The sequence below is a fragment of the Escherichia sp. WS1368 genome (assembly GCF_046487485.1).
GTDB classification, from domain to species: Bacteria; Pseudomonadota; Gammaproteobacteria; order Enterobacterales; family Enterobacteriaceae; genus Escherichia; species Escherichia coli.
On the sequence record NZ_JBJQJI010000005.1, the window covers coordinates 57,672 to 115,342 of the forward strand.

A 57,671-nucleotide genomic window follows, 5' to 3' on the forward strand; every position below is an offset into this window, starting at 1 on the left:
AATGCGAGCTTAACCACTCAGGGGTTAGCTTTATTACTTAGAAACGGTCAGACGAGCGCGGCCTTTAGCACGACGACGTGCCAGAACCTGACGACCATTTTTAGTAGCCATACGAGCACGGAAGCCGTGAGAACGGTTGCGCTTCAGTACAGACGGTTGAAAAGTGCGTTTCATGGCGATTTCTACCTAAACTTGAATAAATTCAATGGCTTTATTGGATATCCGCCGAAAAATGAAACGATGGACACCGAAGCCATGGGTGATTAAAGAGGCCGGATTGTAATAATTGTACACTCCGGAGTCAATTCTCTTTCCTTATTTACCGCGCTTTTCCGCACCTTTTCGCAGGGAAAATGTACGACCTCACACCAGTGAAAACCAGCATGGCGCGCCGGGTGGAGGATTATACGGGCTGACGGGTAAAGCGCAAGGATCGTCCTGGATCTTTATTAGATCGATTAAGCCAATTTTTGTCTATGGTCATTAAATTTTCCAATATGCGGCGTAAATCGTGCCCGCCTCGCGGCAGGATCGTTTACACTTAGCGAGTTCTGGAAAGTCCTGTGGATAAATCGGGAAAATCTGTGAGAAACAGAAGATCTCTTGCGCAGTTTAGGCTATGATCCGCGGTCCCGATCGTTTTGCAGGATCTTGATCGGGCATATAACCGCAGACAGCGGTTCGTGCGTCACCCTCATGCAGGGTCTTTTCGACGTACGTCAACAATCATGAATGTTTCAGCCTTAGTCATTATCGACTTTTGTTCGAGTGGAGTCCGCCGTGTCACTTTCGCTTTGGCAGCAGTGTCTTGCCCGATTGCAGGATGAGTTACCAGCCACAGAATTCAGTATGTGGATACGCCCATTGCAGGCGGAACTGAGCGATAACACGCTGGCCCTGTACGCGCCAAATCGTTTTGTCCTCGATTGGGTACGGGACAAGTACCTTAATAATATCAATGGACTGCTAACCAGTTTCTGCGGAGCGGATGCCCCACAGCTGCGTTTTGAAGTCGGCACCAAACCGGTGACGCAAACGCCACAAGCGGCAGTGACGAGCAACGTCGCGGCCCCTGCACAGGTGGCGCAAACGCAGCCGCAACGTGCTGCGCCTTCTACGCGCTCAGGTTGGGATAACGTCCCGGCCCCGGCAGAACCGACCTATCGTTCTAACGTAAACGTCAAACACACGTTTGATAACTTCGTTGAAGGTAAATCTAACCAACTGGCGCGCGCGGCGGCTCGCCAGGTGGCAGATAACCCTGGCGGTGCCTATAACCCGTTGTTCCTTTATGGCGGCACGGGTCTGGGTAAAACTCACCTGCTGCATGCGGTGGGTAACGGCATTATGGCGCGCAAGCCGAATGCCAAAGTGGTTTATATGCACTCCGAGCGCTTTGTTCAGGACATGGTTAAAGCCCTGCAAAACAACGCGATCGAAGAGTTTAAACGCTACTACCGTTCCGTAGATGCACTGCTGATCGACGATATTCAGTTTTTTGCTAATAAAGAACGATCTCAGGAAGAGTTTTTCCACACCTTCAACGCCCTGCTGGAAGGTAATCAACAGATCATTCTCACCTCGGATCGCTATCCGAAAGAGATCAACGGCGTTGAGGATCGTTTGAAATCCCGCTTCGGCTGGGGGCTGACTGTGGCGATCGAACCGCCAGAGCTGGAAACCCGCGTGGCGATCCTGATGAAAAAGGCCGACGAAAACGACATTCGTTTGCCGGGCGAAGTGGCGTTCTTTATCGCCAAGCGTCTACGATCTAACGTACGTGAGCTGGAAGGCGCGCTGAACCGCGTTATTGCTAACGCCAACTTTACCGGACGGGCGATCACCATCGACTTCGTGCGTGAGGCGCTGCGCGACTTGCTGGCATTGCAGGAAAAACTGGTCACCATCGACAATATTCAGAAGACGGTGGCGGAGTACTACAAGATCAAAGTCGCGGATCTCCTTTCCAAGCGTCGATCCCGCTCGGTGGCGCGTCCGCGCCAGATGGCGATGGCGCTGGCGAAAGAGCTGACTAACCACAGTCTGCCGGAGATTGGCGATGCGTTTGGTGGCCGTGACCACACGACGGTGCTTCATGCCTGCCGTAAGATCGAGCAGCTGCGTGAAGAGAGCCACGATATCAAAGAAGATTTTTCCAATTTAATCAGAACATTGTCATCGTAAACCTATGAAATTTACCGTAGAACGTGAGCATTTATTAAAACCGCTACAACAGGTGAGCGGGCCGTTAGGTGGTCGTCCTACGCTACCGATTCTCGGTAATCTGCTGTTACAGGTTGCTGACGGTACGTTGTCGCTGACCGGTACTGATCTCGAGATGGAAATGGTGGCACGCGTTGCGCTGGTTCAGCCACACGAACCAGGGGCGACGACCGTTCCGGCGCGCAAATTCTTTGATATCTGCCGTGGTCTGCCTGAAGGCGCGGAAATTGCCGTGCAGCTGGAAGGTGAGCGTATGCTGGTGCGCTCCGGGCGTAGCCGTTTTTCGCTGTCTACCCTGCCAGCCGCGGATTTCCCGAACCTCGATGACTGGCAGAGCGAAGTCGAATTTACCCTGCCGCAGGCGACGATGAAGCGTCTGATTGAAGCGACCCAGTTTTCTATGGCGCATCAGGACGTTCGCTATTACTTAAACGGTATGCTGTTTGAAACCGAAGGCGAAGAACTGCGCACCGTGGCGACCGACGGCCACCGCCTGGCGGTCTGCTCCATGCCAATTGGTCAATCTTTGCCAAGCCATTCGGTGATCGTGCCGCGTAAAGGCGTGATTGAACTGATGCGTATGCTCGACGGCGGCGACAATCCGCTGCGCGTGCAGATTGGCAGCAACAACATTCGCGCCCACGTTGGCGACTTTATCTTCACCTCGAAACTGGTGGATGGTCGCTTCCCGGATTACCGACGCGTTCTGCCGAAGAACCCAGACAAACATCTGGAAGCAGGCTGCGATCTCCTCAAGCAGGCGTTTGCTCGCGCGGCAATTCTCTCTAACGAGAAATTCCGCGGTGTGCGCCTGTATGTCAGCGAAAACCAGCTGAAAATCACCGCCAATAACCCGGAACAGGAAGAAGCGGAAGAGATCCTCGACGTTACCTATAGCGGTGCGGAGATGGAAATCGGCTTCAACGTCAGCTATGTGCTGGATGTTCTGAACGCGCTGAAATGTGAAAACGTGCGCATGATGCTGACCGATTCGGTTTCCAGCGTGCAGATTGAAGATGCCGCATCACAGTCGGCTGCCTATGTTGTCATGCCAATGAGACTGTAATGTCCCTCACCCGCTTGTTGATCCGCGATTTCCGCAATATCGAAACCGCGGATCTCGCTTTATCTCCCGGCTTTAACTTTCTGGTAGGTGCCAACGGCAGTGGCAAAACCAGCGTGCTGGAAGCCATCTATACGCTCGGCCATGGTCGGGCGTTTCGCAGTTTGCAGATTGGTCGCGTCATTCGCCACGAGCAGGAGGCGTTTGTTCTCCACGGGCGATTACAGGGCGAAGAGCGCGAGACAGCGATTGGCTTAACCAAAGACAAACAGGGCGACAGCAAAGTCCGCATCGACGGTACAGACGGGCATAAGGTCGCGGAACTGGCGCACCTGATGCCAATGCAGTTGATAACACCAGAAGGGTTTACTTTACTCAACGGCGGCCCCAAATACAGAAGAGCATTCCTCGACTGGGGATGCTTTCACAACGAACCTGGATTTTTCACCGCCTGGAGCAATCTCAAGCGATTGCTCAAGCAGCGCAATGCGGCGCTGCGCCAGGTGACACGTTACGAACAGCTACGCCCGTGGGATAAAGAACTGATCCCGCTGGCGGAGCAAATCAGCACCTGGCGCGCGGAGTATAGCGCCGGTATCGCGGCCGATATGGCTGATACCTGTAAGCAATTTCTCCCTGAGTTTTCTCTGACTTTCTCTTTCCAGCGCGGCTGGGAGAAAGAGACAGAGTACGCTGAGGTGCTGGAACGTAATTTTGAACGCGATCGCCAGCTAACCTACACCGCGCATGGCCCGCACAAAGCGGACTTACGCATTCGCGCCGACGGTGCGCCGGTGGAAGATACCTTATCGCGTGGGCAGCTTAAGCTGTTGATGTGCGCCTTACGTCTGGCGCAAGGAGAGTTCCTCACCCGTGAAAGCGGGCGGCGGTGTCTCTACCTGATAGATGATTTTGCCTCTGAGCTTGATGATGAGCGTCGCGGGCTGCTTGCCAGCCGCTTAAAAGCGACGCAATCACAGGTCTTTGTCAGCGCGATCAGTGCTGAACACGTTATAGACATGTCGGACGAAAATTCGAAGATGTTTACCGTGGAAAAGGGTAAAATAACGGATTAACCCAAGTATAAATGAGCGAGAAACGTTGATGTCGAATTCTTATGACTCCTCCAGTATCAAAGTCCTGAAAGGGCTGGATGCGGTGCGTAAGCGCCCGGGTATGTATATCGGCGACACGGATGACGGCACCGGTCTGCACCACATGGTATTCGAGGTGGTAGATAACGCTATCGACGAAGCGCTCGCGGGTCACTGTAAAGAAATTATCGTCACCATTCACGCCGATAACTCTGTCTCTGTACAGGATGACGGGCGCGGCATTCCGACCGGTATTCACCCGGAAGAGGGCGTATCGGCGGCGGAAGTGATCATGACCGTTCTGCACGCAGGCGGTAAATTTGACGATAACTCCTATAAAGTGTCCGGCGGTCTGCACGGCGTTGGTGTTTCGGTAGTAAACGCCCTGTCGCAAAAACTGGAGCTGGTTATCCAGCGCGAGGGTAAAATTCACCGTCAGATCTACGAACACGGTGTACCGCAGGCCCCGCTGGCGGTTACCGGCGAGACTGAAAAAACCGGCACCATGGTGCGTTTCTGGCCTAGCCTCGAAACCTTCACCAATGTGACCGAGTTCGAATATGAAATTCTGGCGAAACGTCTGCGTGAGTTGTCGTTCCTCAACTCCGGCGTTTCCATTCGTCTGCGCGACAAGCGTGACGGCAAAGAAGACCACTTCCACTATGAAGGCGGCATCAAAGCGTTCGTTGAATATCTGAACAAGAACAAAACGCCGATCCACCCGAATATCTTCTACTTCTCCACCGAAAAAGATGGTATCGGCGTTGAAGTGGCGTTGCAGTGGAACGATGGCTTCCAGGAAAACATCTACTGCTTTACCAACAACATTCCGCAGCGTGACGGCGGTACTCACCTGGCAGGCTTCCGTGCGGCGATGACCCGTACCCTGAACGCCTACATGGACAAAGAAGGCTACAGCAAAAAAGCCAAAGTCAGCGCCACCGGTGACGATGCGCGTGAAGGCCTGATTGCGGTCGTTTCCGTGAAAGTGCCGGACCCGAAATTCTCCTCCCAGACCAAAGACAAACTGGTTTCTTCTGAGGTGAAATCGGCGGTTGAACAGCAGATGAACGAACTGCTGGCGGAATACCTGCTGGAAAACCCAACCGACGCGAAAATCGTGGTTGGCAAAATTATCGATGCTGCCCGTGCCCGTGAAGCGGCGCGTCGCGCGCGTGAAATGACCCGCCGTAAAGGTGCGCTCGACTTAGCGGGCCTGCCGGGCAAACTGGCAGACTGCCAGGAACGCGATCCGGCGCTTTCCGAACTGTACCTTGTGGAAGGGGACTCCGCGGGCGGCTCTGCGAAGCAGGGACGTAACCGCAAGAACCAGGCGATTCTGCCGCTGAAGGGTAAAATCCTCAACGTCGAGAAAGCGCGCTTCGACAAGATGCTCTCTTCTCAGGAAGTGGCGACGCTTATCACCGCGCTTGGTTGTGGTATCGGTCGTGACGAGTACAACCCGGACAAACTGCGTTATCACAGCATCATCATCATGACCGATGCGGACGTCGACGGCTCGCACATTCGTACGCTGCTGTTGACCTTCTTCTATCGTCAGATGCCGGAAATCGTTGAACGCGGTCACGTCTACATCGCTCAGCCGCCGCTGTACAAAGTGAAGAAAGGTAAGCAGGAACAGTACATTAAAGACGACGAAGCGATGGATCAGTACCAGATCTCTATCGCGTTGGACGGCGCAACGCTGCACACCAACGCCAGTGCACCGGCATTGGCTGGCGAAGCGTTAGAGAAACTGGTATCTGAGTACAACGCGACGCAGAAAATGATCAATCGTATGGAGCGTCGTTATCCGAAAGCAATGCTGAAAGAGCTTATCTATCAGCCGACGTTGACGGAAGCTGACCTCTCTGATGAGCAGACCGTTACCCGCTGGGTGAACGCGCTGGTCAGCGAACTGAACGACAAAGAACAGCACGGCAGCCAGTGGAAGTTTGATGTCCACACCAATGCCGAACAAAACCTGTTTGAACCGATTGTTCGCGTGCGTACCCACGGTGTGGATACTGACTATCCGCTGGATCACGAGTTTATCACCGGTGGCGAATATCGTCGTATCTGCACGCTGGGTGAGAAACTGCGTGGCTTGCTGGAAGAGGATGCGTTTATCGAACGTGGCGAACGTCGTCAGCCGGTAGCCAGCTTCGAGCAGGCGCTGGACTGGCTGGTGAAAGAGTCCCGTCGCGGCCTCTCCATCCAGCGTTATAAAGGTCTGGGCGAGATGAACCCGGAACAGTTGTGGGAAACCACCATGGACCCGGAAAGCCGTCGTATGCTGCGCGTTACCGTTAAGGATGCGATTGCCGCCGACCAGCTGTTCACTACGCTTATGGGCGACGCCGTTGAACCGCGCCGTGCGTTTATTGAAGAGAACGCTCTGAAAGCGGCGAATATCGATATTTAATGACGTTAACAATGCGAGCGTGCCTGATGCGCTACGCTTATCAGGCCTACGAGACTCGTGCAATATATTGAATTTGCATGATTTTGTAGGCCGGATCAGACGTTAACGCCGCATCCGGCAAGAAGCTATAAGAAAAGGGCGGAGATCATCTTCGCCCTTTTTATTTCTGCAATCCGCAATTATCATCCCGCAGATCTATACTTTTTGAGTCAACACGTAACGCTTTACAGGTGATTATCATGGGGCTTTTTGATGAAGTTGTCGGTGCCTTTCTGAAAGGCGATGCGGGGAAATATCAGGCCATTTTGAGCTGGGTTGAGGAGCAGGGCGGCATTCAGGTGCTGCTGGAAAAACTGCAAAGTGGCGGTTTAGGTGCCATTCTCTCAACCTGGCTGAGTAATCAACAGGGCAACCAACCAGTTAGCGGCGAGCAACTGGAATCAGCGCTCGGCACAAATGCGGTGTCCGATCTCGGGCAAAAACTGGGCGTGGATACCAGTACAGCTTCCAGTTTACTGGCAGAACAATTGCCGAAGATTATTGATGCACTCTCACCGCAAGGTGAAGTGACAACACAAGCCAATAACGATCTGCTTTCCGCAGGCATGGAACTGCTGAAAGGGAAACTCTTCCGCTAAGCAAAAGGGGAGCATGCAACGCGCGTTGCATCCCCCTTTTCCCTCGGGTGTTGTACTGATTTTTGAGCGGAATCGCGTTAGCATGGGTCAGGAACCAATCTACCTGGGGAACTCATGGCTATCAAACTCATTGCTATCGATATGGATGGCACCCTTCTGCTGCCCGATCACACCATTTCACCTGCCGTTAAAAATGCGATTGCTGCAGCTCGCGCCCGTGGCGTGAATGTCGTGCTAACGACGGGTCGCCCTTATGCAGGTGTTCACAATTACCTGAAAGAGCTGCATATGGAACAGCCGGGCGACTACTGCATTACTTACAACGGTGCGCTGGTGCAGAAGGCCGCTGATGGTAGCACCGTGGCGCAAACCGCTCTCAGCTATGACGACTACCGTTTCCTGGAAAAACTCTCTCGCGAAGTCGGTTCTCATTTCCACGCCCTGGACCGCACCACGCTGTATACAGCAAATCGCGATATCAGCTACTACACGGTGCATGAATCCTTCGTTGCCACCATTCCGCTGGTGTTCTGCGAAGCGGAGAAAATGGACCCCAATACCCAGTTCCTGAAAGTGATGATGATTGATGAACCCGCCATCCTCGACCAGGCTATCGCGCGTATTCCGCAGGAAGTGAAAGAGAAATATACCGTGCTGAAAAGTGCGCCGTACTTCCTCGAAATCCTCGATAAACGTGTTAACAAGGGTACGGGTGTGAAATCACTGGCCGACGTGTTAGGTATTAAACCGGAAGAAATCATGGCGATTGGCGATCAGGAAAACGACATCGCAATGATTGAATATGCAGGCGTCGGTGTGGCGATGGATAACGCTATTCCTTCGGTGAAAGAAGTGGCGAACTTTGTCACCAAATCCAACCTTGAAGATGGCGTGGCATTTGCTATTGAGAAGTATGTGCTGAATTAATCAGTGAACGGGCAAACGGCATGAATGCGTTTGCCCGCAGCGATTAACAATTTCTGGTCGTGCATAAAATCAGGAACTGGAGTGGTGACGTTACTATATCCAGCGTAAGAGTGACTGGCAGCAGCGCATTAACGAGGCCGCGCGGGACGCCATCTGTTGCTTTGTACTCATAAAATCCCACCGTAAAGGGTTGATGGAAAACCATCACGTTTGAGTAATCCGCTTTTTTATTTTTCTGGTGGATTGAGCCTGTCAAACCGTCCAGCATCCATGTACAACGCCGGGTATCACAAATAAAACCATATTGTGTTGCCAGTGCCTTATCTTCTTCGTTGTTCCAGTCGTAATAGAGCGTAATAGCACCAGAGAAATTTTTATTACTGCTGCTTAAAATAAATTTCGCGTTATCAGAAACGGTGATTCTTTCACCATGAATTGCCGGATCGTTCAGCATTTTAACCACCTTATCGCCGCCGGTGGTCAACAGATAGTCCAACGATTCACCAACAAAAACATAGCCTTTCGTACCGTTACTATCTTCTGCCAGCGATAAACCCTTAATCGTGTCTGACCGCCATTGCTCGGCATGTGGACGGCTTGCAGTATTGGAAACCAATCCCCAAGTGATACATCCGGTCAACGCAAATGCCAAAGAACACAAACCGGCAGCCTTAAAAAATCCCTTAAAATTCAACTTCATGATTAATCCTTTAAACGAGTAGCTAAGCCGTTGAAAGCATACTCTTCTTTCCCTCCTGTTTAGCGCCTGACATCCCTTTTCAGATTTCTGCCCGACGCATGTCATTTTTTTATGCATTGTTCTTTTTGTGATCTAAATTGTAGTACAACAATATAAGTTTGTACTACATTACGCACACGGCAAACGCGAACGTCATCACGCTAGTACTACAAAGTTGCCGCGTTATGCATCGATCGGGGTAAAGTAGAGAAGAACATACAGAGCACAAGGACTCTCCATGACTCTCAATAAAACCGATCGCATTGTCATTACGCTGGGTAAACAGATCGTTCACGGCAAATACGTACCAGGCTCGCCGCTTCCGGCTGAGGCGGAGCTCTGTGAAGAGTTTGCAACCTCGCGCAACATCATCCGTGAGGTGTTCCGTTCGCTGATGGCGAAGCGGCTGATTGAAATGAAACGTTATCGCGGCGCGTTTGTGGCACCGCGTAACCAGTGGAATTACCTCGACACTGACGTACTGCAATGGGTGCTGGAAAACGACTACGACCCACGACTTATCAGTGCCATGAGCGAAGTGCGAAATCTGGTGGAACCGGCGATTGCCCGTTGGGCAGCAGAGCGCGCGACCTCCAGCGATCTGGCGCAGATTGAATCGGCGCTGAACGAGATGATTGCCAACAATCAGGACCGCGAAGCGTTTAACGAAGCGGATATTCGCTACCACGAGGCGGTGCTGCAGTCGGTGCATAACCCGGTGTTACAGCAACTTAGCATTGCGATCAGTTCGCTGCAGCGGGCGGTTTTTGAACGAACCTGGATGGGCGATGAGGCCAACATGCCGCAAACGCTCCAGGAACATAAGGCGCTGTTCGATGCGATACGGCATCAGGACGGCGATGCGGCAGAGCAGGCGGCGCTTACCATGATCGCTAGCTCGACACGAAGGTTAAAGGAAATCACATGACAGCTCGCTACATCGCAATTGACTGGGGATCGACCAATCTGCGCGCCTGGCTTTATCATGGCGACCACTGCCTGGAGAGCAGGCAATCAGAAGCAGGCGTCACGCGTCTGAACGGAAAATCTCCGGCTGCGGTGTTAGCAGAAGTGACGACCGACTGGCGTGAAGAGAATACGCCAGTGGTAATGGCAGGAATGGTCGGCAGCAATGTCGGCTGGAAAGTTGCACCGTATTTATCCGTTCCTGCCCGTTTTTCGTCTATTGGCGAACAATTAACGTCGGTTGGCGACAATATCTGGATTATTCCCGGATTATGCGTCTCTCATGACGATAACCATAATGTGATGCGCGGCGAAGAAACACAATTGATCGGCGCGCGTGCTCTGGCTCCTTCCTCTCTTTATGTCATGCCCGGTACGCATTGCAAATGGGTGCAGGCCGATAGCCAGCAAATCAACGATTTTCGCACCGTGATGACCGGTGAATTACATCATTTACTGTTAAATCACTCATTGATTGGCGCAGGTTTGCCGCCGCAGGAAAACTCTGCCGATGCCTTCGCGGCTGGTCTTGAGCGTGGCCTTAATGCTCCCGCCATATTGCCGCAGATTTTTGAAGTTCGCGCCTCGCATGTGCTGGGAACACTTCCCCGAGAACAGGTCAGCGAATTTCTCTCTGGTTTGTTGATTGGCGCAGAGGTTGCCAGTATGCGCGACTATGTGGCCCATCAACACGCCATCACCCTTGTCGCCGGAACATCGCTGACCGCGCGCTACCAGCAAGCCTTTCAGGCGATGGGTTGCGATGTGGCGGCGGTGGCGGGCGACACGGCATTTCAGGCTGGTATAAGGAGCATCGCTCATGCAGTGGCAAACTAAACTCCCGCTGATCGCCATTTTGCGCGGCATTACGCCCGACGAGGCGCTGGCGCATGTTGGCGCGGTGATTGACGCCGGGTTCGACGCGGTTGAAATCCCGCTGAATTCCCCACAATGGGAGCAGAGCATTCCCGCCATCGTTGATGCGTATGGCGACAAGGCGTTGATTGGCGCAGGTACGGTACTGAAACCTGAACAGGTCGATGTGCTCGCCAGGATGGGCTGCCAGCTCATCGTTACGCCCAATATCCATAGTGAAGTGATCCGCCGTGTGGTGGGCTACGGCATGACCGTTTGCCCCGGCTGCGCGACGGCGACCGAAGCCTTTACCGCGCTCGACGCGGGTGCGCAGGCGCTGAAAATATTCCCTTCATCGGCTTTTGGTCCGCAATACATCAAAGCGTTAAAAGCGGTATTACCACCGGACATCGCAGTCTTTGCCGTTGGCGGCGTGACGCCAGAAAACCTGGCGCAGTGGATAGACGCAGGTTGTGCAGGGGCAGGCTTAGGCAGCGATCTCTATCGCGCCGGGCAGTCCATAGAACGCACCGCGCAGCAGGCAGCAGCATTTGTTAAGGCGTATCGAGAGGCAGTGCAATGAAAATCACCAAAATTACCACGTATCGTTTACCTCCCCGCTGGATGTTCCTGAAAATTGAAACCGATGAAGGCGTGGTCGGCTGGGGCGAGCCCGTGATCGAAGGCCGCGCCCGTACAGTGGAAGCGGCAGTTCACGAACTGAGCGACTATTTGATTGGTCAGGATCCATCGCGCATCAATGACTTATGGCAAGTGATGTATCGCGCCGGATTTTATCGTGGCGGTCCAATCCTGATGAGCGCTATCGCCGGGATCGACCAGGCGTTATGGGATATCAAAGGCAAAGTGCTGAATACGCCGGTGTGGCAACTGATGGGCGGCCTGGTTCGCGACAAAATTAAAGCCTACAGTTGGGTCGGCGGCGATCGTCCGGCGGATGTTATCGACGGCATTAAAACCCTGCGCGAAATCGGCTTCGATACCTTCAAACTGAACGGTTGTGAAGAACTGGGGCTAATTGATAACTCCCGCGCGGTAGATGCGGCAGTCAACACCGTGGCACAAATTCGTGAAGCTTTTGGCAATCAGATTGAGTTTGGTCTTGATTTCCACGGTCGCGTCAGCGCGCCGATGGCGAAAGTGCTGATTAAAGAACTGGAGCCGTATCGCCCGCTGTTTATTGAAGAGCCGGTGCTGGCGGAACAAGCCGAATACTACCCGAAACTGGCGGCACAAACGCATATTCCACTGGCGGCGGGTGAACGCATGTTCTCACGCTTCGATTTTAAACGCGTGCTGGAGGCGGGCGGTATTTCGATTCTGCAACCAGATCTCTCTCATGCAGGCGGTATTACCGAATGCTACAAAATTGCCGGAATGGCAGAAGCCTATGACGTGACCCTTGCGCCGCACTGTCCGCTCGGACCGATTGCACTGGCGGCTTGTCTGCATATCGACTTTGTTTCCTATAACGCCGTACTTCAGGAACAAAGTATGGGAATTCATTACAACAAAGGCGCGGAGTTACTCGACTTTGTGAAAAACAAAGAAGACTTCAGCATGGTCGGCGGTTTCTTTAAACCATTAACGAAACCGGGCTTAGGCGTGGAAATCGACGAAGCTAAAGTTATTGAGTTCAGTAAAAATGCCCCGGACTGGCGTAATCCGCTCTGGCGTCATGAAGATAACAGCGTAGCAGAGTGGTAATTCCTGCCACGTAAGCCCCTCATCGGGCACTAAAACAGCAATACAAAAATATAACCCTCTGTAAATTACAGGGCATGGTGAGCGGCTTCGCTATGCCCAAAATCTGGAGAAAGCTCGCTATGGATATTCCCGTTAATGCAGCAAAGCCGGGGCGTCGGCGTTATCTGACGCTGGTGATGATCTTTATTACGGTGGTCATTTGTTATGTTGACCGCGCTAACCTGGCCGTGGCTTCCGCCCATATTCAGGAAGAGTTCGGTATTACGAAAGCGGAAATGGGCTATGTATTTTCGGCCTTCGCCTGGCTTTATACGTTATGCCAGATCCCCGGCGGTTGGTTTTTAGATCGCGTAGGTTCTCGCGTGACTTATTTTATTGCGATATTTGGCTGGTCAGTGGCGACGTTATTCCAGGGCTTTGCCACGGGATTAATGTCATTAATTGGTCTGCGCGCGATAACCGGTATTTTCGAAGCGCCCGCTTTCCCGACCAATAACCGGATGGTGACCAGCTGGTTCCCGGAACATGAACGCGCTTCCGCCGTTGGTTTTTATACGTCTGGTCAGTTTGTCGGTCTGGCGTTTTTGACTCCGCTGCTGATCTGGATTCAGGAGATGTTGAGCTGGCACTGGGTGTTCATTGTCACCGGTGGTATCGGCATTATCTGGTCGCTGATTTGGTTTAAGGTTTATCAGCCGCCGCGCCTGACCAAAGGCATCAGCAACGCTGAACTGGATTACATTCGTGATGGCGGCGGTCTGGTGGATGGTGATGCGCCGGTGAAGAAAGAGGCGCGTCAGCCGTTAACAGCCAAAGACTGGAAACTGGTGTTCCATCGTAAACTGATTGGCGTCTATCTTGGGCAATTTGCGGTGGCTTCTACACTGTGGTTTTTCTTAACCTGGTTCCCGAACTATTTAACCCAGGAAAAAGGAATCACGGCGCTGAAAGCAGGCTTTATGACCACGGTGCCATTCCTCGCGGCGTTTGTCGGCGTCCTGCTCTCTGGCTGGGTCGCGGATCTGCTGGTACGTAAGGGCTTTTCACTGGGCTTTGCGCGTAAAACGCCGATTATCTGCGGCTTGCTGATCTCCACCTGCATTATGGGCGCTAACTACACTAACGATCCGATGATGATTATGTGCCTGATGGCGCTGGCATTCTTCGGCAACGGTTTTGCTTCGATTACCTGGTCGCTGGTCTCTTCTCTGGCACCGATGCGCCTGATTGGTTTAACCGGCGGCGTGTTTAACTTTGCCGGTGGTCTGGGCGGCATCACCGTTCCGCTGGTGGTGGGTTACCTGGCGCAGGGTTACGGTTTCGCGCCTGCACTGGTTTATATCTCCGCCGTCGCGTTGATTGGCGCGCTCTCATACATCCTGCTGGTGGGCGATGTGAAACGCGTTGGCTAATCTTTCAACTGTGGAATATGCGCCACACCACTGCGCATAATCCACTTTCTTAAAGCCGGTGCGGTCAGGCATCGGCTTTTTACTATTTTGCCGAAGAGTTTTAAACGCAGTTTGCGGGTGGCGCGCCAGTAGGCGGCGTTGCTCTTCTCCGGCTGCTTCAGTAACACCGAACGCAGAATCTCTGCGCTATCCAGCGCATAGCTAATCCCCTCCAGCGAACTGGCGCTGATAAATCCCGCCGCTTCACCAATCAGAAAGGCGTTGTCCTTACCGCAGACAAAATCCTGCCAGCGTGAGGGAAACAGCACGGTACATTTCTCGCTTTTCACCGCTTTGCCAAACTGGAACTGAAAGGCGTTCATTTTCTCTTTCAGCGTCGTGAAACGCGTCTGACCGTCTTTCATGGGATAGGCACCGCCAAAGATAAAATAACCGTCTTTGCTGATACTCCATGAGTAACAGTCAGTTATCGCATTATCAAAGATGCAGGAGTAGAACGGCACCGGATGTTTCTCTGCGAACCACTGCTGGATAGCGACATATTTACGAATTTGATGATCCGGGTAGAGATGTCGCCGCACCATCGAGTTTGCGCCATCGGCACCGACCAGATAGCGGGCAGTAATATGCTGCTCCCAACCGTCTGCACGAAAAATGACATGCCATTTATCATCCTCACGCCAGATTTTTCGGCACAGGCTGTCGTGGTAAACCTCAACGCTGGCGGGGATCAGCGATTTCATCCACAAGTCGAAAGCATGGCGATTAATATTGATATAGCTTCGCTGGTAGTTACGCGTGAACGATGCGGCAACGTCGACAGTTTTGACGCTGAAAATCTGTGGATTGGCGATCACATCGACAGGAAGCGTCAGTCCATCGCGAATAAAAGATCGCTGCGCGTCCGGTGCCAGCAGACCGCCGCAAGGTTTGCTGAAACCTTCAGTACCACACTGGTGCTTTTTATCCAGCGCGATCACCTGCATTTTGCCTGCTAACTTTCGTGCCAACGCCGACCCTGCCGGGCCGAGGCCAATAATCGCCACGTCGAAATGTTCCATCTTTTCACTCACATTCATCACGATGGCGAAAGACTATTGTCTGAAAGTGAAGTCCTTGTGAAGTATGATGGCGGGAACCGTTTTGTATCAGGACCGCGCCATGAAACAGATAACCTTTGCTCCCCGTAATCACCTGCTCACCAATACCAATACCTGGACGCCCGACAGCCAGTGGCTGGTATTTGACGTTCGTCCTTCAGGGGCGTCGTTTACCGGCGAGACCATTGAGCGTGTGAATATCCATACCGGCGAGGTCGAGGTTATCTATCGCGCGTCACAGGGCGCACACGTCGGCGTGGTGACCGTTCATCCGAAGTCAGAGAAGTATGTCTTCATCCACGGCCCGGAAAATCCTGATGAAACATGGCATTACGACTTCCATCATCGGCGCGGAGTGATTGTTGAAGGCGGCAAGATGAGTAACCTTGATGCGATGGATATTACCGCGCCGTATACGCCAGGAGCGCTGCGCGGCGGCAGCCATGTGCATGTCTTTAGCCCGAACGGTGAAAGGGTGAGCTTTACCTATAACGACCATGTAATGCATCAACTCTGCCCGGCGCTGGATTTGCGAAACGTCGGTGTTGCTGCACCGTTTGGCCCGGTCAACGTACAAAAGCAGCATCCGCGTGAATACAGCGGTAGCCACTGGTGCGTGCTGGTGAGTAAAACCACGCCCACGCCGCAGCCTGGCAGCGATGAAATCAATCGTGCTTATGAAGAAGGATGGGTAGGAAATCACGCGCTGGCGTTTATTGGCGACACACTTTCGCCAAAGGGCGAGAAAGTACCGGAGCTATTTATCGTTGAGTTACCGCAAGATGAAGCTGGCTGGAAAGCGGCAGGTGATGCGCCGTTAAGTGGAACGGAAACAACCCTGCCCGCGCCACCGCGCGGCGTCGTGCAGCGACGTTTAACCTTTACCCACCATCGGGCTTATCCGGGGTTAGTTAACGTCCCGCGCCACTGGGTGCGCTGTAATCCGCAGGGTACGCAAATCGCGTTTTTAATGCGTGATGATAACGGCATTGTGCAACTGTGGCTTATCTCGCCACAAGGCGGCGAGCCGCGCCAGTTAACCCATAACAAAACGGATATTCAGTCTGCATTTAACTGGCATCCGTCAGGAGAATGGTTGGGCTTTGTGCTGGATAATCGAATTGCTTGCGCCCATGCGCAAAGCGGCGAGGTTGAGTATTTAACCGAAAACCACGCCAATCCACCTTCTGCGGACGCCGTGGTCTTCTCGCCGGATGGTCAGTGGCTGGCGTGGATGGAAGGCGGCCAGCTGTGGATCACCGAAACTGATCGCTAAATCAGTTATCAGGCATTCTGGCCGGTGGAATAACCGCATTGGTGGCTTGCGCGTTGGCTTCGCTTTTTTCAACGCGTGAGCGCACCGAGCTGTCTTTGCGGAACACGTCCCACGGCAGTAAAAGCGTGTCCATCACAGCGGTAAACGGCATATCGAGAATCGCCAGCGACTTAGTGCCCCAGTTGGTTTCATCGTCGCCAATCATGGTGGCGCTGGCGCGGGTGCCGGGATACGTTCCTTCTTTCCCCCCGGTATGGGACATCACGCTGGAGCATCCTCCGAGTAATGTCATTCCGCTGCATATCATGAACGCTAACAACACATTTCTTATCATAATAAATTCATCTGTTGATCGTGGGTGTTGGCCTGATGAGTTATAGCGATCCCTTGCTGAAAATAACATCATCATTACGTCGCACTGTGGCGGCTATCGCACTTTAACGTTTCGTGCTGCCCCCTCAGTCTATGCAATAGACCATAAACTGCAAAAAAAAGTCCGCTGATAAGGCTTGAAAAGTTCATTTCCAGACCCATTTTTACATCGTAGCCGATGAGGACGCGCCTGATGGGTGTTCTGGCTACCTGACCTGTCCATTGTGGAAGGTCTTACATTCTCGCTGATTTCAGGAGCTATTGATTATGCGTAACTTTGATTTATCCCCGCTTTACCGTTCTGCTATTGGATTTGACCGTTTGTTTAACCACTTAGAAAACAACCAGAGCCAGAGTAATGGCGGCTACCCTCCGTATAACGTTGAACTGGTAGACGAAAACCATTACCGCATTGCTATCGCTGTGGCTGGTTTTGCTGAGAGCGAACTGGAAATTACCGCCCAGGATAATCTGCTGGTGGTGAAAGGTGCTCACGCCGACGAACAAAAAGAGCGCACCTATCTGTACCAGGGCATCGCTGAACGCAACTTTGAACGCAAATTCCAGTTAGCTGAGAACATTCATGTTCGTGGCGCTAACCTGGTGAATGGTCTGCTGTATATCGATCTCGAACGCGTGATTCCGGAAGCGAAAAAACCGCGCCGTATCGAAATCAACTAATTCCTTAAGGCCGCCTGGCGCGGCCTGACATCTCCATGCTCGCCGTCAGGGAGCATATGCGAATCTTCGGATTTGCAGGTACTTACTCGCTTCTTAGAAGGAGAAATGACTATGCGTAACTTCGATTTATCCCCACTGATGCGTCAATGGATCGGTTTTGACAAACTGGCCAACGCACTGCAAAACGCCGGTGAAAGCCAGAGCTTCCCGCCGTACAACATTGAGAAAAGCGACGATAACCACTACCGCATTACCCTTGCGCTGGCAGGTTTTCGTCAGGAAGATTTAGAGATTCAACTGGAAGGTACGCGCCTGAGCGTAAAAGGCACGCCGGAGCAGCCAAAAGAAGAGAAAAAATGGCTGCATCAAGGGCTTATGAATCAGCCATTTAGCCTGAGCTTTACGCTGGCTGAAAATATGGAAGTCTCTGGTGCAACCTTCGTAAACGGTTTACTGCATATTGATTTAATTCGTAATGAGCCTGAACCCATCGCAGCGCAGCGTATCGCTATCAGCGAACGTCCCGCGTTAAATAGCTAACTAGCTATTCTCTTTGCCCCGCCATTCTGGTGGGGCTTTTTTTGTCTTTCTTCTTCAACAATGCGTTAATTTTCGCCTGTTTAAGATATTTCGGCACGTTCTTTCCCGTGATAATGTGCGCTATAAGGCAAATCTGCTTCACCGATTCAGCCATAATCCGTAGCAATTAAAATGTTATCTCAAGAGAAATGGACGATGAGTGATATAGCATTAACGGTCAGTATTCTGGCTTTGGTGGCAGTCGTCGGTTTGTTTATCGGCAACGTCAAATTTCGCGGCATAGGATTAGGTATTGGCGGCGTGCTGTTTGGTGGGATCATCGTCGGCCATTTTGTTTCTCAGGCGGGGATGACATTAAGTAGCGATATGCTGCATGTTATTCAGGAATTTGGCCTGATCCTGTTCGTTTATACCATCGGGATTCAGGTAGGGCCGGGCTTCTTTGCCTCATTGCGCGTCTCCGGATTACGCCTCAACCTGTTTGCTGTTCTGATCGTCATCATCGGTGGTCTGGTTACCGCCATCCTGCATAAACTGTTTGATATTCCACTGCCGGTAGTGCTGGGGATTTTCTCCGGTGCGGTAACCAATACGCCAGCACTGGGGGCAGGGCAGCAGATCTTGCGCGACCTGGGTACACCAATGGAAATGGTCGATCAGATGGGGATGAGTTACGCGATGGCGTATCCATTCGGCATTTGCGGGATTTTGTTCACCATGTGGATGTTGCGGGTTATTTTCCGCGTCAATGTCGAGACAGAAGCCCAGCAGCACGAGTCTTCACGCACCAATGGCGGCGCGCTGATCAGGACTATCAATATTCGCGTTGAGAACCCTAACCTGCATGATTTAGCCATTAAAGATGTACCGATTCTCAATGGCGACAAAATTATCTGCTCGCGTCTGAAACGCGAAGAAACCCTAAAAGTACCTTCGCCAGATACCATTATCCAACTGGGCGATTTGCTGCATCTGGTGGGGCAGCCAGCGGATTTACATAATGCGCAACTGGTGATTGGTCAGGAGGTCGATACCTCGCTGTCTACGAAAGGCACTGATTTGCGCGTCGAGCGTGTGGTGGTCACCAATGAAAACGTGCTCGGAAAACGTATTCGCGACCTGCACTTTAAAGAACGCTATGACGTTGTTATCTCGCGCCTGAACCGTGCCGGGGTCGAACTGGTCGCCAGTGGTGATATCAGCCTGCAGTTCGGCGATATTCTCAACCTGGTGGGGCGTCCGTCCGCAATTGATGCCGTTGCCAATGTGCTGGGGAATGCGCAGCAAAAACTGCAACAGGTACAGATGCTGCCGGTGTTTATTGGTATCGGGCTTGGCGTATTGTTAGGTTCTATTCCCGTCTTTGTGCCGGGATTCCCGGCCGCGTTGAAACTGGGGCTGGCGGGCGGTCCGCTGATTATGGCGTTGATCCTCGGGCGTATCGGCAGTATCGGCAAGCTGTACTGGTTTATGCCGCCAAGTGCCAACCTCGCGCTGCGGGAGCTGGGGATCGTGCTGTTCCTCTCGGTCGTTGGTCTGAAATCTGGTGGGGATTTTGTGAATACCCTGGTCAATGGCGAAGGGCTAAGCTGGATTGGATATGGTGCCCTGATCACCGCCGTTCCGCTGATTACTGTTGGTATTCTGGCGCGGATGTTAGCCAAAATGAATTACCTGACCATGTGCGGGATGCTGGCTGGCTCCATGACCGATCCACCGGCGCTGGCGTTTGCTAATAATCTTCATCCAACGAGCGGTGCGGCGGCGCTCTCTTACGCCACTGTCTATCCGTTAGTGATGTTCCTGCGCATTATCACCCCCCAATTACTGGCGGTGCTCTTCTGGAGTATCGGTTAACTCTTTTCCGGGTGGAGTCGCCGTAAATGGTACTCCACCTGGTATTCGTTGGCATTTCTGAACATTACTGAATAATTCAAAAACTCCCCGCTCTCGCTATATGACAACGAGGTGATCCGCAGCAGTGGCGTGTGTTCCGCTACCTTCATTTGCCGCGCCAGCAGTCTATCGGCGAGCACCGGCGTCAGGCTTTCATAATTACCGCCAATCAGAATCCCGCACTCTTGTTCAATATATTCAAACTTCGACCCTTCCAGATGTTGCAGCGAAAGGTTACGGAACAGTTTTACCGGCATATAGCTGTCTTCCAGCATCAGCGGTTTCCCTTCCACAAAACGAACGCGACGGGAGAAGTAGATCTGCTCGTTGATTTGAATCCGTAACTGGCTGGCAATGGCCGGAGGCGCAGGCATGATTTCAAAAATCAGCACCTGGCTGGTGACCGTTTTTCCCTGGCGTTTTAACACCTCCACCAGCCCGGTCAGGCTGGCGGTTTGATGCAATACATCTTTACGCACCAGGTAAGTACCGCTGCCGTGGCGGCGGACCACCAGCCCCCACGCTACCAGCAGATCAATGGCTTTACGGATGGTCATCCGCGATACCGCAAACTCTTCCGCCAGCTTTTTTTCACCGGGAAGAAGGCTATTTAGCGTGAAATCCGCGGAGTTAAGTCGAATTCTTAACCGCTCCGCAATGCTTTTGTAGATCATCTCTAGATCTCTTTTTTGCCTGCAAGCCCGGGTAATGCGCCCACAAGTTCTGCTTAATCGATTGAAAAAAAATCTTTTTTTTAAAGATGTGTTCGATGCTGTGTACCAGTGCTCACAGATGTCTACTTTTTCGCGAAAACGTAGATCTCTACCGCCCAACGAAAAGCATGAAAGCGATCACGAATCCCATTGGGTCGTCATGTTCTGCCGATCGCATCTTCCTATCCTCGCTCCAGGCCTGCCGCATAACCAATCAGGCTTCCTACTTACAGAATTGAGAAAAGAGGATGTGGAAATGCTCAGTCAAATTCAACGCTTTGGCGGCGCGATGTTCACGCCAGTGCTGCTGTTTCCCTTCGCCGGGATTGTGGTGGGTCTTGCCATCTTGCTGCAAAACCCGATGTTTGTCGGGGAATCACTGACCGATCCGAACAGTTTATTCGCGCAAATCGTACACATTATTGAAGAGGGCGGTTGGACGGTATTCCGTAATATGCCGCTGATTTTTGCTGTCGGTTTACCCATTGGCCTTGCGAAGCAAGCGCAGGGGCGTGCTTGTCTGGCGGTGATGGTGAGTTTCCTGACCTGGAACTATTTCATCAACGCGATGGGAATGACCTGGGGAAGCTACTTCGGCGTCGATTTCACTCAGGACGCGGTGGCAGGTAGCGGGCTGACAATGATGGCGGGGATTAAAACCCTCGATACCAGCATTATCGGCGCGATTATAATTTCCGGCATTGTGACGGCGCTGCATAACCGTCTGTTCGATAAAAAACTGCCGGTGTTTCTCGGCATTTTCCAGGGGACATCTTATGTGGTGATTATCGCCTTCCTGGTGATGATCCCCTGCGCCTGGCTGACGTTGCTCGGCTGGCCAAAAGTACAAATGGGGATTGAATCTCTGCAAGCGTTCCTGCGTTCGGCGGGTGCGCTTGGGGTCTGGGTTTACACCTTCCTCGAACGTATTCTGATCCCAACCGGTTTACACCACTTCATCTACGGACCGTTTATCTTTGGTCCGGCAGCTGTTGAAGGCGGCATTCAGATGTACTGGGCGCAGCATCTGCAAGAGTTCAGTCTGAGCGCCGAGCCGCTGAAATCGTTGTTCCCGGAAGGCGGTTTTGCCCTGCACGGTAACTCAAAAATCTTTGGTGCCGTGGGCATTTCTTTAGCGATGTACTTCACTGCCGCACCGGAAAATCGGGTAAAAGTGGCGGGCTTGCTGATTCCCGCAACCTTAACCGCCATGCTGGTGGGAATTACCGAACCGCTGGAATTTACCTTCCTGTTCATTTCACCGTTGCTGTTTGCGGTACACGCTGTGCTTGCGGCCTCAATGTCGACCGTGATGTACCTCTTTGGTGTGGTGGGCAACATGGGCGGTGGTTTGATTGACCAGGTTTTACCGCAAAACTGGATCCCGATGTTCAGCAACCACGCGGATATGATGCTGACCCAAATCGCCATTGGGTTGTGCTTTACCCTGCTGTACTTCGTGGTTTTCCGCACCCTGATTCTGCAATTCAACATGTGCACGCCGGGACGTGAAGATGCGGAAGTGAAACTCTACTCAAAAGCCGAATACAAAGCCTCGCGAGGCCAAACCACCGCGGCAGAGCCAAAAAAAGAGCTGGATCAGGCTGCCGGTATCCTGCAAGCCCTGGGCGGGGTCGGCAATATCTCCAGCATTAACAATTGCGCGACGCGTCTACGGATTGCACTGCATGACATGTCACAAACGCTGGATGACGAAGTCTTTAAAAAGCTGGGAGCGCACGGCGTCTTCCGTAGTGGCGATGCCATTCAGGTGATCATTGGTCTGCATGTATCCCAGCTACGTGAACAGCTCGATAGCTTAATTAATTCTCATCAATCAGCAGAAAATGTTGCCATTACGGAGGCAGTATAATGACCAAATTCTCAGTGGTTGTCGCAGGCGGTGGAAGCACCTTTACGCCAGGCATCGTGTTGATGCTCCTGGCGAATCAGGACCGTTTCCCGCTTCGTGCACTGAAATTTTATGATAACGATGGTGCGCGGCAGGAAGTGATTGCTGAAGCCTGTAAAGTCATCCTTAAAGAGAGAGCGCCGGACATTGCGTTTAGTTACACCACCGATCCTGAAGTGGCGTTCAGCGACGTTGATTTTGTCATGGCGCACATCCGCGTCGGCAAATACCCGATGCGCGAACTGGATGAAAAAATCCCGCTGCGCCACGGCGTTGTTGGACAGGAAACTTGCGGACCCGGCGGAATAGCGTACGGCATGCGTTCCATTGGCGGCGTCCTGGAACTGGTGGATTATATGGAAAAATATTCACCAAATGCCTGGATGCTCAACTACTCCAACCCGGCAGCCATTGTCGCAGAAGCCACGCGTCGTCTGCGCCCGAATGCGAAAATCCTCAACATCTGTGACATGCCAATCGGTATTGAAAGCCGGATGGCGCAAATTGTTGGGCTGCAAGATCGCAAACAGATGCGCGTGCGCTACTACGGCCTGAACCACTTTGGCTGGTGGACATCAATTGAAGATTTGCAGGGCAACGACCTGATGCCCCAGCTGCGGCAATATGTCTCGAAGCACGGTTATGTTCCACCGCAGCAAGATACACATACTGAAGCGAGCTGGAACGACACCTATGCAAAAGCGCGGGATGTCCAGGCACTGGACCCGGATACATTGCCGAACACCTATCTGAAATATTATCTCTTCCCGGATTATGTCGTTCAGCATTCCAACCCTGAACATACCCGCGCGAATGAGGTGATGGAGCATCGCGAGAAACAGGTTTTCGATGCTTGCCGCGCCATTACGGCGGCAGGAAATTCAGCGGCGGGCAAGCTGGAAATTGACGAACATGCGTCATACATCGTCGATCTGGCGGCGGCAATTGCCTTCAACACTCAGGAGCGGATGTTGCTGATTGTGCCTAACAACGGGGCAATCCATAACTTTGATGATGAAGCGATGGTCGAGATCCCGTGTCTGGTCGGGCACAACGGACCAGAACCACTGGTGGTCGGCGATATCCCGCAGTTTCAGAAAGGGTTAATGAGTCAGCAAGTGGCGGTGGAAAAACTGGTCGTGGACGCCTGGGAACAGCGTTCATATCAGCACCTGTGGCAGGCGATTACTTTGTCGAAAACGGTACCGAGCGCCGCGGTCGCCAAAGCTATTCTGGATGATTTGCTGGAGGCCAACAAAGCGTACTGGCCAGAGTTACGTTAATTGTGTGGACTGGCATCCGTTGGGTGCTGGTCCGTATTCTTTAGCACGGCTGACGGCGCATAACCAAATTTATGTTTAAAGGCTTTGCTGAAATGAAAGGAGTCGAAGAAGTTGAGCGTATCAGCGACTTCGCCAACCGAGTTCCCTTGTTGCTTTAATAGCGATAGCGCCAGATCCAGACGTGCATCGAGGTAATATTCTTTCGGCGTCTTGCCGGTATAGCGTAAAAACAGACGACGCAACCAGGCTTCGCTACAGGGGATCGTGGCAGCCATATCAGCTACGCTCCAGCGTTGTTGCAGACTGGCATGTAAAGTGGCAATTAGTTTTTCAATTTGCCGCCGTTGTGGATCTTTTTTACCGTCTGAGTACATAAGACAAATCCACTGATAAATAATTTTCGTCAGAAAAGCGACTGCCAGATTATTTTTTATTGCTTCTGGTGAAGTAATTAACTCAGCAACTTCGGTGAGTTCCTGATTATAAATTTCGCCATTATAAATAACGCTTTGCTGACCGACGGGAATATCCATCATACTGGTGGGGGTAAATTCCATCCAGTACTGTTCCCAGACTAAACCTTCACAGTGATAAGAGTGAATATCCATTGGCTTTAAAAATATAATACAGTTGCCATGCAGAGTTATTTGTTCACCATTCTTTAAAAGAATTTTCCCACATCCTTGTACGGTATACACCGCAACCCATGAGTTGGCGATAAGCGGTTTCTTCTTGTCCCGCGGCCAGATCACCCGGTAATGCTCGTCGGCGTAGGTATGCCAGAGCGAGATCAGAGAAATTCCGCTGGAGATCACATTTTCGTTAATCAATAAGGGAATATTGTACGGAGTTTCGTTTTTTACATCTGAACTTTGCAATTTTCCATTCATTTTAATATCCCTCCGGCGAATTATGCTCACAACCTGAACTTAACAGAAAACAATCCGTTCAGGGATACGACGTTTGTATTTTAAGAATCTGACTGCCTGACCCGACGCATTTTACCTCTCCCTATATTCATGCGTCCGGGACATAAACATAAATAAGGGCTATGAGATGAATTCGTTACAAATCTTGAGTTTTGTCGGTTTTACGCTGCTGGTGGCGATCATCACCTGGTGGAAGGTTCGCAAAACAGATACCGGATCGCAACAAGGCTATTTTCTTGCCGGACGTTCACTAAAAGCGCCGGTTATTGCCGCTTCGTTAATGTTAACCAACCTTTCCACGGAACAACTGGTTGGACTTTCCGGGCAGGCCTACAAAAGCGGCATGTCGGTGATGGGCTGGGAAGTGACTTCAGCGGTGACGCTGATCTTCCTCGCGCTAATCTTTTTACCGCGCTATCTGAAGCGCGGCATTGCCACCATCCCCGATTTTCTGGAGGAACGTTATGATAAAACGACGCGTATTATCATCGACTTCTGCTTCCTCATTGCCACCGGCGTCTGCTTTCTGCCGATTGTTCTCTACTCCGGCGCGTTGGCGCTCAACAGCCTGTTTCACGTCGGGGAATCGCTACAGATTTCTCACGGTGCGGCTATCTGGCTATTGGTAATTTTGCTTGGTCTGGCGGGAATTTTGTATGCGGTGATCGGCGGACTGCGCGCAATGGCAGTGGCGGACTCCATCAACGGTATTGGTCTGGTTATCGGCGGGTTGATGGTGCCGATATTTGGCCTGATCGCGATGGGCAAGGGCAGCTTTATGCAGGGCATTGAGCAACTCACCACCGTTCACGCCGAGAAATTAAACTCAGTCGGCGGCCCGACCGATCCCTTGCCGATTGGCGCGGCATTTACCGGTTTAATTCTGGTGAACACCTTTTACTGGTGTACAAATCAGGGCATCGTGCAACGCACGCTGGCGTCAAAAAGCCTGGCGGAAGGGCAAAAGGGGGCGCTGTTAACGGCGGTGCTGAAAATGCTCGACCCGCTGGTACTGGTGCTGCCAGGGTTGATTGCGTTTCATCTGTATCAGGATCTACCGAAAGCCGACATGGCCTACCCGACGCTGGTCAATAACGTTCTGCCAGTGCCACTGGTGGGTTTCTTCGGCGCGGTGTTATTTGGTGCGGTGATCAGTACCTTCAACGGCTTTCTGAATAGCGCCAGTACGTTATTCAGTATGGGTATTTACCGTCGCATCATTAACCAGAATGCCGAGCCGCAACAGCTGGTCACCGTTGGGCGCAAATTTGGTTTCTTTATCGCCATCGTTTCGGTGCTGGTCGCGCCGTGGATTGCCAACGCGCCGCAGGGGTTGTATAGCTGGATGAAACAGCTCAACGGTATTTACAACGTGCCGCTGGTTACCATCATCATTATGGGCTTTTTCTTCCCGCGCATCCCGGCGCTGGCGGCAAAAGTGGCGATGGGGATTGGCATAATCAGCTACATCACCATCAACTATCTGGTGAAGTTCGACTTCCATTTCCTCTATGTGCTGGCCTGTACGTTCTGCATCAACGTGGTCGTGATGCTGGTGATCGGTTTTATCAAACCGCGCGCCACGCCGTTCACCTTCAAAGATGCGTTTTCAGTGGACATGAAACCGTGGAAAAACGTCAAGATCGCGTCAATTGGCATCCTGTTCGCGATGATTGGCGTCTATGCCGGGCTGGCTGAATTCGGCGGCTACGGTACGCGCTGGTTAGCGATGATCAGTTATTTCATTGCCGCCGTAGTGATTGTCTACCTGATTTTTGACAGCTGGCGGCATCGTCACGACCCAGCCGTAACCTTTACTCCCGACGCGAAGGATAGCCTATGAAACGCCCCAATTTTCTGTTCATCATGACCGATACCCAGGCCACCAATATGGTCGGTTGCTATAGCGGTAAGCCGCTGAATACGCAAAATATTGATAGTCTGGCGGCGGAAAGTATTCGCTTTAATTCCGCCTACACCTGTTCACCGGTTTGTACACCAGCGCGCGCCGGGCTGTTTACCGGTATCTACGCTAACCAGTCCGGCCCGTGGACCAACAACGTCGCGCCGGGCAAAAACATCTCCACTATGGGGCGCTACTTTAAGGATGCCGGCTATCACACCTGTTACATCGGCAAATGGCATCTCGACGGTCATGACTATTTCGGCACTGGCGAGTGTCCGCCGGAGTGGGACGCTGATTACTGGTTCGATGGGGCGAACTATCTTAGCGAACTGACGGAAAAAGAAATTAGCCTGTGGCGCAATGGCCTAAACAGCGTCGAAGATTTACAGGCGAACCATATTGACGAAACCTTCACCTGGGCGCACCGCATCAGCAATCGAGCAGTGGATTTTCTGCAACAGCCCGCGCGCGCCGAGGAACCCTTCCTGATGGTGGTTTCGTATGATGAGCCGCATCACCCGTTCACCTGTCCGGTGGAGTATTTAGAGAAATACGCTGATTTTTACTACGAGCTGGGCGAGAAAGCACAGGATGACCTGGCGAACAAACCGGAACATCACCGCTTATGGGCGCAGGCGATGCCATCGCCAGTCGGTGATGACGGGCTTTATCACCATCCGCTCTATTTTGCCTGCAATGACTTTGTTGATGACCAAATCGGACGTGTCATCAATGCCTTAACGCCAGAGCAACGTGAAAATACGTGGGTCATTTATACCTCCGATCACGGTGAAATGATGGGCGCACATAAGCTGATCAGTAAAGGAGCGGCGATGTATGACGACATCACCCGTATTCCGCTGATCATCCGTTCGCCGCAAGGGGAGCGGCGACAGGTCGATACGCCAGTCAGTCATATCGATTTACTGCCGACAATGATGGCGCTGGCAAATATTGAAAAACCAGAGATTCTGCCGGGGGAAAATATCCTTGCCGCGAAAGAGCCACGCGGCGTAATGGTGGAATTTAACCGCTACGAGATTGAGCATGACAGCTTTGGCGGTTTTATTCCGGTGCGTTGCTGGGTGACGGATGACTTTAAACTGGTACTCAACCTCTTCACCAGTGATGAACTTTACGATCGACGTAATGACCTAAATGAAATGCATAATCTGATCGATGATATCCGTTTTGCCGACGTTCGCCGCAAAATGCATGACGCCTTATTGGATTACATGGACAAAATTCGCGATCCGTTCCGCAGTTATCAATGGAGCCTGCGTCCGTGGCGTAAAGATGCACAGCCGCGCTGGATGGGGGCATTTCGTCCACGCCCACAAGATGGCTATTCGCCAGTGGTACGCGACTATGACACCGGCCTACCGACGCAAGGAGTGAAAGTGGAAGAGAAAAAACAGAAGTTCTGACGATAATGCCCGCTGATGATCACCCGGCGGGCATTATTCAGGCTGCTTAAGCCAGCGAACCGCCGGTCAGGAAAGAAAAAATCAGGAACATCAGCAGAAGGCCGCACACGATGCCGATACCAAAAAGCAAGGTATGGAAAGCCAGCGTCCCGCCGCCGAAAACCAGCGCGCCGCGAATGCCCCAGCGATTTTCCTTACGCATACCGCCAACAAATGCGCAAAGTAGCGCAGCAATGGCCAGTGCGATACCGCTTTGATCGAGGATTTTATCGACATCCACGTCCTCTTTTTTCTCCACGGTGGTAATTTTTTCGCCTTTTATTCCGGCGAGAAGACCTCTTTTAATTTCAGCCGTTTTGTCCGCCACGATGCTTTCAAGCGTTGGCGGTGGTGCGGAAAAAGGGCCGAATGAAAAGTGGATAATCCCCATTATTAAAGCGATGGCACCGAACAGCATGCCCAATGAACTGATTTTATTTTGCGCTATGATACCCATCTGACCTCCTTGTAGCGGATGGCAAAAGCATATCAGGAAACGGGTGGACGAAATTCTTAAAAAAACCGCTAAAGGTAGAGCGTTAGTGAAATTGCAAAGGAGCAACAATGAAAATTTCCCGCCTCGGAGAAGCGCCCGATTACCGCTTCTCGCTGGCTAATGAGCGTACTTTTCTGGCGTGGATCCGTACCGCACTAGGATTTCTGGCTGCGGGGGTTGGGCTTGACCAACTTGCGCCAGATTTCGCCACGCCCGTCATTCGCGAACTGCTGGCGTTGTTGTTGTGTCTGTTTTCCGGCGGGTTAGCGATGTATGGCTACTTGCGCTGGTTACGCAATGAAAAAGCGATGCGTCTGAAAGAGGACCTGCCTTACACCAACAGCTTATTAATCATCAGTTTAATATTGATGATCGTGGCGGTGATCGTCATGGGACTGGTGTTGTATGCCGGATAGCCGCAAAGCCAGACGCATTGCCGACCCAGGGCTGCAGCCGGAGCGCACATCACTGGCGTGGTTTCGTACCATGCTGGGCTACGGCGCGTTGATGGCGTTGGCTATCAAACACAACTGGCACCAGGCGGGCATGTTATTCTGGATTTCGATTGGCATCCTCGCCATCGTGGCGCTGATCCTCTGGCACTACACTCGTAATCGCAATTTAATGGATGTCACGAATAGCGATTTTTCCCAATTTCACGTAGTCCGTGACAAATTTTTGATCTCCCTCGCGGTGTTATCTCTCGCAATACTGTTTGCTGTAACGCATATACATCAACTTATCGTATTTATTGAGAGAGTCGCATGACAGGAAGTCAGGTCATTGATGCTGAAGAGGACAGGCATAAACTGGTTGTAGAGTATAAGGATGCTCTGCAACCTGCCGATTTTTATCACAATTTCAAACAGCGGGGCATCCGCTCCGTACAGCTCATTCCCCATCTTGAATTTGATGACCGGGGCGATCTGACGGCCGCTTCGGTGACAGCAGAGCTGTGGGGGAAATTTTTAATTGCCCTGTTTGAGTGTTGGGTGCGGGCAGATATCAGTCGTATCTCGATTGAGCTTTTTGACGCCACATTACAAAAATGGTGTGGCAGCGAAAACCCGCACTCGCGCCGTGGCTGCCAGGCGTGCGACTGGCATCGGCTGTGCCCGCACGCTCGGGAGGAGACGCCAGACAGCGTGCTATGTGCGGGCTATCAGGCGTTTTATTCTTACTCCGCACCGCATATGCGGGTGATGCGTGATCTGATAAAGCAGCATCGTTCTCCCATGGAGCTGATGACGATGCTGCGGTGACGTGAGCTTAAACAGGCTGCCCCTGATGCGACATCCGCGTCGCCAGCGGTAGCCAGCACAGCACGATCAACAATCCCATTAAGGTCATCAACAACCCCAGGCTGCCCTGACCGGTTTGCGGCAACATCGCAGAGAGCGACGCCAGCACGCCGGAACCAATGTTTTGCAGACCGCCGACCAGCGCGCCCGCGGTGCCCGCCAGGAAGGGGAACGGTTCCATTGCGCCGCTGGTCGCCAGCGGAAACAGCATCCCGGCACCGAAAAAGAACAGCGCGGCGGGAACGAGCAGCGTCCAGACATTCATCACGCCAAACCAGTCGGGGATCCACATCAGCAAGCCAGCCAGCAGGCAGCAGATAACCGACTGCCACATCAACGTTGAGAAGCGTTTATTAGGACGTCCGGCAAACCATGCCCCAAAAAATGCCGCCGGAATCGGCAGAATAAACAAAATACTGACCGTCATACTGCTCAGCCCTAATACCGCGCCCATCAGCACGCCGGAGCAGGCTTCAAAGGCGGCAATCCCGGCCAGACCGCCAATCAGCATCAGCAAATAACAGTTAAAACCGCTGTTACCGAAAAGCGTTTTATAACTGGTAAGCAGGCGTGTGCGCGGTGCGTCGACCGGACGCGTTTCCGGCATCCAGCGGGCCATACTGAAGGTCACACCGGCACAAAGTACCAACAAAAAGAGATAACAGGCGCGCCAGTTCCACATCGTATCCAGCAGACCGCCGATTAGCGGTGCGAGCAACGGACTGACAAGAATTCCCATGTTTAACAGGCTATTAGCATGGCGCAATTGTGTCCGTTCATATAAATCACGCGGCAAAGTACGCGCCATTACGCCGCCAACGCCGGTGCCCATCCCCTGCATCGCGCTGGCGGCAATCAATACTGTCAAACTGGAGGTCGTGACCGCGACCAGCGTTGCCAGCATAAAAATGGACATTCCGACGAGGATCACCGGTCGGCGACCCACACGGTCGGAAATCGGGCCATAAAACAGCTGTGAGACACCGTAAGTCAGCAGATAAGCGCCCATTACGCTCTGCACCGCCCCTTCACGGACGTTGAGATCGCGCGCCATATCGGCAATAGCTGGAATATAAATGGTTTGCGCCATCTGACCGACGGCCACGAGTAATACCAACATCAATAACAAATTGACGTTTCTATGCCTTTTCATTATCACGGATGCTTTTATAAAAATAATTAGAATAAGTCACTACGCATTCCCATAAATGCGGGAGAGGAATCTATCACATTGATAAATGTTAGCCAGATATACGCCAGGAATGGGGAATTGTTTAGCGGCAGAATATGTAAACAAAAGCGGCAATAAATGTTGCCGGGAGGGATGGTAGGGCGGATAAGATGCATCAGCATCGCATCCGACACCAACCCGCACGCTAAATATGAAAGGGGAGCGGTTACCCGCTCCCCTTTGGTGCGACTTGAATCTGAATTACTTCAGGTATTTCAGAACAGCATCAAGCAGTTGCAGTGCTGCAACAATGAGTTTGAGGATAAGAATGGCGATATCCACCAGGCTCATACGCGTCTCCTGTGGTTCAGGAGCACTGCCAGCTGACGTACCTTTCCGCTGCCTGTTGCCAGCTGTTGTGCACGCGGTATCTCAAGGAGAAACGTTGTGCTCGTTGACATAACACAGTGTGCTCACGCGGGGTTAAGGCGCTGACGGCACCACCCGTTTCAGCCAGGACTTAGTGCGCCGGGTAACGATGCGGCCCCCGCATAACACATTGCGTACAGTGATATTATAGAAGTTTACTGTATAAATAAACAGTAATATTTGGACAAAACGCAAACTGTGATCGATACTCAACTATGCACTAAATACGTCAAAATTCGTGCCGAAATTGCGCGTTTTGCGCGGAACACGTATACTTTCTGTGTTGACATAATACAGTGTGCTTTGCGGTTACCAGCCGCGGGCGGCTGACGAAACCTCGCTCCGGCGGGGTTTTTTGTTACCTGCAGTACAGTACAAAACGTGATCAACCCCTCAATTTTCCCTTGCTGAAAAATTTTCCATTGTCTCCCCTGTAAAGCTGTGCTTGTATAAATATTGTTAAACACAAAACCAACAAGGTCCCCAATGACTACTTCCATGCTCAACGCAAAACTACTACCAACTGCGCCATCCGCCGCAGTGGTCGTCGTGCGTGTGGTGGTGGTCGTCGGCAATGCGCCGTAGGGACTGGAACAACACACGATTCCAAAACCCCGCCGGCGCAAACCGGGCGGGGTTTTTCGTTTAATCACCTCCCGGAAAGTCGGCCCAGAAGAAAAGGACTGGAGCATGGCAAGTTCGGGCACAACATCGACGCATAAGCGCTTTACCGGCGCAGAATTTATCGTTCATTTCCTGGAACAGCAGGGCATTAAGATTGTGACGGGCATTCCGGGCGGTTCTATCCTCCCTGTTTACGACGCCTTAAGCCAAAGCACGCAAATCCGCCATATTCTGGCTCGCCATGAACAGGGCGCGGGGTTTATCGCTCAGGGAATGGCGCGCACCGACGGTAAACCGGCGGTCTGTATGGCCTGTAGCGGACCGGGGGCGACTAACCTGGTGACCGCCATTGCCGATGCGCGGCTGGACTCCATCCCGCTGATTTGCATCACTGGTCAGGTACCCGCCTCAATGATCGGCACCGACGCCTTCCAGGAAGTGGACACCTACGGCATCTCTATCCCCATCACCAAACACAACTATCTGGTCAGACATATCGAAGAACTCCCGCAGGTCATGAGCGATGCCTTCCGTATTGCGCAATCAGGCCGCCCTGGCCCGGTGTGGATAGACATTCCTAAGGATGTGCAAACGGCCGTTTTTGAGATTGAAGCACAGCCCGCGGTGGCAGAAAAAGCCGTCGCGCCCGCCTTTAGCGAAGAAAGCATTCATGACGCAGCGGCAATGATTAATGCTGCCAAACGCCCGGTGCTTTATCTGGGCGGTGGTGTGATCAATGCGCCTGCGCGAGTGCGTGAACTGGCGGAGAAAGCGCAGCTGCCTACCACCATGACTTTAATGGCGCTGGGTATGCTGCCAAAAGCGCATCCGCTGTCGCTGGGTATGCTGGGGATGCACGGTGTGCGCAGCACCAACTATATCTTGCAGGAGGCGGATCTGCTGATTGTTCTCGGCGCGCGTTTTGATGACCGGGCGATTGGCAAAACCGAGCAGTTCTGTCCGAATGCGAAAATTATTCATGTCGATATCGATCGCGCAGAGCTGGGTAAAATCAAGCAGCCGCACGTAGCGATTCAGGCGGATGTTGATGACGTGCTGGCGCAGCTGATCCCGCAGGTGGAAGCGCAACCGCGTGCAGAGTGGCACCAGTTGGTAGCGGATTTGCAGCGCGAATTCCCGTGTCCAATCCCGAAAGCGTGCGATCCATTAAGCCATTACGGCCTGATCAACGCCGTTGCCGCCTGTGTCGATGACAATGCGATTATCACCACCGATGTGGGTCAGCATCAGATGTGGACGGCGCAGGCTTATCCGCTCAATCGCCCACGCCAGTGGCTGACCTCCGGCGGGCTGGGCACGATGGGCTTTGGTCTGCCTGCGGCGATTGGCGCGGCGCTGGCGAACCCGGATCGCAAAGTGTTGTGCTTCTCCGGCGACGGCAGCCTGATGATGAATATTCAGGAGATGGCGACCGCCAGTGAAAATCAGCTGGATGTCAAAATCATTCTGATGAACAACGAAGCGCTGGGGCTGGTACATCAGCAACAGAGTCTGTTCTACAAGCAGGGCGTTTTTGCCGCTACCTATCCGGGAAAAATCAACTTTATGCAGATTGCCGCCGGATTCGGCCTCGAAACCTGTGATTTGAATAACGAAGCCGATCCGCAGGCTGCATTGCAGGAAATCATCAATCGCCCTGGTCCGGCGCTGATCCATGTGCGCATTGATGCCGAAGAAAAAGTGTACCCGATGGTGCCGCCAGGTGCGGCGAATACTGAAATGGTGGGGGAATAAGCCATGCAAAACACAACTCATGACAACGTGATTCTCGAACTCACCGTTCGCAACCATCCGGGCGTAATGACCCACGTTTGTGGCCTTTTTGCCCGTCGCGCTTTTAACGTCGAAGGCATTCTCTGCCTGCCGATTCAGGACAGCGACAAAAGCCATATCTGGCTACTGGTCAATGACGACCAGCGTCTGGAGCAGATGATAAGCCAAATCGATAAGCTGGAAGATGTGGTGAAAGTGCAGCGTAATCAGTCCGATCCGACAATGTTTAACAAGATTGCGGTGTTTTTTCAGTAAGGAGCGACATTAAACCGCTCGGGGGGTTTACTGATGAGCGATTTTTGATAGATCCGTTCAGATATATAGGGTGAAATTGTGCCAGAGACCATCTCAGGCACAATTTATTAGCCCAGGACGTTAATTTAAGTCGCTGCACCGATAACCAGGGGGTTGACAGTTAGGGCTAAAAATTTCCAGCGATGGTGTTAAATTCTGATTGCTGTCTATACCAGTGGTCATGACCAGCATTCTATTAATTAATGGTTCATCGTGAGGTATATTATGGCAAGCCCTATAAACAGCGGAACAATGATGTCAAATCCCTGCCCCTCCACCTTTTTGGATAAAAATAGAATTATTGCTGCTGAGCTTAATATCACAAATAACGAGAAAAAATATTCACCTGGCAGTAATTTCGCAAAATGGATGTTACAGGAAATAAAACGCTTAATAGCAAATATTATGTCCGGTTCTCGCAGTGTTAATACCGAAATACTTAACTATTTTCACCCTATGCCAGGCACTGAAAATAATGGCAATCGTACCTGGATGGCGGCAACTGGAGAGGATGAGTATATCGAAATCAAACAAACAGGTGATAAGTCATTTAATATTACTCTGGTTGGTAGAGATAAACGTTTACGAAAAGAAACTCCATATTCAGGAGTGGCTGTAGCGACTATTATCAAATCGTTGTCTGAAAAAACTGCTGCGTTAGAAACACATTCCGCTGACACGGTTTTGAGAAAGAAATTAGTTAATAGTATTGTTATCAATAATACAGACTTTAATTACGAAATTCCTGCGGGAATTTTAAGTAATATATATGATTTATTAAGCCTGCGAGTTCAAAAAGATGAAGGATATGTACCTGTTCAGGAAAGTTTTAAAAGAACAGATGTTTTTTTTGATTCCATAATTATGGATGCTCATAGAACTATAAAAGAACAAAATCAACAAAATGGTGCTACTAAAATAACTTGCTGCGGTGTTGAGTTAAGTAAAGATATTCTTAAAATATTTGCAGAGAAAATTGAAATAATTGAACAAGATACAAAGAATAGTCAAAACACACTTGAACAAATGGTTGAACTGGTTTACTTTAATGATAATGACTGTGCTCGGGCAAGGGAATTATTAAAGAAATCAAATGGTAACATTGCGGATGATAAGATTGATGAAATAATCGCTTGCTTATCCAGTCATCAGGGGATTACATGTTTTTATTATTCTTCCGTACAAGGCTATCAGAGCTATTTAAAAAATACATCTCAAGATGTTAGCGAGTTACTCTCAAAGAGTTTGGATGGTGCCATTTCATCAATATCGGGTTTAAAAAACTCAGGAAATACCTTTTTTGGGACTGGGAAATATATTAAAGAAATTGATTTTACTATAAATGGGTTTAGTCAGAAGATGTATTCGATGGCGGTTAATAATGTTGGAAATGAAGTTAAGCTTCAGTGTTCTCGTTATTTTACTACCGGTAGGGTCGACGAACAAAACTCCAAAATCGATAAAGTCACTTTTACATTTTTCGGTGCCGCAACAACTGCTGATTTATGATTTTTGCCTGATAAATCGCGTTTATCATTAAGGTGAACGCGTATTGTTAACCGTCTGTGTATAAACAGTCTTTTTGAAATAATGAGCGATTTTTGATAGTGAATAAGTAGAATTAGTGATGCAATTGCATTGGGAAAATCATTAAAAATTAACGACACATGGTCTTATTATTGAAATAAATGAAATATAGCGGTTAGCATTGACATATTTATCATGCTAACCATTGATGCTTCTAAAATGTCAAAATATGCAAAGTGTCATATTGCGAGGTTACTATGGTTAGTGTGACGAGTTATACATATCCAACGGAAACAGAGAATGATAATAGCCAGTTTCAGAGTCAAACTCAGAGTCAGGGCCTGAGCCAGAGTCTAAGAGATAGTATCGAGGGTAATATTGCTGCATTTGATGCGATGGAGCAAAGCGGCCTGCTCGATAATTGTAGAACATTGTCTAAAAATGCCTCTTTTCGTGAAATTTTCCGAAGTTTATTGTTATACATCTTAGATTCCTTACATATCTATCGACATGATATTAGTGATAAATTGGTTTCTTATTTTCATGTTACGCCTGAATCAGCGAATGCGAATTATAAAACATGGATCGCTACCACAGGCATGGATAGCTATATAAAAATTGAGCAGACCGGCAGTGATAAATTTAAAGTCACTGATGTGTATCGTGAGTTAAATGGCAAGAGTTTGGAAAAAAAGAGTAGGGATAGGGATTTTAGTGGTCGAAATGTGAAAGAGTTTATAGGGTTATTATCAGAGCACGATGTATTGGAAAAGTATCAACTCTCAAAAGTAACAGTTGCTGCAAATGCTCTTAAGTTAGAAGTTGTTAATAATAATTTTAAAAATGAACTCAGCAGTGGAGTTACTGATGCTGAGCACCAATTAAAAAAAGCGTTATATGAACAAACTCAATCAACTCCAGATAAATCAATCCAATATGAATTGATTCCAGATAAATTAATTCCAGATGATTGTAGTTATAAATCAGACATAAAAAAACTATATGTTCGGGAGGGAGAGTTTAGTGCACTTCTTGCTGATGCATCAAGACATGTTGGAGAGGCTAGCTCATTTATTGCATGTTGTGGAGTTAAAATAAATAGCACTATCCATGAATTACTGAGGAGTAAAACCATGGCTTTGTCTGGTCATGGAGGTGTTAGAAAATATAAAGATTTCGAAAAACTTTTTAGTGAAATTGTATTTACGCCAGATGAATGTAATATTGTGAGAAACTCTCTACAGAAAGATGGTGTTGAGAAAAAAACCAGAGAAAATATTATTTCTTGCCTCTCCAGTATTTCAGGAATAGGTAACCTGTATTATGCTTGTTCACAGGCATTTCCTGTCGCGCTTGATAGGGGGGATATTAATGCAATACAGGCAAGTAATTCTATTTCTGCCGGGTTTAATAGTAACCCAGGGTTTTGTGCTTTGATGGGAAAAACAAATTTTCTTTTTGCTGACTTTTCACTGCATACATTTACACAAACTCATTATATTGTAAAAGCCGAAATAAATGAAGCTGGTAACGATTTTAATATTGCTAATTTCATTTATCGAACATACGGTGAGGATTATATTCATAACGACTCAGTGGATGACTCTCTTAATGAGCGTTCCACTGAAGATTATAGGTTTCTGGATGACTCTTTGTTACCTGAAAACGATTTCCGCAACAGGAGGAGAAATTTTTCAGGCAATATTGCAATCGCAACCTACAAATAATTCGCTTTTTCTCAATAATACGTACCAAACGCTTACCTTTCAGGTAAGCGTTTTGACGATAAGCCCAACATCATTAAGCCAATACATACCCCATATCCAACTTGAACAACATCGCGCTTATCGTTAAGGTATGCGCGTTTTTTATCCGCCAGGACCCAATTATGATCACCGTTGCCCTTATAGACGATCACCTCATCGTCCGCTCCGGCTTTGCGCAGTTGCTGGGGCTGGAACCTGATTTGCAAGTAGTTGCCGAGTTTGGTTCGGGGCGCGAGGCGCTGGCGGGGTTGCCGGGGCGCGGTGTGCAGGTGTGTATTTGCGATATCTCCATGCCTGATATCTCCGGTCTGGAGCTGCTAAGCCAGCTGCCGAAAGGTATGGCGACGATTATGCTCTCTGTTCATGACAGTCCGGCGCTGGTTGAGCAGGCGCTTAACGCGGGGGCGCGCGGCTTTCTCTCCAAACGCTGTAGCCCGGATGAACTGATTGCTGCGGTGCATACGGTTGCCACGGGCGGCTGTTATCTGACGCCGGATATTGCCATTAAACTGGCATCCGGTCGCCAGGACCCGCTAACCAAACGTGAACGCCAGGTGGCGGAAAAACTGGCGCAAGGAATGGCGGTGAAAGAGATTGCCGCCGAACTGGGCTTGTCACCGAAAACGGTACACGTCCATCGCGCCAATCTGATGGAAAAACTGGGCGTCAGTAACGACGTTGAACTGGCGCGCCGCATGTTTGATGGCTGGTGATGAAGACGTTGTTCTCCCGCTTAATTACCGTTATTGCCTGCTTTTTTATCTTCTCTGCCGCATGGTTTTGCCTGTGGAGTATCAGCCTGCACCTGGTTGAGCGCCCTGATATGGCGGTGCTGTTATTTCCGTTTGGTCTGCGTCTGGGGCTAATGCTGCAATGCCCGCGCGGATACTGGCCCGTATTGCTGGGCGCGGAATGGCTGCTGATTTACTGGCTAACGCAGGCGGTCGGTTTAACCCATTTCTCCTTATTGATGATCGGTAGTTTACTGACGTTATTGCCCGTGGCGCTGATCTCGCGCTATCGCCATCAACGTGACTGGCGCACCTTGCTGTTACAGGGTGCGGCGCTGACGGCGGCGGCGTTGTTGCAGTCGCTGCCCTGGCTTTGGCACGGCAAAGAGTCGTGGAATGCGCTGTTGCTGACTTTAACTGGCGGCTTGACGCTGGCCCCGATATGTCTGGTGTTCTGGCACTATCTCGCCAATAACATCTGGCTGCCGCTCGGGCCGTCGTTAGTTTCTCAACCGATCAACTGGCGCGGGCGGCATCTGGTCTGGTACTTGCTGCTGTTTGTTATTAGTCTCTGGCTCCAGTTGGGATTGCCGGACGAACTGTCGCGCTTTACGCCATTCTGCCTGGCGCTGCCGATTATCGCGCTGGCCTGGCACTATGGCTGGCAAGGGGCGCTGATTGCGACGTTGATGAACGCCATCGCGCTGATCGCCAGTCAAACCTGGCGCGATCATTCGGTGGATTTATTGCTCTCGCTGCTGGTGCAAAGTCTGACAGGGTTGTTACTGGGCGCAGGCATCCAGCGGTTGCGTGAACTTAACCAGTCGCTGCAAAAGGAACTGGCGCGCAATCAGCATCTGGCTGAACGTTTGTTAGAAACTGAAGAGAGCGTGCGCCGCGACGTGGCGCGTGAGCTGCACGATGATATCGGTCAGACCATCACTGCTATTCGTACTCAAGCGGGCATTGTCCAGCGACTTGCGGCAGATAACGCCAGTGTGAAGCAGAGCGGGCAGCTCATCGAACAACTGTCGCTGGGCGTTTACGATGCGGTGCGCCGTTTGTTAGGTCGGTTACGTCCGCGCCAGTTGGATGATCTCACCCTGGAGCAGGCCATCCGCTCACTGATGCGGGAAATGGAGCTGGAAGGGCGCGGCATTGTCAGCCATCTCGAATGGCGAATCGATGAATCAGCGTTAAGTGAAAACCAGCGAGTGACGCTGTTTCGCGTCTGCCAGGAAGGGCTGAACAACATTGTGAAACATGCCGATGCCAGCGCGGTCACCCTGCAAGGCTGGCAGCAGGATGAACGGTTGATGCTGGTGATTGAAGACGATGGCAGCGGTTTGCCGCCGGGTTCCGGGCAACAAGGTTTTGGCCTCACCGGAATGCGCGAGCGCGTAACGGCGCTGGGCGGCACCTTGACCATTTCCTGTCTGCACGGCACGCGTGTCAGCGTTTCTCTACCTCAACGCTATGTCTAAGGTTTGATGATGTTGCCGTTTCTGAAAGCGCCTGCCGATGCGCCATTAATGACTGATAAACATGAAATTGATGCCCGTTATCGCTACTGGCGTCGGCATATTCTGCTGACCATCTGGCTGGGTTACGCGCTGTTTTACTTCACGCGGAAAAGTTTTAACGCCGCCGTACCAGAAATCCTTGCTAATGGCGTGCTCAGCCGTAGCGATATCGGCCTGTTAGCGACCCTGTTTTACATTACCTACGGCGTGTCGAAGTTTGTCTCCGGCATTGTCAGCGATCGCTCAAATGCCCGTTATTTTATGGGGATAGGGCTTATCGCCACGGGCATCATCAACATTCTGTTTGGCTTCTCGACGTCGCTATGGGCGTTTGCCGTGCTCTGGGTGCTGAACGCCTTTTTCCAGGGCTGGGGTTCACCGGTGTGTGCGCGTCTGTTAACGGCCTGGTATTCTCGTACCGAGCGCGGTGGTTGGTGGGCATTATGGAACACGGCGCATAACGTTGGTGGTGCGCTCATTCCCATTGTGATGGCAGCTGCTGCGCTGCATTACGGCTGGCGTGCCGGGATGATGATTGCTGGTTGTATGGCGATCGTCGTGGGGATTTTTCTCTGCTGGCGGCTGCGCGATCGCCCGCAGGCGTTAGGTTTACCTGCGGTTGGTGAATGGCGACACGACGCGCTGGAGATTGCTCAACAACAAGAAGGGGCAGGGCTGACGCGTAAAGAGATCCTCACCAAGTATGTGTTGTTGAATCCGTATATCTGGCTGCTTTCGTTTTGCTATGTGCTGGTCTATGTGGTCCGGGCGGCAATCAACGACTGGGGCAATTTGTATATGTCCGAGACGCTGGGCGTCGATCTGGTCACGGCGAATACGGCAGTGACAATGTTTGAACTGGGCGGATTTATCGGTGCGCTGGTAGCGGGTTGGGGCTCGGACAAATTGTTTAACGGCAACCGCGGGCCGATGAATTTGATTTTCGCCGCCGGAATTTTGCTTTCAGTCGGCTCGCTGTGGCTGATGCCATTTGCCAGCTACGTGATGCAGGCAACCTGCTTCTTCACCATTGGTTTTTTTGTTTTTGGCCCGCAGATGTTAATCGGCATGGCGGCGGCAGAATGTTCCCACAAAGAGGCGGCAGGGGCGGCGACGGGGTTTGTCGGCTTGTTTGCTTATCTGGGGGCGTCGCTTGCTGGTTGGCCACTGGCGAAAGTACTCGATACCTGGCACTGGAGCGGATTTTTTGTGGTTATCTCTATCGCCGCCGGGATTTCCGCACTGCTGTTACTGCCCTTTTTGAACGCCCAGACACCGCGAGAAGCGTGATGCATCTCACCTTTTCACTTCATACCCGGCAAAACTAAGAAATTTTCCAGGTTTTGCCTGGACGCTATCTCAGGCCTGATTTGCTGCTGATTTTTACAATGCCATCATTCATTAATTCTTTCCCAAAATAATTCAAGTTGCAGGAACGCAGCAAACGCGTGAGTCCCGGGAGCATAGTGAACTATGTGACCGGGAGGAATGCGTGCAGCTAAGGCACCTGCGGCTTGAAGTATGAAGGGAAATCAGGAGTAACCCATGCTGGCTTTCTTAAACCAGGTCCGCAAGCCGACCCTGGACCTTCCGCTCGAAGTGCGGCGCAAAATGTGGTTCAAACCGTTCATGCAATCCTACCTGGTGGTCTTTATCGGCTACCTGACGATGTACCTGATTCGCAAGAACTTTAACATCGCGCAGAACGATATGATTTCGACCTACGGGTTGAGCATGACGCAGCTGGGGATGATCGGCCTGGGTTTCTCCATCACTTATGGCGTGGGTAAAACGCTGGTTTCCTACTACGCCGACGGCAAAAACACCAAACAATTCCTGCCGTTCATGCTGATCCTGTCTGCCATTTGTATGCTGGGCTTTAGCGCCAGTATGGGCAGCGGCTCGGTTAGCCTGTTCCTGATGATTGCCTTCTACGCCTTAAGTGGCTTTTTCCAGAGTACCGGGGGTTCGTGCAGTTACTCCACCATCACCAAATGGACGCCGCGTCGTAAACGCGGGACGTTCCTCGGTTTCTGGAACATTTCTCACAACCTTGGCGGTGCAGGCGCAGCAGGTGTGGCGCTGTTCGGCGCAAATTACCTGTTCGATGGTCATGTTATCGGCATGTTTATCTTCCCGTCGATTATCGCGCTGATTGTTGGTTTTATCGGCCTGCGTTACGGCAGCGACTCCCCGGAATCTTATGGCCTCGGCAAAGCTGAAGAGCTGTTTGGCGAGGAGATCAGTGAAGAGGATAAAGAGACAGAATCTACCGATATGACCAAGTGGCAGATCTTTGTTGAGTATGTGCTGAAAAACAAAGTGATCTGGCTGCTGTGCTTCGCCAACATTTTCCTCTATGTGGTGCGTATTGGTATCGACCAGTGGTCAACCGTGTATGCGTTCCAGGAACTGAAACTCTCTAAAGCGGTGGCGATTCAGGGCTTTACGCTGTTTGAAGCTGGTGCGCTGGTCGGTACGCTGCTGTGGGGCTGGCTCTCTGACCTGGCGAACGGTCGCCGTGGCCTGGTGGCCTGCATCGCGCTGGCGCTGATTATCGCCACGCTCGGTGTGTATCAACATGCCAGCAACGAATATATCTACCTGGCTTCTCTCTTTGCGTTGGGTTTCCTGGTCTTTGGCCCGCAATTGTTGATTGGTGTGGCTGCTGTTGGCTTTGTACCTAAAAAAGCGATTGGCGCTGCCGATGGTATTAAAGGCACCTTCGCTTACCTGATTGGTGACAGCTTTGCCAAGTTAGGTCTGGGAATGATTGCCGATGGGACGCCGGTATTCGGCCTTACCGGCTGGGCAGGCACCTTCGCCGCACTTGATATCGCCGCGATTGGTTGTATCTGCCTGATGGCGATAGTGGCGGTGATGGAAGAACGCAAAATCCGCCGCGAGAAAAAAATTCAGCAGTTGACAGTGGCATAAACGTAACTGGTGACTTTTGCCCGGCATGACGCCGGGCTTTTTTTTATTATTCAGTGACTTCCAGCGTGGTGAAGGCAAACTTCTCGCCATCAAATAGCCCCTGACTGGTTAGTTTCAGCGCGGGGATCACTGGCAGAGAAAGAAACGCCATCTGAATAAACGGCTCATCGGGTAACGGACCGCATTCACGGGCGGCAGCTTTCAAGGCGTCAATTTGTTCCGCCAGCGACTGCGCCGTGTCGGTGCTCATCAGCCCGGCAATGGGTAACGGCAGATGGCTTTGGACCTGGCAGTTACGTACCACGCACAACCCGCCGCCATCCTGAATCACCTGATTGACCGCCAGCGCCATCTCTTCGGCACTGCGACCGATCACCACAATATTATGGCTGTCATGGCTGACCGTCGCAGCCAGCGCACCTTCATTCAGGCCAAAGCCGCCGAGCAAACCACAGGCCGGAGCCAGCCGTTGCCCGTAACGCTCAAGTACGGCAATAAAGCACACATCATCGCGATCAAAACCATTTTCGCTGTAGACGCTGGAGCGGGAGTGGGTAATCAATTCGTTATGGATGACGTCAATTACCCGATAGCGTTTTCCGGGCGTGAATTGCAGGGCAAAGTCGCTGGCGGAAACTGGCTGGCGGGCAATGGTATTGCCATATGGCGGAGCGGATTGTGCCAGTCTCGCCGACTCTTCCGCTTGTAAGGTTTGCGCATCAATCGGTTCGCCTTTCACCAGTACCTGCTGCACCGTGACCTTACGCGCATCGCTCAACAGGACGATATCGGCCTGCTTGCCGGGTGCCAGTAAGCCCAGGTGATTCAGACCAAAGTGGCGCGCCGTCGACCAGCTGGCGACGCGATATGCCACATGCAGCGGCACATTGTGTTGTTCGATCAGGCGGCGAATTAAGGCATCGATGTGTCCTTCATGGGCGATCTCCCACGGGTTACGGTCATCAGTACAGAGCATGCATTGCGGGCTGTTAAATTCGTTGATCAACGGTGCCAGTGCGTTGAGATTGCGGGCAGCGGACCCTTCGCGGATCATCAACGACATGCCGAGTTGTAATTTCCGGCGTCCTTCTTCCAGCTGATAACTTTCGTGGCAGTTTTCAATACCCGCAGCAATATAGGCGTTAAGTTCTTTACCACCCAAACCCGGGCAGTGACCGTCCAGCGTCAGGTGGCGAAATGCATCCAGTTTATCGAGCAGCGCATTCTGCCCGCTAATTACGCCAGGGTAGTCCATCATTTCTGCAAGGCCGGTAACCTGCGGATGGTCCCGCCAGGCGAGCATCTGTTCAAGGGTAAAACTGGCACCGTTAACATCGCAGCCTTCCAGGGCGGGTACGCAAGAGCTGACCTGTAAGTACTGGTTTTGCCTTGCCTGTTCGGCACAGCGGGCAAACCAGGCGAATCCGGCTTCGCCCATCACGTTGACGATTTCATGAGGGTCGCAAATAACAGTTGTCAGGCCGCGCGGCAGGGTAGCGGTTTCAAAGGTGACCGGCGTCATCATGCTGGATTCAATATGCAGGTGAGCATCAATAAACCCTGGCACCGCCGTTGCGCCGCGGGCATCAATCCGCTGCAAAGCCGGAGCATCAGTGTATTCTGCGCCAACACCAGCAATGTAACGTCCTTTAATCACAATTGGGCCGGAAATTTCTCCGCCATTGATCAGGTCGAGAATAGAGACATTATCAATAATATAATCGGCAACAGCGTCGCCACGGGAAACGGCTAACAATTCCTGGTATTCCGCCCGGCTAATGTGATGAAATTTATGGTTAATAGAATTATTCATATTTTTCTCATTTTGATTTTATCAATTTGATTATTATTTATCATAAAGAAACGTCGCGAGATTATTAAAGAATATCCATTAATGTGCAATTGAAATGTGATAATTATCACTGAACCGTTGTTGTCATTTGTTTTACAAAAGCAAGGGATTAAATCTCCTCCAATGGACAAAAAAATGAATAATGACAATACCGATTACTTGAGTAATGAATCAGGGACGCTTTCGCGATTATTTAAACTACCTCAGCATGGGACCACCGTCCGCACAGAATTGATTGCGGGGATGACCACTTTTTTAACCATGGTGTACATCGTTTTTGTGAACCCGCAAATCCTCGGCGCGGCACAAATGGACCCGAAAGTGGTGTTTGTTACCACCTGTTTGATTGCCGGTATCGGCAGTATTGCGATGGGGATATTTGCTAACTTACCCGTGGCGCTGGCTCCGGCAATGGGGCTGAACGCCTTCTTTGCGTTCGTGGTCGTGGGGGCGATGGGTATCTCCTGGCAGACCGGGATGGGCGCGATATTCTGGGGCGCAATTGGGCTATTTTTGCTCACGCTGTTTCGTATCCGTTACTGGATGATCTCCAACATTCCATTAAGTTTACGTATTGGCATCACCAGCGGAATCGGATTATTTATTGCCTTAATGGGATTAAAAAACACTGGCGTTATTGTCGCCAATAAAGACACCCTGGTGATGATTGGCGATTTAAGTTCTCACGGCGTGTTGTTAGGTATTTTAGGGTTTTTTATTATAACCGTGTTGTCATCACGTCATTTTCATGCCGCGGTGCTTGTTTCTATTGTGGTGACGTCTTGCTGTGGATTATTTTTCGGTGATGTTCATTTTAGCGGTGTCTATTCCATTCCGCCTGATATTAGCGGCGTCATTGGTGAAGTAGATTTGAGCGGCGCGTTAACACTTGAACTCGCCGGTATCATTTTCTCCTTTATGCTGATCAACCTATTTGATTCATCAGGAACATTAATTGGTGTAACTGATAAAGCTGGCTTAATAGATAGTAACGGTCAATTCCCCAATATGAATAAAGCGCTGTATGTTGATAGCGTCAGTTCGGTGGCAGGCGCATTTATTGGTACCTCATCTGTTACTGCCTATATTGAAAGTACTTCTGGTGTGGCGGTCGGTGGTCGCACGGGGCTGACGGCTGTCGTGGTCGGCGTTATGTTCCTGTTAGTTATGTTCTTCTCACCGCTGGTGGCGATGGTTCCTCCTTACGCAACCGCCGGAGCGTTAATCTTTGTTGGCGTGCTGATGACTTCGAGCCTGGCGCGCGTTAACTGGGATGATTTTACCGAATCGGTGCCTGCGTTTATTACCACGGTGATGATGCCCTTTACTTTCTCGATCACCGAAGGGATTGCACTTGGCTTTATGTCGTACTGCATCATGAAAGTATGCACCGGGCGCTGGCGCGATCTGAACCTGTGTGTGGTGGTGGTCGCAGCTCTGTTTGCACTGAAGATTATTTTGGTGGATTAGTAACTGGCGAGGGTTTCCAGATATCATGAGTTCTGATTACGCAGGAGAACTCATGATCTGGATAATGCTCGCCACGCTGGCGGTAGTGTTTGTGGTTGGTTTTCGGGTGCTGACATCCGGGGCCAGAAAAGCGATTCGCCGTCTCAGCGATCGGCTGAATATCGATGTCGTACCCGTGGAGTCGATGGTCGATCAAATGGGAAAGTCAGCCGGTGACGAATTTTTACGTTATTTGCATCGCCCGGATGAGTCGCACCTGCAAAACGCCGCGCAGGTATTGCTCATCTGGCAAATTGTCATTGTCGATGGTAGCGAACAGAACCTGCTGCAATGGCATCGGATTTTACAAAAAGCCCGCCTTGCCGCGCCGATTACCGATGCTCAGGTCAGGCTGGCGCTGGGTTTTCTGCGCGAAACCGAACCTGAAATGCAGGATATTAATGCTTTTCAGATGCGCTATAACGCGTTCTTTCAGCCTGCCGAGGGCGTTCACTGGCTGCATTAAAACCGCTTCGTCTTATCAGCCTACAGACCGCGCCTGACCTGTAGGGTGGATAAGGCGTTCACGCCGCATCCGGTATCGGAACTGACAGTTGGTGAACGCATTATCTACGTTCTATTTACAGCAGCACCTCCAGCCCGTGTTTTTGCACAATGCTGAGCAGTTTTAATGAAATGCCATTGGGGCGTTTAGCGCCACTTTCCCATTTTTGTACAGTTGAAACGCTGGTATTGAGATAGTGAGCGAAGACGGGCTGACTCACTTTTAATTTTTCCCGCAGTGCTTTTATCTCAACAGGTTGTAAGTCTTGCACGCTGGTCAGGCAGGCTTTGTCAAAAGTACGCATCGTTTCGGCAGAAATCGCATCGACGCTGGACAATCCAGCCGCTGCGCTGTGAATAGCCTCAAATGCAGGACTTTTAAATTTAGTTTTTGCAGTCATAGCAGATCTCTGTCAGTTCTTTAGTGTTAATCATTGCTGTCAGTTGGGCTTTCGTCAGGAAGGCATAATGCTTTGCAAGTTCACGAAACCCAGCCAGTTCCTGACTATTAATGTTCGACATATCCTGTTTTGCATATAAAAACGTGTAAAACCAATTGATTCCCCCTTTCGCCAGAATAATTGCACGCTCACGATTTTGGTGAAGGCGCTTTTTAAAAACGCCACCGCCAAGTGCATCAGCTTTACCTTGTTCCGTTTCTAAAATGGCCCGGCACAACTCTTCATCTGTTATTGCATGAGACCTGGCTTCCCTTGCAAACCATTTGGTTTTAAACACGCGCATATCGTTGAGATCCTGTTATTAAAGTATATCACCAAGTGCAATACTTTATCCCTTGTTCCCAACACAATCGCGAAAATACATATCACCTTGCCCTATGATTTTTATTTCTTCGAGCAGCCTCGAACTTTCCCACAACACCGTAAAAGTTGCAAAAACGTTAAATGCGTCACACATTTCAATGTTAAAGTGGTCGGCTTTTCCCCTGAAACATGCCACGGGTAACACCATGAGTGAATTTATTGCCGAAAACCGCGGCGCGGATGTCATCACCCGACCGAACTGGTCAGCCGTTTTCTCGGTGGCGTTTTGCGTCGCCTGTCTGATTATCGTTGAGTTTTTGCCCGTCAGTTTGTTGACGCCAATGGCCCAGGATTTAGGCATTTCGGAGGGGGTTGCCGGGCAATCGGTGACCGTGACCGCCTTTGTGGCAATGTTTGCCAGTTTGTTTATTACCCAGACAATTCAGGCCACTGACCGCCGCTACGTTGTTATTTTGTTTGCCGTTTTGCTGACGCTCTCCTGTTTGCTGGTTTCCTTTGCCAACTCATTCAGTTTGCTTTTAATCGGTCGTGCCTGTCTGGGGCTGGCGCTGGGCGGGTTCTGGGCGATGTCGGCGTCGCTGACCATGCGTCTGGTACCGCCGCGTACGGTGCCGAAGGCGCTGTCGGTGATCTTCGGCGCGGTTTCTATTGCGCTGGTGATTGCCGCGCCGTTGGGCAGTTTTTTAGGCGAGCTTATCGGTTGGCGCAATGTCTTTAATGCGGCGGCGGTGATGGGCGTGCTGTGTATTTTCTGGATTATCAAATCATTGCCTTCACTGCCAGGCGAACCCTCGCATCAGAAACAAAATACTTTCCGCTTATTACAACGTCCGGGTGTGATGGCAGGGATGATCGCCATCTTCATGTCTTTCGCCGGGCAGTTTGCTTTCTTCACGTATATTCGCCCGGTGTATATGAACCTGGCGGGATTCGGCGTGGATGGCTTAACGCTGGTGCTGTTGAGTTTTGGCATTGCCAGCTTTATTGGTACGTCGCTTTCGTCGTTCATTCTTAAACGTTCGGTAAAACTGGCCTTAGCAGGCGCGCCGTTAATACTGGCTGTGAGTGCGTTGGTGCTGACGTTGTGGGGAAGCGATAAAATCGTTGCTACCGGCGTGGCAATTATCTGGGGGCTAACTTTTGCATTGGTTCCGGTCGGCTGGTCAACGTGGATCACCCGCTCACTGGCCGATCAGGCAGAAAAAGCCGGGTCAATTCAGGTGGCGGTTATTCAGCTTGCTAATACCTGTGGCGCGGCAATCGGCGGTTATGCGCTGGATAATATTGGTCTGACTTCGCCGTTGATGTTGTCCGGCACATTGATGTTGCTGACGGCGTTATTGGTCACCGCAAAGGTGAAAATGAAGTAACGTATTTACAGGAGGGGTTACTGCTCTGGCGGGAAGCTCTCCTGTTCTTCCCCTGATAACCATTGATCAGGTATTGTTCTTATCTTGTTGTTATTTCCATTATTCCGCCTGTATTCATCATTTGCTAATCATGAATCATCATTTTCTCTCATGTTAAAGAAAGGTCATTTAATCTGAACGCATAGCGACAGGGATGACAAATGGCAGGGAAAGCGCATGGGAATGGCGATCGTCGGGGCGATAACACCATATGTGGATTGGGGGATCGTTTACGTCGTCTGACCGCAGGTATTTGCCTGATAACACAAACTATTTTCCCTGTTATGGCTGCTGCCCCTACGCATATTAATCCTGCGCACTCGGATACTGCCGCGTCACTGATCCTGCCGAACGTTAAAACTATTCCATATACCCTGGGTGCGTTGGAATCGCCACCAACGGTCGCGGCACGCTTTGGTATCACCGTTGATGAATTACGTCGCCTGAATCAGTTCCGTACCTTTGCGCGGGGCTTTGACAATGTGCGTCAGGGCGATGAAATAGATGTGCCCCTCATTAACAGTAATAGCCCCGAAGCGCGCAACCTGAAAGCAATGCAGATGGAGCGCGACGGCAAAGATCCGCAAATGCAGGTCGCGGAAATGGCGCAGCAAAGCGGAACACTTTTAGCTCGCGATATGGACAGCGAACAGGCGGCGAGTATGGCGCGTGGCTGGGTGGCTTCTTCTGCATCTGCGCAGGCAACGGACTGGCTCAGTCGTTGGGGAACTGCCCGGGTATCTCTTGGTGTGGATGAAGATTTCAGCCTTAAAAGCTCGTCATTTGAATTTCTCCATCCCTGGTACGAAACGCCGGATAACCTGGTCTTCAGCCAGCACACACTTCACCGTACGGATAATCGCACTCAAACCAACCACGGTATCGGCTGGCGTTATTTCACATCGAGCTGGATGTCTGGCGTCAATATGTTTATCGATCATGACCTGACCCGCTATCACACCCGAACCGGGATGGGCGTTGAATACTGGCGCGATTACCTGAAACTGAGCGGCAACGGTTATCTGCGCCTGAGTAACTGGCGTAGTGCACCGGAACTCGACAATGACTATGAAGCACGTCCGGCGAACGGTTGGGATCTTCGCGCCGAAGGCTGGTTACCGGCCTGGCCGCAGCTGGGCGGCAAGGTGGTCTATGAACAATATTATGGCGATGAAGTGGCGCTGTTTGGTAAAGACGAGCGTCAAAATGATCCTCACGCGATTACCGCAGGTTTGAGTTATACCCCTGTTCCTCTGATCTCCTTTAGTGCCGAGCAACGGCAGGGCAAACAGGGAGAAAACGACACCCGAATTGGTATGGAGTTGACGTTGCAACCCGGCCATTCACTGCAAAAACAGCTCGATCCGGCTGAAGTTGCAGCACGACGTAGCCTTGTGGGCAGTCGCTATGACCTGGTCGATCGTAATAACAATATTGTCCTCGAATATCGCAAGAAAGAGCTGGTGCGGCTGACGCTGACCGATCCGTTGAAAGGCAAGCCGGGTGAGGTTAAATCGCTGGTTTCTTCCTTACAAACCAAATATGCGCTGAAAGGTTATGACATTGAAGCCGCCTCCCTGCAATCAGCGGGCGGAAAAGTAGCTGTTTCCGGCAAGGATATTCAGGTCACTATTCCTCCCTACCGATTCACGGCAATGCCTGAAACCGACAACACTTACCCGATAGCGGTTACAGCGGAAGATTCGAAAGGAAATTTCTCCCGGCGTGAAGAAAGTATGGTGGTCGTGGAAAAACCCACATTAAGCCTCGCCGGTTCAACGCTTTCTGTCGATCTGCAAATCCTGCTTGCTGATGGAAAATCAACCTCAACGCTGACCTATACCGCGCGAGATTCCAGCGGCAAGCCAATCCCAGGTATGACGTTAAAAACACAGGTGAAAGGTTTGCAGGATTTCGCCTTAAGCGAATGGAAAGACAACGGTAACGGAACCTATACCCAAATAGTTACCGCCGGGAAGACGTCTGGCGCGTTATCGCTGATGCCGCAATTTAACGGCGATGATATCGCTAAGACGCCAGCACTGATTGCTATCGTGGCGAATACAGCATCCCGCGCTGACTCCACGATTGAGACAGACCAGGATAATTACGTCGCGGGTAAGCCGATAGTCGTTAAAGTGACCCTGAGAGATGATAACGGCAACGGGGTTACCGGACGAAAAGAACTTCTCAAACAAACCGTTAAAGTTGACAACACGAAGGCTGATGCCGTTAGTGCCTGGACGGAAGAAAGTGAGGGAATTTACAAAGCAAGCTATACGGCCCATCTCATTGGCGACAAATTAACGGCCCAGCTGACGATGCCCGGCTGGCAAACCAAACATTCGGATGCGTTCAGTATTGCGGGTGATAAAGATACCGCCAAAATCGCTGCGATGCAGATCACCGCGAATAACGCAGTTGCCAGACGCGATCACAATACCGTCGCTGTGACGGTCAGGGATGTGCATCAAAATTTACTGCAGGGACAAAATGTTACCTTCACGGTCGTGAATGGTGCGGCGGTTTTTGCCGATCCAAATGGCGGTATTGTGACGACAGATAAAGACGGGATTGCCAGCGTTAACCTTGCCAGTGACCAGGCGGTAAACAGTCTTATCAAGGCCGAGACCAATGGCAGTAGTCAGTCTGTGGAAGTGAGCTTTATTACTGGCGATATCTCTCAGCTGACCTCCACCATCAAGACAGACGATGTGTCATACACCGCGGGTGGCAAGATAAAAGTGTCAGTTACCCTTATGGATGAGCAGAAAAACCTGGTGAAAGGGATGGCTTCGCTGCTGGCGGGTAGCGGTGTGGTCGAGGTGAGCGGTACAGATAAAAATGAAACGGGTAACTGGAGCGAAGAGTCTGATGGCGTTTACACCACCACCCGAACCGCGAAGATTGCTGGCGATCGCCATTACGCCACGCTGAAACTATCGACATGGAGTAGCGCGCAGCAATCCGATGCGTATGCCATCCGCGAAAGCGGAGCTGTGTTGGCTTATTCCTCCATCGTTACCGACAAAACGACCTACACCGCGGGCGGCGCGATAAAAGTTACGGTAACACTCAAGGATAGCTATGAAAACCTGGTCGGGGGGCAACGAGACGCTATCAACCTGGCTATCCAGCTGCCAAATACAAAAGCGGAAAGCATCGCCTGGAATGAAGATCAAAAAGGAATTTATACCGCAACGTATACCGCCTTACTCCCTGGCACCGGTTTAAAAGCACAGCTACAGATGTCCGGCTGGGCGAACGCTCTGACTTCAAATGATTACAGTATTAGTGGCGATGCCGCCAGCGCACAAATTGTCGCGATGCAAGTGACAACGGGTAACCCGGATGTGCTGGCGAATGGCAGCGATCGACATACAGTGAATGTCCGGGTGGAAGATCAGTTTGGCAATGTGCTGCCGGAGCAGACCGTCACCTTTACGGTGACGAAGGGGGCGGCTGTATTTGCCAATGCAGGGCAGAGCGCAGGTATCAGGACGGATGCGCATGGCATGGCAGAGGTTGATCTGAGCAGTACCGTAGCGGATGCCAGCACTGTTGAGGCTAAGATCAATCAAAGCAGCGATAGTAAAACGGTGAACTTTGTTGCTGATGTTAGCACGGCGCAGGTCGCGGAGCTGGTGGTCATTAAGGATGGTTCAGAGGCGGACGGTTCGACGGCGAACACGCTGCGGGTGAAGGTCACCGATGCGTTCGGTAATACGCTTGCCGGGCAGACGGTCAGCGTGTTGGCGGACAACGGTGCAACGGTCGCTCCGACGGTGATTACAGAGCCGGACGGCACGGTGGAGATCTCAGTCACCAGCCAGACCGCCGGAACCAGTGTGGTCACCGCCAGCGTCAACAACAGCAGCCAGAGCCGGAACGTGACGTTTGTCGCCGATGTCAGGACGGCGAAGATCGCTGATCTGGTAGTCACCCGGGATAACTCAGTGGCAGACGGTGCAATGGCGAACACGCTGCGGGTGAGGGTCACAGATGCGTTCGGGAATACGCTTGCCGGGCAGACGGTCAGCGTGATGGCAGACAACAGCGCAACGGTGTCTCCGACGGTCACTACAGAGCCGGACGGCACGGTGGAGATCAGTATCACCAGCCAGACAGCCGGAACCAGTACAGGCACTGCCAGCATCAACAACAGCAGCCTGAGCCGGAACGTGACGTTTATTGCGGATGTCAGGACGGCGAAGATCGCTGATCTGGTGGTCATTAAGGACGACTCAGTGGCAGATGGTGTAATGGCGAATATGCTGCGGGCGAGGGTCACCGATGCGTTCGGGAATGTACTTGCCGGCCAGACGGTTAGCGTGACGGCGGACAACGGCGCAACGGTTGCTCCGGTGGTCATCACAGGGCCGGACGGCACGGTGGAGATCTCAGTCACCAGCCAGACCGCCGGAACCAGTGCGATCACCGCCAGTATCAACAACAGCAGCCTGAGCCGGAACGTGACGTTTGTCGCCGATGTCAGGACGGCGAAGATCGCTGATCTGGTAGTCACCCGGGATAACTCAGTGGCAGACGGTGCAATGGCGAACACGCTGCGGGTGAGGGTCACAGATGCGTTCGGGAATACGCTGAATGGGCAGACGGTCAGCGTGTTGGCAGACAACGGTGCCACGACTGCTCCGACGGTCACCACGCAGCCGGACGGCACGGTGGAAATCAGTGTCACCAGCCAGACGGCGGGAGTCAGTACTGTCACTGCCAGCATTAACAGCAGCAGCCTGATCCGGAACGTAACGTTTGTCGCGGATGTCAGGACGGCGCAGATAGCGAGTCTGGAGGTTACCCGGGATAACTCAGTGGCTGACGGCGCAATGGCGAACACGCTGCGGGTGAAGGTCACCGATGCGTTCGGGAATGCGCTGAATGGACAGACGGTCAGCGTGATGGCGGACAACGGCGCAACGGTTGCCCCGACGGTGATCACCGAGCCGGACGGCACGGTGGAAATCAGTGTCACCAGCCAGACGGCGGGAGTCAGTGCAGTCACTGCAACCATCAACAGCAGTAGTCAGAGTCAGAACGTGACATTTATCGCCGATGTCAGCACGGCGAAGATCGCTGATCTGGTGGTCATTAAGGATGGTTCAGAGGCAGACGGTTCGACGGCGAACACGCTGCAGGTGAAGGTGACCGATGCGTTCGGGAATGCACTTGCCGGACAGACGGTCAGCGTGATGGCAGGCAACGGTGCCACGACTGCTCCGACGGTCACCACGCAGCCGGACGGCACGGTGGAGATCAGTGTCACCAGTCAGACCGCCGGAGCCAGTACAGTCACCGCCAGCATTAACAACAGCAGCCTGAGCCAGAACGTGACGTTTGTCGCCGATGTCAGCACGGCGAAGATCGCTGATCTGGTGGTCATTAAGGATGGTTCAGAGGCAGACGGTTCGACGGCGAACACGCTGCGGGCGAGGGTAACCGATGCATTCGGTAATGCACTTGCCGGACAGACGGTCAGCGTGATGGCAGGCAACGGCGCAACGGTTGCCCCGACGGTGATCACCGAGCCGGACGGCACGGTGGAAATCAGTGTCACCAGTCAGACGGCGGGAATCAGTGCAGTCACAGCCAGCATCAACAGCAGCAGTCAGAGCCGGGACGTGACATTTATCGCCGATGTCAGGACGGCGAAGATCGCTGAACTGGAGGTCATCCGGGATAACGCGGTGGCAGACGGTTCGACGGCGAATACGCTGCAGGTGAAGGTCACCGATGCTAACGGTAATACGCTTGCCGGACAGGCGGTCAGCGTGTTGGCAGGCAACAGCGCAACGGTTGCTTCGACGGTGACCACAAAGCCGGATGGCACGGTGGAGATCAGTGTCACCAGTCAGACGGCAGGCACCAGTACAGTCACTGCCAGCATCAACAGCAGCAGCCTGAGCCGGAACGTGACGTTTGTCGCCGATGTCAGCACGGCAAAAATAGCGGATCTGGTCGTTATCCAGGATAACTCAGTGGCTGACGGCGCAATGGCGAACACGCTGCGGATGAGGGTCACGGATGCATTCGGTAATACGCTTGGCGGACAGACGGTCAGCGTGACGGCAGACAACAGTGCAATGGTCGCTTCGACTGTCATCACAGGGCCGGACGGTACGGTGGAGATCAGTGTCACCAGCCAGACGGCGGGGATCAGTATTGTCACTGCATCCATCAACAACAGCAGCCTGAGCCGGGACGTGACGTTTGTTGCCGATGTCAGGACGGCGAAGATCGCTGATCTGGTGGTCATTAAGGATGGTTCAGAGGCGGACGGTTCGACGGCGAACACGCTGCAGGTGAGGGTCACCGATGCGTTCGGTAATGCGCTTGCCGGGCAGACGGTCAGCGTGTTGGCGGACAACGGCGCAACGGTCGCCCCGACGGTCACCACGCAGCCGGACGGTACGGTGGAGATCTCTGTTACCAGCCAGACGGCGGGAGTCAGTGCAGTCACTGCAACCATCAACAGCAGTACTCAGAGTCAGAACGTGACATTTATCGCCGATGTCAGGACGGCGAAGATCGCGGATCTGGTGGTCATTAAGGATGGTTCAGAGGCGGACGGTTCGACGGCGAACACGCTGCGGGCGAGGGTGACCGATGCGTTCGGCAATGCACTTGCCGGGCAGGCGGTCAGCGTGATGGCAGGCAACAGCGCAACGGTCACTCCGACGGTCACCACGCAGTCGGACGGTACGGTGGAGTTCAGTGTCACCAGCCAGACGGCAGGAACCAGTACAGTCACCGCCAGTATCAACAGCAGCAGCCTGAGCCGGGACGTGACGTTTATTGCGGATGTCAGGACGGCGCAGATCGCGGTGCTGGAAGTGACGCAGGATTACGCCGTGGCAGATGGTTCGACGGCGAACACGCTGCGGGCGAGGGTGACCGATGCGTTCGGTAATGCGCTTGCCGGGCAGACGGTCAGCGTGTTGGGAGGCAACGGCGCAACGGTGTCTCCGACGGTCATCACAGGGCCGGACGGCACGGTGGAGATCAGTGTCACCAGTCAGACGGCGGGAGCCAGTACTGTCACTGCCAGCATCAACAGCAGCAGCCTGAGCCGGAACGTGACGTTTGTCGCGGATGTCAGGACGGCGCAGATCGCGGTGCTGGAAGTGACGCAGGATTACGCCGTGGCAGATGGTTCGACGGCGAACACGCTGCGGGCGAGGGTGACCGATGCGTTCGGGAATGCACTTGCCGGGCAGACGGTCAGCGTGACGGCAGGCAACGGCGCAACGGTGTCTCCGACGGTCATCACAGGGCCGGACGGCACGGTGGAAATCAGTGTCACCAGCCAGACGGCGGGAGTCAGTGCAGTCACTGCAACCATCAACAACAGCACCGCGAGCCAGAACGTGATGTTTATCGCCGATGTCAGGACGGCGAAGATCGCGGATCTGGTGGTCACCCGGGATAACTCAGTGGCTGACGGCGCAATGGCGAACACGCTGCAAGTGAAGGTTACCGATGCTAACGGTAATACGCTTGCCGGGCAGACGGTCAGCGTGTTGGCGGACAACAGCGCAACGACTGCCCCGACGGTAATCACAGAGCCGGACGGGACGGTGGAGATCTCAGTCACCAGCCAGACCGCCGGAACCAGTACTGTCACTGCAACCATCAACAGCAGTAGTCAGAGTCAGAACGTGACGTTTATCGCCGATATCAGGACGGCGCAGATCGCTGATCTGGTGGTCATTAAGGACGGCTCAGTGGCAGACGGTTCGACGGCGAACATGCTGCGGGTGAGGGTGACGGATGCGTTCGGTAATGCGCTTGGCGGCCAGACGGTCAGCGTGTTGGCGGACAACGGCGTAACGACTGCCCCAACGGTGATCACCGAGCCGGACGGCACGGTGGAAATCAGTGTCACCAGCCAGACGGCGGGAGTCAGTGCAGTCACTGCAACCATCAACAGCAGTAGTCAGAGTCAGAACGTGACATTTATCGCCGATGTCAGCACGGCGAAGATCGCTGATCTGGTGGTTATTAAGGATGGTTCAGAGGCGGACGGTTCGACGGCGAACACGCTGCGGGTGAGGGTGACCGATGCGTTCGGGAACACGCTAGCCGGGCAGACGGTCAGCGTGTTGGCGGACAACGGCGCAACGACTGCCCCGACGGTCATCACAGAGCCGGACGGTACGGTGGAGATCTCAGTCACCAGCCAGACGGCGGGAGTCAGTGCAGTCACTGCCAGCATCAACAGCAGCAGCCAGAGCCGGAACGTGACGTTTGTCGCCGATGTCAGGACGGCGCAGATCGCGGATCTGGTGGTTATTAAGGACGGTTCAGAGGCGGACGGTGCGACGGCGAACACGCTGCGGGCGAGGGTGACCGATGCATTCGGTAATGCGCTTGCCGGGCAGACGGTCAGCGTGTTGGCGGACAACGGCGCAACGGTCGCCCCGACGGTCACCACGCAGCCGGACGGTACAGTGGAGATCTCTGTTACCAGCCAGACGGCGGGGATCAGTGCGGTCACAGCCAGCATCAACAACAGCAGTCTGAGCCGGAACGTGACATTTATCGCCGATGTCAGCACGGCGAAGATCGCTGATCTGGTGGTCATTAAGGATGGTTCAGAGGCAGACGGTTCGACGGCGAATACGCTGCAGGTGAAGGTCACCGATGCTAACGGTAATACGCTTGCCGGACAGACGGTCAGCGTGTTGGCAGGCAACAGCGCAACGGTCACTCCGACGGTGACCACCAAGCCGGACGGCACGGTGGAGATATCTGTAACCAGCCAGACGGCGGGAATCAGTGCAGTCACTGCCAGCATCAACAGCAGCAGTCAGAGCCGGAACGTGACGTTTATCGCCGATGTCAGGACAGCGAAGATCGC

The 57,671-nt window shown here is 52.0% G+C and carries 50 protein-coding genes and 1 other annotated feature (2 of these 51 cut by a window edge); of the genes, 36 read left to right on the forward strand and 14 right to left on the reverse strand.

Translation table 11 applies throughout. The features are described 5' to 3' along the window. From rnpA to ACJHYD_RS12570, 3 genes are all read right to left on the reverse strand, one after another. Positions 1 to 17: the beginning of a ribonuclease P protein component gene (gene rnpA, locus ACJHYD_RS12560; protein WP_000239730.1), read on the reverse strand. The gene continues 343 nt to the left of window position 1, outside the view; the window shows 17 of its 360 coding nt (coding positions 1-17); it begins with the start codon at positions 15 to 17; its stop codon lies off the left edge, out of view. Positions 18 to 33: 16 nt separating this feature from the next. Next, on the reverse strand, positions 34 to 174 hold the full coding sequence (gene rpmH, locus ACJHYD_RS12565; RefSeq protein WP_000831330.1) for a 50S ribosomal protein L34: 141 nt from the start codon (positions 172 to 174) through the stop codon (positions 34 to 36). Between the two features lie 229 nt (positions 175 to 403). Further along, a complete protein-coding gene (locus tag ACJHYD_RS12570; RefSeq protein ID WP_122134670.1) occupies positions 404 to 484 on the reverse strand; it encodes a hypothetical protein in 81 nt (26 codons plus the stop codon). Between the two features lie 296 nt (positions 485 to 780). On the opposite strand from ACJHYD_RS12570, the gene dnaA reads away from it, so the two are divergent. From dnaA to yidA, 6 genes are all read left to right on the forward strand, one after another. Then, positions 781 to 2,184, forward strand: a complete 1,404-nt coding sequence (dnaA, locus tag ACJHYD_RS12575; RefSeq protein ID WP_000059111.1) for a chromosomal replication initiator protein DnaA — start codon at positions 781 to 783, stop codon at positions 2,182 to 2,184. A 4-nt stretch (positions 2,185 to 2,188) separates the two neighbouring features. Next, positions 2,189 to 3,289 (forward strand): DNA polymerase III subunit beta, encoded by a 1,101-nt coding sequence (gene dnaN, locus ACJHYD_RS12580; protein WP_000673464.1) that lies wholly within the window; start codon positions 2,189 to 2,191, stop codon positions 3,287 to 3,289. Then, positions 3,289 to 4,362: a DNA replication/repair protein RecF gene (gene recF / locus ACJHYD_RS12585; protein WP_000060112.1), complete on the forward strand. Its 1,074-nt coding sequence runs from the start codon at positions 3,289 to 3,291 to the stop codon at positions 4,360 to 4,362. The genes dnaN and recF overlap by 1 nt, the downstream gene beginning before the upstream one ends. Positions 4,363 to 4,390: 28 nt before the next feature. After that, on the forward strand, positions 4,391 to 6,805 hold the full coding sequence (gene gyrB, locus ACJHYD_RS12590; RefSeq protein WP_000072067.1) for a DNA topoisomerase (ATP-hydrolyzing) subunit B: 2,415 nt from the start codon (positions 4,391 to 4,393) through the stop codon (positions 6,803 to 6,805). Between the two features lie 239 nt (positions 6,806 to 7,044). Continuing rightward, a complete protein-coding gene (locus ACJHYD_RS12595; RefSeq protein WP_001328248.1) occupies positions 7,045 to 7,443 on the forward strand; it encodes a YidB family protein in 399 nt (132 codons plus the stop codon). A gap of 114 nt (positions 7,444 to 7,557) precedes the next feature. Next, the gene (yidA, locus tag ACJHYD_RS12600) at positions 7,558 to 8,370 is read left to right on the forward strand and encodes a sugar-phosphatase (RefSeq protein WP_000985549.1); all 813 of its coding nucleotides are present in this window, start codon (positions 7,558 to 7,560) and stop codon (positions 8,368 to 8,370) included. 43 nt (positions 8,371 to 8,413) lie between these two features. Here yidA and ACJHYD_RS12605 read toward each other — a convergent pair whose 3' ends face one another. After that, a complete protein-coding gene (locus ACJHYD_RS12605) occupies positions 8,414 to 9,070 on the reverse strand; it encodes a lipoprotein (protein WP_001551916.1) in 657 nt (218 codons plus the stop codon). A gap of 277 nt (positions 9,071 to 9,347) precedes the next feature. Between ACJHYD_RS12605 and dgoR the strand changes: the two genes are divergently transcribed. From dgoR to ACJHYD_RS12630, 5 genes are all read left to right on the forward strand, one after another. Continuing rightward, a complete protein-coding gene (dgoR, locus tag ACJHYD_RS12610; RefSeq protein ID WP_000174305.1) occupies positions 9,348 to 10,037 on the forward strand; it encodes a D-galactonate utilization transcriptional regulator DgoR in 690 nt (229 codons plus the stop codon). Continuing rightward, on the forward strand, positions 10,034 to 10,912 hold the full coding sequence (gene dgoK / locus ACJHYD_RS12615) for a 2-dehydro-3-deoxygalactonokinase (RefSeq protein ID WP_001551914.1): 879 nt from the start codon (positions 10,034 to 10,036) through the stop codon (positions 10,910 to 10,912). Before dgoR ends, dgoK begins: the two co-directional genes overlap by 4 nt. Beyond that, positions 10,896 to 11,513: a 2-dehydro-3-deoxy-6-phosphogalactonate aldolase gene (dgoA, locus tag ACJHYD_RS12620; protein WP_001551913.1), complete on the forward strand. Its 618-nt coding sequence runs from the start codon at positions 10,896 to 10,898 to the stop codon at positions 11,511 to 11,513. The genes dgoK and dgoA overlap by 17 nt, the downstream gene beginning before the upstream one ends. Beyond that, complete coding sequence (gene dgoD / locus ACJHYD_RS12625) at positions 11,510 to 12,658, forward strand: galactonate dehydratase (RefSeq protein ID WP_001551912.1); 1,149 nt, start codon at positions 11,510 to 11,512, stop codon at positions 12,656 to 12,658. The genes dgoA and dgoD overlap by 4 nt, the downstream gene beginning before the upstream one ends. A gap of 74 nt (positions 12,659 to 12,732) precedes the next feature. Continuing rightward, complete coding sequence (locus ACJHYD_RS12630; protein ID WP_160342174.1) at positions 12,733 to 14,070, forward strand: MFS transporter; 1,338 nt, start codon at positions 12,733 to 12,735, stop codon at positions 14,068 to 14,070. Here ACJHYD_RS12630 and cbrA read toward each other — a convergent pair. Beyond that, positions 14,067 to 15,131, reverse strand: coding sequence for a colicin M resistance lipid reductase CbrA (cbrA, locus tag ACJHYD_RS12635; RefSeq protein WP_001551910.1), 1,065 nt, complete (start codon positions 15,129 to 15,131; stop codon positions 14,067 to 14,069). The genes ACJHYD_RS12630 and cbrA overlap by 4 nt on opposite strands. Positions 15,132 to 15,231: 100 nt before the next feature. Between cbrA and ACJHYD_RS12640 the strand changes: the two genes are divergently transcribed. Beyond that, positions 15,232 to 16,446, forward strand: a complete 1,215-nt coding sequence (locus ACJHYD_RS12640) for a DUF3748 domain-containing protein (RefSeq protein ID WP_001551909.1) — start codon at positions 15,232 to 15,234, stop codon at positions 16,444 to 16,446. A 1-nt stretch (position 16,447) separates the two neighbouring features. Here ACJHYD_RS12640 and ACJHYD_RS12645 read toward each other — a convergent pair whose 3' ends face one another. Continuing rightward, complete coding sequence (locus ACJHYD_RS12645; RefSeq protein ID WP_000620888.1) at positions 16,448 to 16,780, reverse strand: YceK/YidQ family lipoprotein; 333 nt, start codon at positions 16,778 to 16,780, stop codon at positions 16,448 to 16,450. A 239-nt stretch (positions 16,781 to 17,019) separates the two neighbouring features. Continuing rightward, positions 17,020 to 17,092: a sequence feature (ROSE (Repression Of Heat Shock gene Expression) occurs in the 5'-region of heat shock genes and acts as an RNA thermometer to modulate expression.), on the forward strand. Here ACJHYD_RS12645 and ibpA point away from each other — a divergent pair. The 3 genes from ibpA to ACJHYD_RS12660 all read left to right on the forward strand — a co-directional run bounded on the left by ibpA (position 17,086) and on the right by ACJHYD_RS12660 (position 19,896). Further along, a complete protein-coding gene (gene ibpA, locus ACJHYD_RS12650) occupies positions 17,086 to 17,499 on the forward strand; it encodes a small heat shock chaperone IbpA (RefSeq protein ID WP_001243437.1) in 414 nt (137 codons plus the stop codon). (Overlaps the previous feature by 7 nt.) Before the next feature lie 111 nt (positions 17,500 to 17,610). Beyond that, a complete protein-coding gene (ibpB, locus tag ACJHYD_RS12655) occupies positions 17,611 to 18,039 on the forward strand; it encodes a small heat shock chaperone IbpB (protein ID WP_001243431.1) in 429 nt (142 codons plus the stop codon). A gap of 195 nt (positions 18,040 to 18,234) precedes the next feature. Next, positions 18,235 to 19,896: a putative transporter gene (locus tag ACJHYD_RS12660; protein WP_001279763.1), complete on the forward strand. Its 1,662-nt coding sequence runs from the start codon at positions 18,235 to 18,237 to the stop codon at positions 19,894 to 19,896. On the opposite strand, the gene ACJHYD_RS12665 is transcribed toward ACJHYD_RS12660, so the two are convergent. Continuing rightward, positions 19,893 to 20,609: a GntR family transcriptional regulator gene (locus tag ACJHYD_RS12665; RefSeq protein WP_001309076.1), complete on the reverse strand. Its 717-nt coding sequence runs from the start codon at positions 20,607 to 20,609 to the stop codon at positions 19,893 to 19,895. The genes ACJHYD_RS12660 and ACJHYD_RS12665 overlap by 4 nt on opposite strands. Positions 20,610 to 20,904: 295 nt before the next feature. Between ACJHYD_RS12665 and ACJHYD_RS12670 the strand changes: the two genes are divergently transcribed. Next, positions 20,905 to 22,521, forward strand: coding sequence for a PTS sugar transporter subunit IIB (locus ACJHYD_RS12670; RefSeq protein WP_000952127.1), 1,617 nt, complete (start codon positions 20,905 to 20,907; stop codon positions 22,519 to 22,521). Continuing rightward, on the forward strand, positions 22,521 to 23,843 hold the full coding sequence (locus ACJHYD_RS12675) for a 6-phospho-alpha-glucosidase (RefSeq protein ID WP_001551908.1): 1,323 nt from the start codon (positions 22,521 to 22,523) through the stop codon (positions 23,841 to 23,843). Before ACJHYD_RS12670 ends, ACJHYD_RS12675 begins: the two co-directional genes overlap by 1 nt. Here ACJHYD_RS12675 and ACJHYD_RS12680 read toward each other — a convergent pair. Then, entirely contained in the window at positions 23,840 to 24,733 is an 894-nt protein-coding gene (locus tag ACJHYD_RS12680; RefSeq protein ID WP_001551907.1) for a helix-turn-helix transcriptional regulator, read from the reverse strand. The two genes, ACJHYD_RS12675 and ACJHYD_RS12680, sit on opposite strands and share 4 nt — an antisense overlap. Before the next feature lie 166 nt (positions 24,734 to 24,899). Between ACJHYD_RS12680 and ACJHYD_RS12685 the strand changes: the two genes are divergently transcribed. Continuing rightward, a complete protein-coding gene (locus ACJHYD_RS12685; RefSeq protein ID WP_001551906.1) occupies positions 24,900 to 26,615 on the forward strand; it encodes a solute:sodium symporter family transporter in 1,716 nt (571 codons plus the stop codon). Then, positions 26,612 to 28,105: a sulfatase-like hydrolase/transferase gene (locus tag ACJHYD_RS12690; RefSeq protein WP_001551905.1), complete on the forward strand. Its 1,494-nt coding sequence runs from the start codon at positions 26,612 to 26,614 to the stop codon at positions 28,103 to 28,105. The genes ACJHYD_RS12685 and ACJHYD_RS12690 overlap by 4 nt, the downstream gene beginning before the upstream one ends. 46 nt (positions 28,106 to 28,151) lie before the next feature. Here ACJHYD_RS12690 and yidI read toward each other — a convergent pair whose 3' ends face one another. Next, complete coding sequence (yidI, locus tag ACJHYD_RS12695; protein ID WP_001551904.1) at positions 28,152 to 28,601, reverse strand: protein YidI; 450 nt, start codon at positions 28,599 to 28,601, stop codon at positions 28,152 to 28,154. A gap of 107 nt (positions 28,602 to 28,708) precedes the next feature. On the opposite strand from yidI, the gene ACJHYD_RS12700 reads away from it, so the two are divergent. Genes ACJHYD_RS12700 through ACJHYD_RS12710 form a run of 3 tightly spaced genes read left to right on the forward strand, consistent with a single transcriptional unit; the run spans position 28,709 to position 29,902 of the window. Then, positions 28,709 to 29,056, forward strand: a complete 348-nt coding sequence (locus ACJHYD_RS12700) for a YidH family protein (RefSeq protein ID WP_000703955.1) — start codon at positions 28,709 to 28,711, stop codon at positions 29,054 to 29,056. Then, on the forward strand, positions 29,046 to 29,408 hold the full coding sequence (locus ACJHYD_RS12705; RefSeq protein ID WP_001113432.1) for a DUF202 domain-containing protein: 363 nt from the start codon (positions 29,046 to 29,048) through the stop codon (positions 29,406 to 29,408). Before ACJHYD_RS12700 ends, ACJHYD_RS12705 begins: the two co-directional genes overlap by 11 nt. After that, complete coding sequence (locus tag ACJHYD_RS12710) at positions 29,405 to 29,902, forward strand: radical SAM protein (RefSeq protein ID WP_001551902.1); 498 nt, start codon at positions 29,405 to 29,407, stop codon at positions 29,900 to 29,902. The genes ACJHYD_RS12705 and ACJHYD_RS12710 overlap by 4 nt, the downstream gene beginning before the upstream one ends. Before the next feature lie 7 nt (positions 29,903 to 29,909). Here ACJHYD_RS12710 and emrD read toward each other — a convergent pair whose 3' ends face one another. After that, positions 29,910 to 31,094, reverse strand: coding sequence for a multidrug efflux MFS transporter EmrD (gene emrD, locus ACJHYD_RS12715; protein WP_001306726.1), 1,185 nt, complete (start codon positions 31,092 to 31,094; stop codon positions 29,910 to 29,912). An 81-nt stretch (positions 31,095 to 31,175) separates the two neighbouring features. Between emrD and ysdE the strand changes: the two genes are divergently transcribed. Continuing rightward, positions 31,176 to 31,250 carry a protein YsdE gene (gene ysdE, locus ACJHYD_RS12720; protein ID WP_211180519.1) on the forward strand — a complete coding sequence of 25 codons (75 nt, stop codon included), beginning with the start codon at positions 31,176 to 31,178 and terminating at the stop codon, positions 31,248 to 31,250. 123 nt (positions 31,251 to 31,373) lie between these two features. Here the strand turns inward: ysdE and tisB are convergent, their stop codons facing one another. Continuing rightward, a complete protein-coding gene (gene tisB, locus ACJHYD_RS12725) occupies positions 31,374 to 31,463 on the reverse strand; it encodes a type I toxin-antitoxin system toxin TisB (protein WP_000060506.1) in 90 nt (29 codons plus the stop codon). Positions 31,464 to 32,027: 564 nt separating this feature from the next. On the opposite strand from tisB, the gene ivbL reads away from it, so the two are divergent. From ivbL to uhpT, 9 genes are all read left to right on the forward strand, one after another. Beyond that, the gene (gene ivbL, locus ACJHYD_RS12730) at positions 32,028 to 32,126 is read left to right on the forward strand and encodes an ilvB operon leader peptide IvbL (protein WP_001300753.1); all 99 of its coding nucleotides are present in this window, start codon (positions 32,028 to 32,030) and stop codon (positions 32,124 to 32,126) included. Positions 32,127 to 32,231: 105 nt separating this feature from the next. Further along, positions 32,232 to 33,920 (forward strand): acetolactate synthase large subunit, encoded by a 1,689-nt coding sequence (gene ilvB / locus ACJHYD_RS12735; protein ID WP_001551901.1) that lies wholly within the window; start codon positions 32,232 to 32,234, stop codon positions 33,918 to 33,920. Positions 33,921 to 33,923: 3 nt separating this feature from the next. Beyond that, entirely contained in the window at positions 33,924 to 34,214 is a 291-nt protein-coding gene (gene ilvN, locus ACJHYD_RS12740) for an acetolactate synthase small subunit (protein WP_001181706.1), read from the forward strand. Positions 34,215 to 35,279: 1,065 nt separating this feature from the next. Beyond that, positions 35,280 to 35,762, forward strand: coding sequence for a hypothetical protein (locus ACJHYD_RS12745; RefSeq protein ID WP_073462037.1), 483 nt, complete (start codon positions 35,280 to 35,282; stop codon positions 35,760 to 35,762). 275 nt (positions 35,763 to 36,037) lie between these two features. After that, the gene (locus ACJHYD_RS12750; RefSeq protein WP_162534317.1) at positions 36,038 to 37,507 is read left to right on the forward strand and encodes a hypothetical protein; all 1,470 of its coding nucleotides are present in this window, start codon (positions 36,038 to 36,040) and stop codon (positions 37,505 to 37,507) included. Positions 37,508 to 37,668: 161 nt separating this feature from the next. Further along, positions 37,669 to 38,259 (forward strand): transcriptional regulator UhpA, encoded by a 591-nt coding sequence (gene uhpA, locus ACJHYD_RS12755; RefSeq protein ID WP_000633668.1) that lies wholly within the window; start codon positions 37,669 to 37,671, stop codon positions 38,257 to 38,259. Beyond that, positions 38,259 to 39,761 carry a signal transduction histidine-protein kinase/phosphatase UhpB gene (gene uhpB, locus ACJHYD_RS12760; RefSeq protein ID WP_001551898.1) on the forward strand — a complete coding sequence of 501 codons (1,503 nt, stop codon included), beginning with the start codon at positions 38,259 to 38,261 and terminating at the stop codon, positions 39,759 to 39,761. The genes uhpA and uhpB overlap by 1 nt, the downstream gene beginning before the upstream one ends. A gap of 9 nt (positions 39,762 to 39,770) precedes the next feature. Next, the gene (gene uhpC, locus ACJHYD_RS12765) at positions 39,771 to 41,090 is read left to right on the forward strand and encodes an MFS transporter family glucose-6-phosphate receptor UhpC (protein WP_000936560.1); all 1,320 of its coding nucleotides are present in this window, start codon (positions 39,771 to 39,773) and stop codon (positions 41,088 to 41,090) included. A 255-nt stretch (positions 41,091 to 41,345) separates the two neighbouring features. Beyond that, positions 41,346 to 42,737, forward strand: a complete 1,392-nt coding sequence (gene uhpT, locus ACJHYD_RS12770) for a hexose-6-phosphate:phosphate antiporter (RefSeq protein ID WP_000879194.1) — start codon at positions 41,346 to 41,348, stop codon at positions 42,735 to 42,737. Between the two features lie 46 nt (positions 42,738 to 42,783). Here the strand turns inward: uhpT and adeD are convergent, their stop codons facing one another. Continuing rightward, entirely contained in the window at positions 42,784 to 44,550 is a 1,767-nt protein-coding gene (gene adeD / locus ACJHYD_RS12775) for an adenine deaminase (RefSeq protein WP_001551897.1), read from the reverse strand. Positions 44,551 to 44,724: 174 nt separating this feature from the next. On the opposite strand from adeD, the gene adeQ reads away from it, so the two are divergent. Next, positions 44,725 to 46,059, forward strand: coding sequence for an adenine permease AdeQ (gene adeQ, locus ACJHYD_RS12780; RefSeq protein ID WP_001551896.1), 1,335 nt, complete (start codon positions 44,725 to 44,727; stop codon positions 46,057 to 46,059). A gap of 52 nt (positions 46,060 to 46,111) precedes the next feature. Then, positions 46,112 to 46,564, forward strand: a complete 453-nt coding sequence (locus ACJHYD_RS12785; protein ID WP_001295241.1) for a DUF1198 domain-containing protein — start codon at positions 46,112 to 46,114, stop codon at positions 46,562 to 46,564. A gap of 115 nt (positions 46,565 to 46,679) precedes the next feature. Here ACJHYD_RS12785 and ACJHYD_RS12790 read toward each other — a convergent pair whose 3' ends face one another. Beyond that, positions 46,680 to 47,003: a helix-turn-helix domain-containing protein gene (locus tag ACJHYD_RS12790; protein ID WP_000125643.1), complete on the reverse strand. Its 324-nt coding sequence runs from the start codon at positions 47,001 to 47,003 to the stop codon at positions 46,680 to 46,682. Then, a complete protein-coding gene (locus ACJHYD_RS12795) occupies positions 46,987 to 47,340 on the reverse strand; it encodes a type II toxin-antitoxin system RelE/ParE family toxin (RefSeq protein WP_122989326.1) in 354 nt (117 codons plus the stop codon). The genes ACJHYD_RS12790 and ACJHYD_RS12795 overlap by 17 nt, the downstream gene beginning before the upstream one ends. A 232-nt stretch (positions 47,341 to 47,572) precedes the next feature. Here ACJHYD_RS12795 and nepI point away from each other — a divergent pair, with 232 nt between their 5' ends. Then, positions 47,573 to 48,757 carry a purine ribonucleoside efflux pump NepI gene (gene nepI / locus ACJHYD_RS12800; RefSeq protein WP_001288558.1) on the forward strand — a complete coding sequence of 395 codons (1,185 nt, stop codon included), beginning with the start codon at positions 47,573 to 47,575 and terminating at the stop codon, positions 48,755 to 48,757. A 200-nt stretch (positions 48,758 to 48,957) separates the two neighbouring features. Then, a protein-coding gene (gene iatC, locus ACJHYD_RS12805) for an inverse autotransporter adhesin IatC (RefSeq protein WP_078207437.1) crosses the window boundary here: on the forward strand, positions 48,958 to 57,671 show its 5' portion. The gene runs 2,416 nt beyond the window's last position; only the first 8,714 of its 11,130 coding nucleotides appear in the window; it begins with the start codon at positions 48,958 to 48,960; the stop codon falls past the right edge of the window.

Excerpts from the sequence above, each read along its gene's own strand:
- ibpA (WP_001243437.1), top strand. The coding sequence starts at position 17,086 with ATGCGTAACTTTGATTTATCCCCGCTTTACCGTTCTGCTATTGGATTT.
- yidA (WP_000985549.1), top strand. The coding sequence starts at position 7,558 with ATGGCTATCAAACTCATTGCTATCGATATGGATGGCACCCTTCTGCTG.
- gyrB (WP_000072067.1), top strand. The coding sequence starts at position 4,391 with ATGTCGAATTCTTATGACTCCTCCAGTATCAAAGTCCTGAAAGGGCTG.
- ACJHYD_RS12630 (WP_160342174.1), top strand. The coding sequence starts at position 12,733 with ATGGTGAGCGGCTTCGCTATGCCCAAAATCTGGAGAAAGCTCGCTATG.
- ACJHYD_RS12685 (WP_001551906.1), top strand. The coding sequence starts at position 24,900 with ATGAATTCGTTACAAATCTTGAGTTTTGTCGGTTTTACGCTGCTGGTG.
- uhpB (WP_001551898.1), top strand. The coding sequence starts at position 38,259 with ATGAAGACGTTGTTCTCCCGCTTAATTACCGTTATTGCCTGCTTTTTT.
- recF (WP_000060112.1), top strand. The coding sequence starts at position 3,289 with ATGTCCCTCACCCGCTTGTTGATCCGCGATTTCCGCAATATCGAAACC.
- ivbL (WP_001300753.1), top strand. The coding sequence starts at position 32,028 with ATGACTACTTCCATGCTCAACGCAAAACTACTACCAACTGCGCCATCC.
- adeD (WP_001551897.1), bottom strand. The coding sequence starts at position 44,550 with ATGAATAATTCTATTAACCATAAATTTCATCACATTAGCCGGGCGGAA.
- ACJHYD_RS12785 (WP_001295241.1), top strand. The coding sequence starts at position 46,112 with ATGATCTGGATAATGCTCGCCACGCTGGCGGTAGTGTTTGTGGTTGGT.
- ACJHYD_RS12790 (WP_000125643.1), bottom strand. The coding sequence starts at position 47,003 with ATGACTGCAAAAACTAAATTTAAAAGTCCTGCATTTGAGGCTATTCAC.
- ACJHYD_RS12640 (WP_001551909.1), top strand. The coding sequence starts at position 15,232 with ATGAAACAGATAACCTTTGCTCCCCGTAATCACCTGCTCACCAATACC.
- dnaN (WP_000673464.1), top strand. The coding sequence starts at position 2,189 with ATGAAATTTACCGTAGAACGTGAGCATTTATTAAAACCGCTACAACAG.
- ACJHYD_RS12705 (WP_001113432.1), top strand. The coding sequence starts at position 29,046 with ATGCCGGATAGCCGCAAAGCCAGACGCATTGCCGACCCAGGGCTGCAG.
- ilvB (WP_001551901.1), top strand. The coding sequence starts at position 32,232 with ATGGCAAGTTCGGGCACAACATCGACGCATAAGCGCTTTACCGGCGCA.
- ACJHYD_RS12660 (WP_001279763.1), top strand. The coding sequence starts at position 18,235 with ATGAGTGATATAGCATTAACGGTCAGTATTCTGGCTTTGGTGGCAGTC.
- ACJHYD_RS12570 (WP_122134670.1), bottom strand. The coding sequence starts at position 484 with ATGACCATAGACAAAAATTGGCTTAATCGATCTAATAAAGATCCAGGA.
- ACJHYD_RS12595 (WP_001328248.1), top strand. The coding sequence starts at position 7,045 with ATGGGGCTTTTTGATGAAGTTGTCGGTGCCTTTCTGAAAGGCGATGCG.
- ACJHYD_RS12675 (WP_001551908.1), top strand. The coding sequence starts at position 22,521 with ATGACCAAATTCTCAGTGGTTGTCGCAGGCGGTGGAAGCACCTTTACG.
- uhpT (WP_000879194.1), top strand. The coding sequence starts at position 41,346 with ATGCTGGCTTTCTTAAACCAGGTCCGCAAGCCGACCCTGGACCTTCCG.
- tisB (WP_000060506.1), bottom strand. The coding sequence starts at position 31,463 with ATGAGCCTGGTGGATATCGCCATTCTTATCCTCAAACTCATTGTTGCA.
- ACJHYD_RS12605 (WP_001551916.1), bottom strand. The coding sequence starts at position 9,070 with ATGAAGTTGAATTTTAAGGGATTTTTTAAGGCTGCCGGTTTGTGTTCT.
- uhpA (WP_000633668.1), top strand. The coding sequence starts at position 37,669 with ATGATCACCGTTGCCCTTATAGACGATCACCTCATCGTCCGCTCCGGC.
- ACJHYD_RS12690 (WP_001551905.1), top strand. The coding sequence starts at position 26,612 with ATGAAACGCCCCAATTTTCTGTTCATCATGACCGATACCCAGGCCACC.
- adeQ (WP_001551896.1), top strand. The coding sequence starts at position 44,725 with ATGAATAATGACAATACCGATTACTTGAGTAATGAATCAGGGACGCTT.
- ACJHYD_RS12680 (WP_001551907.1), bottom strand. The coding sequence starts at position 24,733 with ATGAATGGAAAATTGCAAAGTTCAGATGTAAAAAACGAAACTCCGTAC.
- ilvN (WP_001181706.1), top strand. The coding sequence starts at position 33,924 with ATGCAAAACACAACTCATGACAACGTGATTCTCGAACTCACCGTTCGC.
- dgoK (WP_001551914.1), top strand. The coding sequence starts at position 10,034 with ATGACAGCTCGCTACATCGCAATTGACTGGGGATCGACCAATCTGCGC.
- yidI (WP_001551904.1), bottom strand. The coding sequence starts at position 28,601 with ATGGGTATCATAGCGCAAAATAAAATCAGTTCATTGGGCATGCTGTTC.
- emrD (WP_001306726.1), bottom strand. The coding sequence starts at position 31,094 with ATGAAAAGGCATAGAAACGTCAATTTGTTATTGATGTTGGTATTACTC.
- cbrA (WP_001551910.1), bottom strand. The coding sequence starts at position 15,131 with ATGGAACATTTCGACGTGGCGATTATTGGCCTCGGCCCGGCAGGGTCG.
- rpmH (WP_000831330.1), bottom strand. The coding sequence starts at position 174 with ATGAAACGCACTTTTCAACCGTCTGTACTGAAGCGCAACCGTTCTCAC.
- dgoR (WP_000174305.1), top strand. The coding sequence starts at position 9,348 with ATGACTCTCAATAAAACCGATCGCATTGTCATTACGCTGGGTAAACAG.
- ACJHYD_RS12700 (WP_000703955.1), top strand. The coding sequence starts at position 28,709 with ATGAAAATTTCCCGCCTCGGAGAAGCGCCCGATTACCGCTTCTCGCTG.
- ACJHYD_RS12665 (WP_001309076.1), bottom strand. The coding sequence starts at position 20,609 with ATGATCTACAAAAGCATTGCGGAGCGGTTAAGAATTCGACTTAACTCC.
- ACJHYD_RS12670 (WP_000952127.1), top strand. The coding sequence starts at position 20,905 with ATGCTCAGTCAAATTCAACGCTTTGGCGGCGCGATGTTCACGCCAGTG.
- ACJHYD_RS12645 (WP_000620888.1), bottom strand. The coding sequence starts at position 16,780 with ATGATAAGAAATGTGTTGTTAGCGTTCATGATATGCAGCGGAATGACA.
- ACJHYD_RS12750 (WP_162534317.1), top strand. The coding sequence starts at position 36,038 with ATGGTTAGTGTGACGAGTTATACATATCCAACGGAAACAGAGAATGAT.
- uhpC (WP_000936560.1), top strand. The coding sequence starts at position 39,771 with ATGTTGCCGTTTCTGAAAGCGCCTGCCGATGCGCCATTAATGACTGAT.
- nepI (WP_001288558.1), top strand. The coding sequence starts at position 47,573 with ATGAGTGAATTTATTGCCGAAAACCGCGGCGCGGATGTCATCACCCGA.
- ACJHYD_RS12710 (WP_001551902.1), top strand. The coding sequence starts at position 29,405 with ATGACAGGAAGTCAGGTCATTGATGCTGAAGAGGACAGGCATAAACTG.
- ibpB (WP_001243431.1), top strand. The coding sequence starts at position 17,611 with ATGCGTAACTTCGATTTATCCCCACTGATGCGTCAATGGATCGGTTTT.
- ACJHYD_RS12745 (WP_073462037.1), top strand. The coding sequence starts at position 35,280 with ATGGTTGAACTGGTTTACTTTAATGATAATGACTGTGCTCGGGCAAGG.
- dgoA (WP_001551913.1), top strand. The coding sequence starts at position 10,896 with ATGCAGTGGCAAACTAAACTCCCGCTGATCGCCATTTTGCGCGGCATT.
- dgoD (WP_001551912.1), top strand. The coding sequence starts at position 11,510 with ATGAAAATCACCAAAATTACCACGTATCGTTTACCTCCCCGCTGGATG.